The organism is Pseudomonas sp. 2995-1 (genome assembly GCF_002742505.1).
GTDB classification, from domain to species: Bacteria; Pseudomonadota; Gammaproteobacteria; order Pseudomonadales; family Pseudomonadaceae; genus Aquipseudomonas; species Aquipseudomonas sivasensis.
Genome location: NZ_LJSA01000195.1, coordinates 1 through 56,281 on the forward strand (window position 1 = coordinate 1; position 56,281 = coordinate 56,281).

A 56,281-nucleotide genomic window follows, 5' to 3' on the forward strand; every position below is an offset into this window, starting at 1 on the left:
CGGACGCTGCTGCAGAGGCGCAAAATTTCGGCCGCGATGAACACGTGGGCCATGCCGAGCGCTACAGCCGCGCCCGCCCCCCCGACAGGTGATCCAGCGAGGCGAATTTGCGCGCCACATGGTAGGGCTCGTTGTAGGTGGTGGTCGCCGTGGCAATCAGGCCGATATGCTCCGTCACCGCACTCAACGCCGAGAGCAGGGTCAGCGGCTCGAAATGATCCGATCGCGCCATATGGCTGGCGATCTCGCCCGTGGGCGCGGCAATGCTGTCGGCTACGAACAGTGCATCGAACCTGGCCGCTTCGGCCACCCGCGCCAAGTGTTTGTACTGGGCGAAATCCAGCCCGGCATTTGCCGGTACGTCCGGATGGCGCCACGCGGCCACATGGTGCCCGGTTGCCATGAGAAAGGCGCCGAGTTTCAGCTGACGGCTCATGTTAGAAATCCTTGCGCAGTTGCACGCCGAAGTAACGTTCATCGTCACGAGGTACGGCGCGGTAGATGTAGTTGCCGCCACTGGCCAGCAACGGCGAGTAGGACTTGTCGGCGAGGTTTTTGGCCAGCAGCGCCACGCGCCAGCCATTGCTGTAGTCCGCCAGGGCCACGCTGGCGTTCCAGATGCCGTAGGCGCCTTGTTTGGTGTCGAGGTTTTGGCTGATGTCGTACTGCACTTCGCTCTGCCAGCTGTAGTCGGTGCCCAGTTCGATATCCAGGCCGTTATCCAGTGGGATGGTGTAGTCGGCGCGTACGTAACTCTTCCAGTCCGGGCTGTAGGGCAGCGGCTTGCCGTTGACGTTGCAGGTGGCCGCCGCGCCCGCCGGGCAGGCGAATTCGTCGATGCGTGCACGGGTGTAGGCCAGGGCGCCGGAGAGCTTGAGTTGCTGGGTGGCCTGCAAGGCGTAATCGAGTTCGACGCCTTCGGTGCTGACGCTGCCGGCGTTGATCAGGCGGGTCACCACTTGGCCGGCGACCGAGTCGAAAAAGTTGGCCTGGTAGTTGTCGTAGTCGCTGTGGAAAACCGCCAGGTTGGTGGTCAGTCGGTTGTTCCAGGCAGTGGCCTTGATCCCGGCTTCCCAGGTGTTGGAGGTTTCCGGCTTGAGCGCATCGGTATCGCGCGGCTGCATGTTGAAGAACACGTTGTAGGCCGGGCCTTTGTAGCCGCGCGAGTAGGTCAGGTAGCTGGTGATGTTATCGGTCAGGTCGTACTGCACGCCGAGGCGCCCGGACCAGCCATCTTCGTCCACTGAACCCGAGCTGGACGTGGCCGGTTGAATCCCGCTGACGGTGGTGGCCGAGGTGGATACGCGGCGGTGATCGTATTTCAAGTCGTCATGGGTGTAGCGCAGGCCGGCGATCCCGCGAAAGCGCGAGGTGAAGTTGAGCGTGGTCTCGCCAAACACCGCGTAGCTGTCGCTGGTGGTGCTGTAGTCGGCGACGCCACGGTCGGTGCGCGTTGTGGTGGTGAGCGTGCGCTGGTAAGTCTCTTCGTCCTTGCCATGCATGTAGAACAGGCCGCCGACGTACTCCAGGAATTCACCCTTGGGCGAGGCCAGGCGCAACTCTTGAGAGTACTGGTCGAAGGCCAGCTCACCCTTGTCGGCAGTGCCGGGAAACGCGGCGGTCACGCTGCCGAGGCGGTCGCCATCCTGGTATTGGGTGTTGTCCCAGCCGCGCCAGGCGGTGATTGAGGTCAGGGTGTAGTCGCCCAGGTTCCAGTCCAACTGGGCGGACAAACCTTTGTTGGTGTCCTCGACATGGCTGCGCGTATCGGTGTTGATGTCGCGGTTGTCGCTGGAGGCCCGCACCGGGCTCAAGGCGTTGCTGAATGCCGGGGTCAATGACTTACTGACCACACCATTCGGTGCATCGTCGTGAGACTGCATGTAGTCGGCGATCAGCGTCAGCGTCACGTCGTCGTTGGGGGTGAATTCCAACTTGCCGCGAATGCCTTTGTGGTTGTAACCGTTGACCTCCTGACCGTTGTGCTGGTTGTCGACGTTGCCGTCATAGCTGCCAAACAGCGTGCTGACCGAGCCTTTGAGCACGTCCGGAACCAGGCTGCCGCCGATGCCGAAACGGGTGCGGCTTTCATTGCCGCTGTAGTACGACTGGTCGATGTAGCCGTGGGTCTCGGCGCTGGGGGCCTTGCTGGTGATGTTGAGCACACCGGCCGAGGCGTTCTTGCCGAACAGCGTGCCTTGGGGGCCGCGCAGCACTTCGATGCGTTCCAGGTCCAGCAGGTCGAGGGTGGCCTGGCCGGGGCGCGCATAGACCACGCCGTCGATCACCGTGGCCACCGTCGGCTCCACGCCGGGGGAGGTGGAGATGGTACCCACGCCGCGTACGAATAATGAGGTGTCCTTGTTCGATGCGCCGGTACGGAAGTTCAGCGACGGCACCTGTTGCGCGATGCTCGCCACGCCGTTGCGGTTGTCGCGCTCCAGTTGCTCGCCGTCGAGTACCGAGACCGCCACCGGGACTTTCTGCAGGGATTCTTCGCGGCGGGTGGCGGTGACGGTCACCGCTTCGAGGGTGGCTTGCGGCTCGTCGGCGGCAATGGCGACGCCTGCCGGAAGTGCGGTCAAACCGGCGAGGAATAACAAGTGAGTGTGTTTGTGCATGCTGTGCCCGCTCAAAAAAATGCCCTGGTCCGCTGCGGTTCTACGACCGTCAGCGCCTGTGAAACTGTCTTGGACATTCGCTTGAGCGAGTAGCAGACAGCGCGCTTTGTTAGCGCTAACATCGGCATTATTGTTAGCTCTGCTTTAGAGCGTCAAATACTTAAAAATTAGTCTCATATTCTTTTTGGTTGTTAACAGGATCCTCCCGTGAGCGAAGAAAAACCGCGCAAGCGCCGTGGCGCCGGGCGTGTCACCTTGAATACCGTGGCGCGCCAGGCTGGCGTGTCGGCTATTACCGTGTCGCGTTATTTCAACCAGCCGGAACAGGTGTCCCCAGAACGCCGCGAACGCATTGCCCAAGTAGTCGCCGAGCTGGGTTACGTGCCCAACCTGGTGGCCGGCGGATTGGCGTCGGCGCGTGGGCGGATCGTGGCGATGGTGATCCCGAACATTTCCGGACCGATTTTTGCCAATACCATTCAGGGGTTCAGCGATACCCTCAGTCGCCATGGCTACCAACTGTTGCTGGCGTCGAGTTACTTCAGCGCCGAGCAGGAAGAAAGCGCGGTGCGGGCGTTTCTGGGTTGGTCGCCAGCGGCGCTGGTGCTGACCAGTCGCTTCCACAGTGCGGCGACCGAAAAGATGATTGCCGACGCGGACATTCCGGTGGTGGAAACCTGGGACTACGTGCCCGAGCGCGCACCGGTACAGATCGGCTTTTCCCACTACCAGGTCGGCGTCAGCGCCGCGCGTTACCTGCATGGCAAGGGCTATCGGCGCATGGCCTTCGTGCAGAACAGCGTGGCGGGTGACTTCAGCGCCCATGAGCGTGGGGAAGGATTTTCGGCAACCCTGGTCGAACTGGGCGTGCAGCCCCAGGTGTTCGTCCCGGACGCCGGCCGCGCACCGTTCGAGGCGGGCAAGCAGGCCATGGAGGCGCTGATGAGCCACGCCACCCCACCGGAGGCGATCTTCTTCGCCAATGACAACCTGGCCGCCGGTGGCCTGCTGGCCGGGCAGCGTTCCGGATTGAAGTGCGCGGTGCTCGGGTTCGGTGATTACCCGTTTGCAGAAATGCTGCTGCCGAGCCTGAGCACCATCAAACCGCCGGCGCTTGAGATTGGTGTGCTGGCGGCGACGCGGGTCCTGGAAAGCCTGGGGGTCTTACCGGTTGCGGATGACGTCCAGCGGCTGAATTTCTTGCAATGTCAGTTGATCGCGCGTGAGAGTGCCTGACACAACCGGGCGCTACTCACGCGGGCTCGTATGCTTATGTGCCGGTCCGACGAGCTGCCTTCGGGTAAGCCTTGTTTGCCCAGGCGATATCGCCTGGGCTGAGCATCGAGTTTCTTGAGTGGAAGGTATTATCCGTCGTCAACGCGGGGTTGATCGCGTAGTGCATGGCTGAGTCTTCGTCATACGGCAGAAAATCATAGGCAGCGCTGCGCGGCAGGGGCAGCAAGTTGGCTTGCTGGTAGTGACGGGGTATATGCCGGTCAAGTTTGGCCAGGTCCCACGGGATATTCGCGTCAGGATGCTGATGGGCGTGCCGGGCGCCGAGCATGTGGCCGAATTCGTGCAACACGGTGTGGGCGAATGAAGTCGACGAGTAGTCTATCGGCAGGTTCATGGTCGGCATTCCGGGGGAGACTTTTTGTGCATCGTTACCGACCATTGAGACCCCGGAACCTTGATGAATCGGCACCCCCGAGATGCGAACATCGCCTTCTTCCCCGCTGACGAATTCGAACTTAAGGTTGATATGGGGCAGCCACTCGCTGGCGGCCTGCTTGACCGCCTGCACATAAGGGTCGTCCATCTCGTAGTCATACATGGCGATTTTGAGGGTGCTGTGCTGCGGCCAGTATTTATCGGGCTCACCCACATCGCGGCGACTTCGGGAGAGGCGTTCGGTCGGTTGAATGCTGTCGCCGTCCTCGGCGGGCGAGGGGGGTGGCGCGGGCAGCGGAGGCGTGAATAGTCTTGAAGCGATCATGGCGTCTTACTCGGGTTATCTGGGACAAGTCCGAGCATTGATTGGCACGGATCGCCCAGAGCGTTCCATTGAAGCCCCGACACTCGCCCGAGGTTTATTTGCGGCGCGGTGGCATTTTGGATACGGTGCAAGCCTCTTCCTCCAGGACTTTTCCATGACCGAGTCGCCGTCGAAAACCCGCCGCGCACCCAAAGGTGAAAAACGCCGCGAAGAGCTGCTGGATGCGGCCTTGCAAGTGTTTTCCCTGGAAGGCTACAGCGGTGCCTCGATGGCGCAGGTGGCGGGGATCGTAGGGATTTCCGTGGCCGGGTTGCTGCACCATTTTCCGAGCAAGATCTCGCTGTTGATGGGCGTGTTGCAGCGGCGTGATGAGGTCAATCAGCGGATTGCCGATGAAGTGCGTGCGGAGAAAACCCTCAATGGTTTGCTCGGCAGCCTGCGCGCAATCAATCGTTCAAATGCCACGGCGCCTGGCGTGGTGCGCGCGTTTACCATCTTGAATGCCGAAAGTCTGTTGGATACCCAGCCGGCCTGGGCGTGGTTCCAGGCGCGCTACGCGGCGATTCACCAACGCATGCAAGGACAGTTTGCCGACCTGGTGGCGGCGGGGGAGGTGCGCGGCGACGTGGACATCGCCGGGCTGGTGGAGGAGATCCTGGCCATGATGGATGGCCTGCAGATCCAGTGGTTGCGGTTTCCCGAGCAGGTGGATCTGGTGGCGCGCTTCGACGCCTACATTGCGCGGGTTGAAGCGGCCATTCGAACCTGAGTCAAACACAGTCAAAAATGTGGGAGGGGGCTTGCCCATCCCACATTAGACCGAGTCGGGATCAGTTACCGGAAGCACTGCCCTGGCTGCTGTCATCGCTCATGTCATAGCCATCACCTTCACTGGTGCCGCTGTCGCCTTCATTCTGATGCAGCACACCGCCAGTCTTCACCTGTGGCAGCTCACGCAACGTCGAATTGAGCGCTGAACGCGGCAACGGGTTGCTGGTGGTCGTCGACAGTTCCTGGCGGAACGGGTTGACCAGCTTGGCGTTCAGGCGAATGTCCTGAGACGACGCGCCCACCGACAAGTTGAAGCTGTCGGCGTCCACCACCCATTGCTTGCTCTTGACGTCGTAGTAGGCCAGCGAGCGATCGTTAAGCTCGATGGTCACGCGCTTGCTCTCGCCCGGCTTCAAGAACACTTTCTTGTAGCCCTTGAGTTCCTTGAGCGCCCGCTCGACTTTCGGATTGTTCTGGCCCACGTACAGCTCGGCGACTTCGGCGCCCGCCACCTTGCCGGTGTTGGCCAGGTCGAACGACACCTTGATCGGCGCCCCTGCAACTGCAACCCCTGGCGTCACGCTGATGTTGCTGTAGCCGAAGGTGGTGTACGACAAGCCATAGCCGAACGGGTAGAGCGGCTTGATGCCTTTTTTCTCGTAACCGCGATAGCCCAGGAACAGGTCGTCCTTGTAGCTCATCTCAGCCAGGGTTTCCTGGTTGTCGAACTTGGGGAAGGTCGCGTAGATCGGGTTGTCTTCGATGTTGCGCTCGATGCTGATTGGCAACTTGGCCGACGGGTTGACCTTGCCCAGCAGGATCTCCGCCAATGCCTGGCCGCCGTTCTGCCCAGGGTAGAACGCATGCAATGCGGCCGGTACCTGGTCGATCCAGTCGCTCATTTTCAACCCGGTACCGCCGTGCAGGGTGACGACAGTATTGGGGTTGACCTTGGCGATGCTCTGGATCAGTTGGCCCTGGAACTCCGGCAGGTCGAAGCTGTGGTCAAAGCCTTCACCTTCGTATTCATTACTGTTGCCCGCAGCCACCAGCACGGCGTCGTACTTGGCCAGGTCCTGTGGCGCCACCAGCGAGGCCCAGCTCATCTGCACGCCCACCAAACCGCCCATGGTCGAGAGGTAGCCGTTGCGGCGCGAGTATTCCAGCTTGATGTCGACGGCTTTGCCAGCCTCAAGATTGACCTTGGCGAATACCGGAATGGTCGGTGGGATGCTGTTGTTGGGCAGCGGCTTGCCGTCGCCGTTATCCAGCACTTTCTTGCCGTTGACGTAGAGACGCACGGCACCGTCGGCGCGAATCTTGAACACCTGCTCGCCGCTGACGGTCGGGGTGATCTGGCCGCTGTAGCGAATCGAAGTGGCCGCCGTATCGCCGTTCACCGGCAGGCTGCCGGTGGACCAGTCCAGGTCGACATGGCGATCGGTGCGGCTGGCCGCCGGGTCGCCGGACCAGTTGGTGTTGTTGAAGAACTCAGTCTTCACGCCTTTGACACTGTTGCCGTCGCTGTCCGTGTGAGTCCAGTTGGAGGCCGTCGGGTCCAGGGACAGGCCGTCGATAAACTCGACCTTGGCACCCGGCGCCAATTGCTGCAGGCCGCTCAGCTCGCTGATGTAGTTGGCCGCCATCACATTCGCGCTGCCGAAACCGGTGGGCGGGGCGTATTTGGCCAGGTTGCCGACCACCGCGATGGTCTTGACCTTCTTGGCATCCAGAGGCAGCAGGTTGTTCTGGTTTTTCAGCAACACGATGCCTTCGCGCGCCGCGTTCAGGGCCACGCGGTTGCTGGTGGCGCTGTTCATGTTGTGGCTGGTCAACGGCGCTTTGCTGTCGAACTTGTACAGGTAGATCTGCTTGAGGATGCGCCGCACCTTGTCATCGATGGTCGCGCTGCTCAGCTCGCCGCTGTCCAGGAACGGCTTGAGCACCGTGCTGTTCATCTGGTAGCCCATCATGTCCAGGTCGGTGCCGGCCTGCGCCGCCGGCAAGCCGTTGACCACCGCGTTGTAGTCACTCTGCACGAAGCCTGGATAGCCCCATTCGGTCTTCAGGATGTCGCGCATCAGGTGTTTGTTCTGGCAGGCGAACTCGCCGTTCACTTTCTGGAACGCACACATCATCATCGCCACCTTGCTGTTCTTCGAGGCGGACTCGAAGGGCGGCAGGGTCATCTCGCGCAGCACACGCTCGCTGATGATTTCGTCGAGGTGGAAGCGATTGCTTTCCTGGTCGTTGGCCGCGAAATGCTTGGCGTTGGCCCAAACGCCACGGGACTGGATACCGTTGATCACTGCCGGCCCCAGGCTGGCGCCGAGGAACGGGTCTTCACCGGACAGATACTCGAACGCACGGCCACTGTAGGGCATGCGGTACAGGTTCACGCCGGGGCCGGTGACGAACTGATAACCGCCGCTGGCGGTGTCGTAGCCCAGTGCACGACCCAGGTCGATGGCGCGGCGCGGGTTCCAACTGGCGGCCAGGTTCGGTCCGGAAGGGTAGACCACGCCCTGGGCGTTGCCTTCACTGGTGTAGCGCACACCGACGCCGCCGTCGGCACCGTGGATCTGTGGGATGCCGTATTGGGTCAGCGGCTTGACGTCCCAGCCACCGGTGCCGCCGATGTAGGCGAGTTTTTCTTCCATGGTCATCTTCGCCAGGGTTTTGTCCGCGGCCTTTTCTGCACGGTTCACCCGGCCTTCGTCCAAGGCAGGGCTGGTGGCCGCGTGCACCTGGGACACGGCCAGCGCCAGCAGGGCAAACGCCGACTGCGCACCGATCATCTTGCGTTTATTCATGGGGTTTCTCCGACAACTGTTTAGTAAAAATAGGGTGACGCTCGTCACTTTTTCGTGGGCAATAGTTCGCCTTGATCGCAATGTTTAACCGATGGCTAATTGCAATTACTTGGCGGGTTTTGCAGATTCTGTAAGTTTAATAATTGTGTTAATTATTGTTGTGGATGATGTCTTGGCGATATCACTAGATGGCATTTTGAACCGCGAAAACGTGATAATTAAGGCAATTCTTGCGGTTATAAGTCAAACGAAAGCTAATTTTTGCGTGAAATAAGAAATATTTCATTACGATTTTGAACTAAGACTAAACCTACCAGTCGATTGGTTTAAGAAAATAGATGGTGGCATGGCGAACTAGTGGCGTTGCTCGGTAGTTCTAAAAGGCCATGTTTTATACACGCTGTCATACACAACGCTTTGCTGTAGGGTCTTGAACCGATTCAAGGCGCCACGTGAGCGTTTCGCAGTTTTTTATCTGGAGAATGTTTATGAAAAAGTCCCTGCTGGGTGCCGGTTTTGTGCTGGGCGTTGCATTGAGCGGCGCGGCCATTGCGGCTGAAGCCACCGACGCGGATGCCAAGTCCGGCGCCGCCGATTCCACCGTGTTGACCCAGTCCCACGATGCCAAGGCTGCCAAGAAGCAGAAGGCAGAAACCACCAAGGGTGGCCGACCGTTGAATGGCAGCCAGGCCGCGCCGAAGACCTCGAACTAACGGCGAAACGCGGCCCCCTGCGGGAGGGGAAAGCCCACTCCCACAGGGGTTCCCAGTAGCCCTTTAGAACATCGCCCCTCAGATAGCTACTCATGCCAAGTCCCTCAACGCCCATCAACGCCTGCCAGATGCACATCCCGCACACCGAACAGGTCTGCGCGTGGCTGATGCAGCACGCCGGCTTGAAAACCGTTGACCTGGAGCGCGCCCGGCGCCTGTCCCAGGAGTCTGACGACACCGAACTACTCGGCCTGCTCACCCGCCTGGGACTGGTCTCCGAAGTGGAGTTGGCCCGCGCCTGGGCAGACCTGCTTGGCGCACCGCTGTTGCTGGCGGACGCAGCGCCGCCGTTGCTCGACCCGTTACCGGCCCTGACCGAGCGTTTTATGCGCCATCACCAAGTGGTGCCCGTGGGCTGGAGCCAGGGCGGGTTGCGGGTGCTGGCGGCCAACCCGGCGTTGGTTTATCCGTTCCAGGCCATGGCTTATGCGTGCGGTGTGCCGGTGTGGCTGGCGGTGGGCCCGCGCAATGAAGTCGATACCCTGATCGAGCGCTATTACGGCCAGGGCCGCTCGGCGATGGGTACCCTGATCGAAAACCTCGACGAACAGGGCGGCGCGCTCGAAGACATCGAACACCTCAAGGACATGGCCTCCGAAGCGCCTGTGATTCGCCTGGTCAACCTGATCCTGCAGCGCGCGGTTGAACATCGCGCCTCGGACATCCATATCGAACCCTTCGAAAATCAGCTCAAGGTGCGCTACCGCATCGACGGCGTGCTGCACGAGGCGGAGGCGCCGCCGTCCAGTTCATCGGCGGCGGTGATTTCGCGGGTAAAGATCATGGCGCGCCTGGACATCGCCGAACGCCGCCTGCCCCAGGACGGGCGCATCATGCTGCGCATCCAGGGCAAGGAACTGGACTTGCGTGTGTCCACCGTGCCCACCAGTTTTGGCGAGTCGGTGGTCATGCGTTTGCTCGACCGCCAGACCGTGCAGTTCGATTTCCAGAGCCTGGGCTTCGATGGCCAGCGCCTGGAAACCTTCCTCGAAGTGCTCGAACGCCCCCACGGCATCCTGCTGGTCACCGGTCCGACTGGCTCGGGCAAGACCACCACGCTGTACACCGCGCTGTCGCGGCTCAATACCGCCGAGCGCAAGATCATCACCGTGGAAGACCCGGTGGAGTACCAGCTCGAAGGCATCAACCAGATCCAGGTAAAACCGGCCATCGGCCTCGACTTTGCCGGCGCACTGCGCTCCATCGTGCGTCAGGATCCGGACGTGATCATGATCGGCGAGATCCGCGACCTGGAAACCTGCCGCATCGCCATCCAGTCCTCGTTGACCGGCCATTTGGTGCTGTCGACCCTGCACACCAACAGTGCGGCGGCGAGTATCACGCGCTTGCTGGACATGGGCGTCGAAAGCTACCTGATCGCCTCGACCGTCAACGGCATCCTCGCCCAACGCCTGGTGCGCCGTCTCGATCCTGCCACTCGAGAAGCCTTCGAAGCACCGGCCGAATTGATCGCCGAACATGGCCTGGACCGTTTTACCGAGCAACGCCCGATCATGCTCTATCGCCCTCGCGCCGACGCGCCCGGTGGCGGCTACCACGGCCGCAGTGCAATCACTGAATTGCTGGTGATGAACGATGAACTGCGCAGCCTGCTGATGCGTCAGGCCGACGCCGCCACCCTGGAACAGGCTGCCCGTCGCGGCGGCCTGCGCACCTTGCATGAAGAAGGCCTGCGCCAGGCCGTAGCCGGGGTTACATCCCTGGAAGAAGTGCTGCGCGTTACCCGAGGGGAGGGCACGTGAGCCTGTTCAAATACCGCGCCCTCGACAGCCAGGGCACGCCGCAAAATGGCACCCTGGAAGCCAAGGACCAGGATGCCGCCGTCGCCGCGCTGCACAAGCGCGGTTTGTTGTTATTGCACATTGATGTGGCCGGCGCTCAAGGGCTGCGCAACGCCCTTGGGCGCGGCCAGTTGAACGGCGCGGCGTTGGTCAGTTTTACCCAGCAACTGGCCACGCTTTTGGGCGCCGGACAGCCGTTGGAACGCTCCCTGGGCATCCTGCTCAAACAGCCCGGCCAGCCCCAGACCCGCGCGTTGATCGAGCGCATTCGTGAGCGCGTCAAAGCCGGTCAGCCTTTGTCCAAAGCCTTGGAAGAGGAGGGCAGCCAGTTCTCGCCGCTGTACCTGAGCATGGTGCGTGCCGGAGAGGCGGGCGGCGCCCTGGAAAACACCCTGCGCCAGCTCAGCGACTATCTGGAGCGCAGCCAACTGTTGAGGGGCGAGGTGATCAATGCGTTGATCTATCCGGCGTTTCTGGTGGTTGGCGTACTAGGTTCACTGGCGCTGTTGCTGGCCTATGTGGTGCCGCAGTTCGTGCCGATCTTCAAAGACTTGGGCGTGCCGATTCCATTGATCACTGAAGTGATCCTGAGTCTCGGCCAATTCCTGGGTGCCTACGGCCTGGCGGTGTTGGCTGGGTTGATCGTGACGATCTGGACCCTGGTCGCTCGCCTGCGCGACCCCCGGCGCCGCGAAAAATACGATCGCCGCGTGTTAGGCATTCGCCTCATCGGCCCACTGTTGCAACGGGTCGAAGCCGCCCGACTGGCGCGCACCCTGGGCACCTTGCTGAGCAATGGCGTGGCCCTGCTGCAAGCCCTGGTCATCGCCCGGCAGGTCTGCACCAACCGCGCCCTGCAAGCGCAAGTCGCCCAGGCCGCCGAGTCGGTCAAGGGCGGCGGCACCCTGGCGAGTGCCTTTGGCTCGCAGCCGCTGCTGCCGGACCTGGCCTTGCAAATGATTGAAGTCGGCGAACAGGCCGGCGAACTGGACAGCATGCTGCTCAAGGTCGCCGACGTGTTCGACGTTGAAGCCAAACGCGGCATCGACCGCTTGCTCGCTGCGCTGGTGCCGTCCCTGACCGTGGTCATGGCGGTGCTGGTGGCGGTGATCATGCTGGCGATCATGCTGCCGCTGATGAGCCTGACCAGCAATATATGAACCCTCAAGGACCCACCTCCATGCGCTCAAAACCTGCACGCCGCCAAAGCGGTTTCACCCTGTTGGAAATGCTCGCCGTGATCGTACTGCTGGGCATCGTCGCGACCATCGTGGTGCGCCAGGTCGGCGGTAACGTCGACAAGGGCAAATACGGCGCGGGCAAGGCGCAACTGGCGAGCCTTTCGATGAAAATCGAAAGCTACGGGCTGGATGTCGGCTCACCGCCCAAGACCTTGCAGCAACTGGTTGAAAAACCGGGCAACAGCGCCGGTTGGGCCGGGCCGTACGCCAAGCCGTCGGACCTCAAAGACCCGTTTGGCCATGCCTTTGGCTATCGCTTTCCTGGCGAGCACGGTGCGTTTGACCTGATCTTCTACGGCCAGGACGGCCAACCCGGCGGCGAAGGCTACAGCGCCGACCTGGGCAACTGGGAATAACCCACGACCATGCCCAACGCCCAACGCGGCTTTACCCTGCTGGAGATGCTGGTGGTGATCGTCTTGATCAGCATCGCGGCCGGGTTGGTCGGTTTTGGCCTACAACAAGGCCTGCGTGCGGCGAAAGAGCGCCAGGCGGTCGGGCAGATCGTCGAGGCGCTGCGCAGCACGCGCGCCCGGGCGATTGTCGGTGGCACCACTGAAAGCACCGTCTTCGATTTGCGCGACTTGAGTTTCCAGGCGCCCGGTCGCCCGAAAAAACACTGGCCCGCCGAGCTACAGGTAACGCTGCACACCGCCGAGCAAGCGGGCTCGGCGGTGGATTTCTATCCTGATGGCAGCTCCACCGGCGGCAACGTGCTGCTGGTCAACGGCAGCCGACGTTGGCGCATCGACATTGGCTGGCTGACCGGCAGCGTCCAGTCCAAGGCCCTGCCATGAAGGACCAGCGCGGTTTTACCCTGTTGGAAATGCTCGCCGCGCTGACGCTGATGGCGATCTGTAGCACGGTGCTGCTGGTCGCCTTCGGCCAGAGCGCGCGCTCGTTGTTGCAGGTAGCCCATAGCGACCGTCTCACCCATGCCGCCTTGAGCGTAATGGATCAGGAGGGCACCGGGCCTCTGGCGAGCGGCACGCGCCAGGGCGAAATGGACGGCATCGCCTGGCAACTGCGCATCGCCCAACAGCCCAGCCGCATCGGCCAGGCGCATTTGTTTCGCCTGGACCTGAGTGTCAGCGAAGGCCCGCGCCAGGCCAGCTTCAGCACCTTGAAACTGCGCGCCGCCGGGGCTGGATTGTGAAGCGGCGCCAGCAGGGCTTTACCCTGCTCGAAATCATGATCGTGCTCAGCCTGCTGGGGGTGCTGCTGACCCTGGTCGGCGGCGCGTTGCTCGGTGCCAATCGCGCGGTACTCAAGGCCCAGCGCTACACGGTCAGCCTGGATGAAATGCGTGCTGCCCAGCAATTTTTGCGCACCGCTATCAGCGAGGCGTTACCGCTGGATGTGACCGAGGACGACAGCCAGGTCGATGGTTTTTTCGCGGGCGGACCGCAGCGCATGCAGTTTGTGGCGACCTTGCCCGGTGTGCTCGGTGGCGGCATTCAGCGTTTCACCCTGCAACTGACTGGCCCTGAGGCGCAGCGTGATTTGCAGGTGGCGTTTGCGCGGTTTGAGTCCCTGGCGCAGGTCAGCGTGCCGGCGTCACGCAGCGAGCCACAGGTGTTGCTCAAAGGCGTCGAAGACCTGCAATTCAGCTATCGCGGCTTGTCGCCCAAGGGCCAGGCCACCGGCTGGATCAGTGAGTGGCCGTGGACCAAACGCCTGCCCTACGCGGTGCGGATTGCCGCCCGCGTCGACGGCCCGGTGCCGTGGGTGACCCAGGTGGTTGCTTTGCGCCTGAACCTGTCTGGCGGGGCGCCCGAATGATCAAGCACCAACGGGGTGTGGCCCTGCTGCTGGTGCTCTGGGTGCTGGCCTTGCTCAGTTTGTTGCTGGGCGGGCTGGCCGGTTGGGTACAGCTGGAAACGCGCCAGGCCGCGTGGCATCGCCAGCACACCCAGGCCGTGCTGGCGGCGGAGGCGGGCGTGGCGCTGGCGATGCAAGCCGTGGCCGACCCGTTGCAGCGCAAACAGTGGATTGCCGACGGGCGTGAAATCCCGCTGGTGTTCGACGACGCCCAACTGCACGTGAGCCTGCGCAGCGAGCGCGGCAAGTTGTACCTCAACAGCGCCGAAGTGGGGGATTTTGCCCGCTTGGCCCTGGCCTGCGGCGCCACACAGACCCAGGCCAAGCAGTTGGCCAGGGACTTGGAAGTGCGCCGCAACCAGGGCCTTGCACCGTTTCGGGTGGTGGAAGAAGTGCGACAACTGCCGGGCATGACCCAGGCCTTGTACAGCGCGCTGGTGCCGGAAATCAGCCTGTGGAGCGGCCTGGATCGGCCCGATCCGGCGTTCGCGAGCCCGTTGATGCGCCGTGCCTTGAACCTGCCGCACCAAAGTGCGGTGGGTGCCGACCCCGGTGATGTGCTGGTGGTCAGCAGCCGCGCCCAACGCCCCGGCGGTTACCACGCCGAGCTGCAAGCCACGGTGTTATTGAGCCCCGCGCAAGGCAGCGCACAACCTTATCGAGTACTACGTTGGCAAGAATGAATGAACACTTAACCGCGCGGCTGCACCTGCTGACGCAGCCGCTCGCCCGGCGCTGGCACGGCAGCCTGCTGCAACAGGGCTGGCGCCTGTGGCTCAAGGAGCTGCGTGGCTGCCTGCCGGGGTGGTTGTTGCCCCATGACATTCCCGAGCACGTCTACCCGTGGCCGATCACTGCGCCTGTGGTAAAGCTCACCGGCGAGGCGCGCCAGGTGTTGTTGCTGGCACCGGACGCCGTGTTGGTGCAGAGCCTGCAATTGCCTGTGGCCGCCGCACGCAACCTGTCCACGGTCGTCGGTTACGAACTGGACCGCTTCACTCCGTTCGACGCCGCCCAGCTGTACTTTGTCGCGCGTCAGGAACGCCGCACGGCCGCCCATCTACAGGTGACGCTGGTGGCGATCCTGCGCGAGCGTCTGGACCAGATCCTCGATGACTGCGCGGCACTCGGCTTGCAACCCCACGCCGTGGACGTATACGACCGCGCGGGCGTGCCCATGGGCATCGACCTGCTGCCGGCGCCGTTGCGTCCGCGTCAGCGCCCGGCGGGCAAGGGCTTGCAGCGCAGTCTGCCGTGGCTGTGCGGCGCCTTACTGATTGCCGCCATGGTGCTGTGGCTCAACGACCGCCAGCGCGTGCTCGACGCCATGCAACAGAGCGTGCGTGCGCAAAAGGCCCAGGTCGCCGAGGTCCAGGCCCTGCGCCAGCAACTGCTCAACACCCGGGGCGCCGCGCAGTACTTGATCCGCCGCAAGGCCGCGCAGCCGCCCTTGGCCGCATTGCTCAATGAACTGACCGCCTGCCTGCCGCCCGACACCTGGATCGACCAGTTGGAAGTCAACGACGGTGCCGACGTGTCCTTCTCCGGGCAAAGCGCCAAGGCCAGTGCCCTGATCACCCGCATCAAGAACTGCCGCAGCCTGGAAAACGCTCAGTTCGAAGGGGTCATCCAACCCGATGCGCAAACCGGCAAGGATCAGTTTTCCTTGCGCGCCCACCTGCACCAGGAGGCCGCCGATGCGCCGACCACTGACACCCCGTGAACGCCGTGGCGCGGCCTTGATCGTCCTCGCGTTGGTGCTCGGCGGCGCGTATTGGCTGTTGATCGACAGCTGGTTCGCCGGCCCGTTGCGCACCCTGGGCGAACAGGCCGAGCAGCTGCGCGAACAGCAGCAACGCTACGCCGGCGTGCTGCGCCAGGGCGACAGCTTGCGCCAGCAACTGGAAGAAGCGCGCCAGGACCCGGCCAGCAGCACCAGCCTGTTACCCGGCGATGACCCCAGCGCGGTGGCCGCCGATTTGATGCAGCGCATCGCCGACCTGATCAATAGCCGCGCCGGTCTCGGTGGCGGTTGCAGCCTGACCCAGCGCATGCCCATCACCCCGGAGCAGGACGATGCCGAGCCCTATCGCCAGGTCAAAGTCAGCCTGACCCTCAACTGCGCCATCGAGCCCTTAACCGCGATCCTCCATGAACTGGAGTACCAGCGACCGTTTCTGTTTGTCGATGAAATGAGTATCCGCCGCGCCCCGGACGCACCCGCCAGTGGCGGCGCCGGCAAATTGGTGGTGCACCTGTTGGTGCGTGGCTACCTGCAACCGGCTGCCGCCGCGCAGGTGCGCCGATGATCAGCACCTTGCGTCCCCTGGAGTGGGGCTTGATCGGCGTGGCCGGCCTATTGGGGCTGCTGATGGCCGGCATCCTCAGCAGCATCGGCGATGCGCCGCAGTGGTTGCCGCCGCCCGCGCCCGACACACGCGCCAATGCTGCGGCCAAGGTGTTGGTGGCCCCGAGCGCAACCCTGGACAGCCTGGCCGGCACCTGGCAGGCACCGTTGTTCAGCCCCGACCGCAGCCCCGACCGCGCGGTGGGCCAAGGCACTGTCTCCAGCCTGTCGAGCCTCACGCTGACCGGCATCGTCCTCGACGGTGACCTGCGCGTGGCGCTGCTCAAGCGCGCCGACGGCCCACCGTTGAAAGTCCACCAGGACCAGACCCTGCCCAATGGCTGGCGTCTGGAGCACCTGACCCCCCGCGACGCCCGTTTCGTACTCGACGGCCGCAGCCAAACCCTGAGCCTGCGGGCCCTGCGTTTGCCGCCGCCGTCCAGCACACCGCCGATTACCCTTCCTCGCGAGTCCACCCCTTGATCGATACCTTCCCTGGCGCCTTGCGCACCACCGCATTTTGCCTGGCCACCGCCGTCGCCCTCGGTGGCTGCGGGACATTCCCCGACCACCTCGACCCGGACGAGGCCCTGCTGCACGAAGCAATGCAGGGCACCGGCTCGCAACGTCCGCCCGTGGACCCGGCCAGCGAACAGGCGCCGGTCGACAGCGGCCAGCCCCAGGCAAAAACGCCGCCCCAGCGCCAACTGATTCGCGGCAACCAACAGTTTGTGCGGCAACCGGTTGCGGCACCGTCTGCGAAGGAGGAGGGCGGCGGCGACATCGTGTTCAACTTTGCCGACCAGCCGATTGAAGCGGTGATCAACAGCGTGATGGGCGATCTGCTGCACGAGAACTACAGCATCGCTCAGGGCGTGAAGGGCAACGTCAGCTTCTCCACCTCCAAACCGGTGAACAAGCAGCAGGCGTTGTCGATTCTGGAAACCCTGCTGTCCTGGACCGACAACGCGATGATCAAGCAGGGCAGTCGTTATGTGATCCTGCCGGCGAATCAGGCGGTGGCGGGAAAACTGGTCCCCGAAATGCGCGTGTCGCAACCGTCCAGTGGCCTGTCGGCGCGGTTGTTTCCGCTGCGCTATATCTCCGCCACCGAAATGCAGAAACTGCTCAAGCCGTTCGCCCGCGAAAATGCCTTCCTGCTGGTGGACCCGGCGCGCAATGTGCTGAGCCTGGCCGGCACCCCCGAAGAACTGGCCAATTACCAGGACACCATCGACACCTTTGACGTGGACTGGCTCAAGGGCATGTCGGTGGGCGTGTTCGGCCTGCAACGCGCCTCGGTGGCCGAACTGATGCCCGAACTGCAAAAGATGTTCGGCCCCGACAGCGGCATGCCCCTGGCGGGCATGGTGCGCTTTCTGCCTATCGAGCGGACCAACTCGGTGGTGGCGATTTCGTCGCAGCCGCAGTACCTCAGTGAAGTCGGCGACTGGATCCACACCATCGACGAAGGCGGCGGCAACGAGCCGCAGATGTATGTGTATGACGTGCGCAACATGAAGGCCACCGACCTGGCCAAGTACCTGCGGCAGATCTACGGCACAGGCGCGATCAAGGACGATACCCCGGCCAAAGTCGCCCCCGGTTTGCGCACGGCAACATTGTCGTCGCCGGGCACCAACAGTACGTCCGGCAGCACGCCGGGTGGCCTGAGCAACAACCTCAATGGCAACCAACCCGCCGCAGAGGATGAGGAGCAGGAACCCGAAGTCGAGCAGGACACCGCCGAGCAGGGCGCGACCGAAGACGCCCCGGCCAAAAGCCTCGACGCAGGCACCCGGATCACCGCGCAAAAAAGCAGTAACCAACTGCTGGTCCGCACCCGGCCGGTGCAGTGGAAAGAGATCGAATCGGCGATCAAACGTCTCGACAATCCACCGCTGCAAGTGCAGATCGAGACGCGCATTCTCGAAGTCAAACTCACCGGTGAACTGGACCTTGGCGTGCAGTGGTACCTGGGGCGCCTGGCGGGCAATTCCACCAGCACCACTGTGGCCAATGCCTCCGGCAGCCAAGGCGCGTTGGGGGGGGGCGGTGCTGGGCTAGGCGCGGATTCGTTGTTCTACTCCTTCGTCAGCACCAACCTGCAAGTGGCGCTGCATGCATTGGAAACCAACGGTCGCACCCAGGTGCTGTCGGCGCCGTCGCTGGTGGTGATGAATAACCAGCCAGCGCAGATTCAGGTGGGGGACAACATTCCCATCAGCCAGACCACGGTTAACACGGGTACCTCGGATACCACCTTGAGCAGTGTTGAATATGTGCAGACCGGGGTGATCCTCGACGTGGTGCCGCGGATCAATCCGGGTGGATTGGTGTACATGGATATTCAGCAGCAGGTCAGTGATGCGCAGGATCAGGCGTCGACTAACAGCGACACGCCGACTAATCCGCGTATTTCCACGCGGTCGGTGTCCACCCAAGTGGCGGTGCAGAGTGGGCAGACGGTGTTGCTGGGCGGGTTGATCAAGCAGGACAACGCCGAGTCGGTGAGTGCGGTGCCTTACCTTGGAAAGATCCCGGGGTTGCGGTGGTTGTTTGGGAATACGAGCAAGTCCAAGGATCGGACGGAGTTGATTGTGTTGATTACGCCTAGGGTGATTACCAGCAGTAGTCAGGCGCGGCAGGTGACGGATGATTATCGGCAGCAGATGCAGTTGTTGCGGCCGGCTCGGTAGGTCTGGGTACGTGGTTGATGTGGGGCTTGCTTCTGATCTGCGGTTTGTCGGTGTACATATCCGTTATTCAGGTAATAGCGGCTTATGGTTCCGCTCTTACAGCGGGTCACTTTTGTAAAGGCCGGAACTCCGGCCAGCGTGGTTGACGGGGCGACTCCAGATCAAAAGCAAGGCCGCGGCAGCCTTAGAGCCGACCGCATTCCAAATGTGGGAGGGGCGGTGCGACGATTCGACTTGCTCCCGATTGCAGTGGTTCAGTTACAGCTCTGTTGGCTGACACACCGCCATCGGGAGCAAGCCCCCTCCCACAGTTTGATCTCCGTAGACTAGACAGATACCTAGGCTCGGTGTGCCCGTAATCCGACATTGATTTGGCGGCGGCCCCCCAAATCAACATCGAATTCCGGCCAGCGTGGTTGACGGGGCGATTCCAGATCAAAAGCGAGAGCGCGGCGGCCTTAGAGCCGACCGGGTTCTTAAGCCGACCGCATTCCAAATGTGGGAGGGGGCTTGCTCCCGATTGCAGTGGTTCAGTTACAACTCTGTTGGCTGACACACCGCCATCGGGAGCAAGCCCCCTCCCACAGTTTGATCTCCGTAGATCAGACAGATACCTAGGCTCGGTGTGCCCGTAATCCGACATTGATTTGGGGGGGGGGCCAAATCAACATCGAATTCCGGCCAGCGTGGTTGACGGGGCGATTCCAGATCAAAAGCAAGGCCGCGGCGGCCTTAGAGCCGATCGGGTTCTTAAGCCGAACGCATTCCAAATGTGGGAGGGGCGGTGCGACGATTCGACTTGCTCCCGATTGCAGTGGTTCAGTTACAGCTCTGTTGGCTGACACACCGCCATCGGGAGCAAGCCCCCTCCCACAGTTTGATCTCCATAGATCAGAGAGATAGGTCCTAGCCTGCTGTTCTGCTTTTGATCTTTATCTTAGGCGCCCCGTCAAACACGCTGGCCGGACACCGAGCCTAGGCGAGGTGCCGAGTGTTGGGGCAAGAGTCCTTGGTTACTTTGGGATGGGCCGGCATTCCGGCTCTTTTCCAAAGTGACCCGCCGTAAGGGCGGAGCCAATAACCCGCTGTTACCCCAACAACGGGTATCCCCCAATCCACCTAACCGCCGCACCCAAAAAAACATCATTATTATGAATAAAGTAATTAATAAATAATGAAATTAGAGAATATTAGCTTATATCAAAACAGCATTATATTTTCAAAACCCATTCCGTTATGTTTGATCGCAACAGCCTACCCCTGACCTCGGATGGTACCCAGCGTAATCAAGATTCTGCGCGCCATAACCGGGTGATCATCCCCCGCAGCAGAATCGTTGGAAGTGAGTTCAACGTATGTTGCCAATTCAATCCCCGCAGTCGCCCTAACCCCAAAGCGCCGCAATAGCCCCAAAAAACCGAGCACCGCGCATCGCCGCGTGACTGCCCGACTTCGCGATTTGGAAATACAGGCACGCCTATGAAGCAAACGTCAAAACCCACCGCCATCCTGGCCCTGGCAATTCTGGCCAACACCGCCCATGCCCAGGACGACAGCACCTTGTCCACCGTGGTGGTCACCGGTAACCGTGGTGCCGAGCAGCGCACGGTCACCAGCAGTCCGGTGCCGATCGATGTGGTCAGCGCCAAGCAACTGCAAAGCACCGGCAAGCCGGGTTTGATGGAGGCGTTGAGTGCGGTGATCCCATCGCTGACCCTGCCGGAAAAAACCGGTTGGGACGCCAGCGGCATTGCCCGAGCGCCGAACCTGCGGGGTATGAGCGCCGCCGAAGTGCTGGTGCTGGTCAATGGCAAGCGCCGCCACACCGCCGCCACGCTGAACATCAACGGCATCAACACCGGCGCTGCCCCGGCAGACCTGGACCTGATCCCCATCAGCGCCATCGACCATGTGGAAGTGTTGCGTGACGGCGCCGCTGCCCAGTACGGCTCCGATGCCATCGCCGGGGTCATCAACGTGATCCTCAAGGCCGACACCAGCGGCACATCGGTGACTAACGCCGGCCTCGGCTATGACGGCAAAAAACAGACCGTGCAACAAAGCCTCAACAAAGGCTTTGAGATCGGCAACGGCGGCATCGTGCAACTGGCACTGGATGCCCGCAGCCAAAACGATGACAACAAGGCCAGCGCCAACGGCTACACCTACGCACAGGCCTATGAGCAAGCCGGCCGTTCCACTTATGGCGGCTACGGCACGCCGAAGACCAACCTGCTGACCCTGGGCTACAACGCCGAGTTGCCTATCGACGACGATTTCAGCCTGTATTCCTTCACCACCTATTCACGGCGCAAGGCCGAGCAGGGGCAGAACTTCCGCCTGCCGACCATCACCAACACCATCACCACCGGGCCTAACGGTTACCCCGGCGGCTACACGCCGACCTGGTACATCGATGAGGACGACTTCCAGGCTGCGTTTGGCGGCAAGGGCACCGTCGGCGAGTGGGACTGGGATTTGTCCACCACCTACGGGCGCAACGAAGCGGAGCAGGGCACCACCCATAACCAGAACCCGTCTTTGGGCGAGGCCACGCCGAACAGCTTCACCTCCGGCACTTGGATCAGCACCGAGCTGACCACCAACCTCGACTTCAAGCGCGGCTTCGATATCGGCCTGCAAAAGCCGCTCGACCTGAGTTACGGCTTCGAGCATCGGCGCGATACCTATGAGGTGCAGGCCGGTGATTACGAGTCTTATGCCAACGGCGGTTACTGCGTAGCCCCAGGCAATTGCGCATCAAGCGGGGCGCAGGTCACCAACGGCATTTCGCCGGATGAAGAAAGCAACGCCTCGCGCAACAGCCTGGCCAGTTATGTCGATGTGGGCTTCAACCCGGTGCCGGACTGGTACGTGGGCACCGCGTTTCGCTACGAGCATTACAACCAGGGCGTGGGCGCCACCCGCAGCGGTAAGTTGACCACTCGCTACGATTTCACTCCACAGTTCGCCGTGCGCGCCACGGTGAGCAATGGCTTCCGCGCGCCGTCCCTGGCCAACAGCCTGTTCAGTGCGCGTTCCACCACCTATGGCGTGGTGGACGGGGTGTATCAGTCGATCAACTACGGGGTGCTGCCCACCGGTTCGGCGGCTGCCCAAGCCCTGGGCGCCCAGGATTTGAAACCCGAGCGCTCGACCAACTTCAGTCTCGGCTTCACCCTCACGCCCACCGACCGCCTGAGCTTCACCGCCGACGCCTACGTGATCAACCTGCGCGACCGCATCACCTTGACCGGCACCTTGCTGGGCCCGGAAATCACCCAGGTGCTGCAAGGCAACGGCATCACTTCCACCTCCGGCGGCCAGTACTTTATCAACGGTGCCGACACCCGCACCAAAGGCCTCGACCTGGTCGGCAACTACAGCCAGGACCTGGGCCAGTACGGCGCGCTGAAGTGGACCGCAGCGTTCAACTGGAACCAGACCAAAATCCTCAACTACAAGGAATCCACCACGATCCTCGGCACGTCCTACGACCTGATGGACCGCCAGGCACGCAACCTGATCACCGGCGTACAGCCCAGCACCAAGCTGATCCTGGGCGGTGACTGGAGCATCGATCGCTTCAACCTCAACCTGGCCCTGACCCGCTACGGCTCCTACAAGGAGGTCAATGTGTCCGCCGACCGCAGCCTCGACCGGGTCTACGCGGCCAAATGGATCACCGATCTCGACCTTGGCTACAACCTCACCAAAGACCTCAACGTGGCCATCGGCGCCAAAAACCTGTTCGACGTCTACCCCAAGAAACAAGGCGTGCCCAGCAGCACCATGGTCAGCAGCTACGGCACCTATTCGCCCTACGGATTCACCGGCGGGTACTACTACACCCGCTTGACCTATGCCTTCTAAGGCCGAGGAATAAACCATGCCTATTGTCGCCAAACCCTATGACCTGATTGACCAGCCCCGCGAGGTTCGCCAGGTCCGTGTCTCCCCACCGATCAAAGCCCTGCAAGTGGTGCCTGCCCGGCACCCGTGGCGTTGGGCCGGGTCGATCTTCGCCGCTCTGGTGCTGCTCGCGATCGCCCATTCCCTCGCCACCAACCCGCGGTGGGAGTGGGGTGTGTTCGGCCAGTGGTTCTTCTCGCCGTCGGTGCTGCGCGGGCTCGGGCAAACGTTGTTGCTGACGCTGTTGAGCACGGTGTTCAGCGTGATCCTCGGCACGGCGCTGGCCCTGGCGCGACTGTCCGGCTCGCCGCTTTTGGCGGCCCTGGCCTGGGGCTATATCTGGTTTTTCCGTTCGATGCCGGCGTTGCTGGTGCTGATCATCCTGTACAACTTTGCCTACCTGTATGACCACATTGTGCTCGGTGTGCCGTTCACCAGCGTGGTGTTTGCCGAGTGGTCGACGGTGGACGTGCTCAGCCAGTTCACCACGGCGGTTCTCGGTTTGAGCCTGATGCAGGCGGCCTACGCGGCGGAGATCATTCGCGGCGGCCTGATCGGTGTCGACGCCGGTCAGCATGAAGCGGCAGCGGCGCTCGGTTTGCCTGCATCACGCCGCATCTTCCGGATCATCCTGCCCCAGGCATTGCGCTCGATCCTGCCGTCGGGCTTCAACGAGATCATCGGCCTGGTCAAGGGCACGTCCATCGTCTACGTGCTGGCCCTGCCGGAGCTGTTCTACACCGTGCAGGTCATCTACAACCGCACCCAGGCGGTGATCCCGCTGCTGATCGTCGCCACCGTGTGGTACCTGATCATCACCACCGTGCTGACCAGTGCCCAGTATTACGTCGAGCGTCATTTCGCACGGGGAACGGCAAGGGTGCTGCCGCCCACGCCGTTGCAGCGCATACGCGGTTGGCTCAAGGAGAAATCCCATGAGTGAAGCGCGCGCAGGACGTATCCAGATCCAGGGCGTGGGCAAGCGCTTTGGCAGCCAGCAGGTGCTCAAGGACATCGACCTGACCATCGACCCCGGCAAGGTCACGGTGATTCTTGGGCCGTCCGGCTCGGGCAAGTCCACCTTGCTGCGCACCATCAACCACCTGGAGAAAATCGACAGCGGGCACATCACCATCGACGGTGAATACGTCGGTTATCGGCGCAAAGGTGAGCTGCTGTATGAACTCAAGGAGCGCGAGATTCTCAAGCGCCGCATCGACGTGGGCTTCGTGTTCCAGAACTTCAACCTGTTCCCGCACCTCACCGCTTGGGAAAACGTCGCCGAAGCGCCTTTGGCCCACAAGCGCTGGAGTAAGGCTGAGGCGCAGTCCAAGTCCGCAGAGCTGTTGGCCAAGGTCGGCCTGGCGGACAAGGTCGATGCTTATCCGCGCCAGCTTTCCGGCGGTCAGCAACAGCGTGTCGCCATCGCTCGTGCCCTGGCGCTGGACCCGAAGGTGCTGCTGTTCGACGAGCCCACATCGGCCCTCGACCCCGAGTTGGTGGGGGAAGTCCTCGACGTGATCAAGGGCCTGACCCAACTGGGCGTGACCTTGGTCATCGTCACCCATGAGATCGGCTTTGCCCGTGAAGTGGCCGACCACGTGGTGTTTCTCTGCGACGGCCAACTGATCGAAGAAGGCCCGCCTGAACATATTTTCCGCCAACCCCGACATCCCCGCACCGTGGCCTTTCTCGGCAAAGTGCTTTAGTTAACGGAGTGACTGCCCATGTTTATCTCTACCGCTCGTATCGGCCTATTGGCGCTTGCCGTCAGCACCGCACAAAGCGCATTTGCTGTGCAACAGGTCGACCTCAGCCCCGACCGCGTGCGCGTTCATGTGCCGCGCAACGAGGCGGCCATCGCGCAGATCCCACCGGGTTTCAAGTTCGCCCAGCCGGGCAATTTCACCGTGGCCGTGTCCGGCGTGGCCGGACCACCCCTGGCGCTGCTGGCCAGTGACGACAAAACCACCATCGGCAGCGAAGCCGACACCGCGCAACTGGTGGCCGACAGCCTTGGCCTGCAACTCAACGTGGTGCAGACCAGTTGGGAGGATTGGCCCCTGGGCGTCAGCTCGGGCAAGTACGACGCGGTGATCAGCAACGTCACCGTGACTGAGGCGCGCAAGAAGCGTTTCGACTTCGCCACCTATCGCCAGGACGTGCTCGGCTTCTACGTCAAGACCACCAGCAAGATCTCTGAGATCAAACAGGCTGCGGATATTGCTGGGCTGAAGATCATCGTCGGCTCCGGTACCAACCAGGAAAAAGTCCTGCTGGCTTGGAACGAAGCCAATGAAAAGGCTGGCCTCAAACCCGCGCTGTTGCAGTACTTCGACGACCAGGCCGCCGCGCAATTGGCGGTGCAGTCCGGGCGCAGCGATGCGCTGTTCGGGCCTAACTCGGTGTACGCCTATTCGGCGGCGATCACCGGGGGCATCAAGCGCGTCGGCACGGTGAACGGTGGCTGGCCGTTGCAGGCCGACATCGCTGTGACCACGCGCAAGGACAACGGCCTGGTCAAGCCTATCCACACCGCCCTGGAAGGCGCGATTGCCGGCGGCCAATACGAACAGGTGCTGCAACGTTGGGGCCTGGATGTGGAGCGCGTGGACAAGTCGCTGATCAACCCACCGGGCCTGCCGGATTAAGGAGCAATCGACATGGGACTGACACGACGTGAAGCGTTGTCGAGCATAGCGGCGGTAGGCGGCGAAAAAGCCGTCAAGGATGCACTGGCGGCATTAGGTTTGGGGCCTTCGTCGCACCGCCGTCCGCAACCGTTGAAACTCAAGGAAGGCTTGGGGCAAGGCACCCGCGTGCTGGTGTTGGGCGCCGGGATCGCCGGTCTGGTCACCGCCTTGGAGCTGACCCGCGCCGGGTTTGACGTGCAAGTGCTGGAGGCGCGTGAGCGGGTCGGGGGGCGTACCTGGACCCTGCGCCATGGCGACCGCGTGGACTACAAGGATGGCCGCACGCAAACGGCGGCATTCGATCAAGGGCATTACTTCAACGCCGGCCCGGCCCGGATTCCCAGCCAGCACCGCACGATCCTCGACTATTGCAGTGAGCTTGGCGTGCCGTTGGAAGTGCTGGTCAACAGCAGCCATGGCGCCCAGGTAAGGCCCGATGTGCAAAAGCCGGCGTTCAGCGTTGGCCAGGCGATCAATGATGCGCGCGGGCACTTGTCCGGTCTGCTGGCCAAAGCCTTGCAGCGTGATGCCCTTGATGATGTGTTGAGTACTGAGGAACGCACGCGGTTGCTGGCGTTTTTGCAGGTGTACGGCGACCTGTCCCAAGAGTTGGCCTTTGAGGGCACGATTCGCTCGGGGCACCTTGAGTCTCCTGCCCATCCGGGCGCGTTGCCGGCCAGTCGCAGCCCGTTGTCGCTGGATCAACTGCTGCACCCGGAACTGTGGGGCGCATTGCTGCACACCGAGTTTCCGGAGTTTTCGGCGACCATGTTCCAACCAGTCGGCGGCATGGACCGCATCACCGACGCGTTCTATCAACGGGTGAGTGATCACGTGCAGTTGAGGGCCGTGGTGCGTCAGATCCGCCAATTGGAGGACGGCGTGGCGGTGACCTATCACGACCAGCACAGTGGCCGCGAACAGGTGGTGCGTGCCGATTACCTGATCTCGACGTTGCCGCTGCCGTTGCTGGCCAAACTCGATACCGACTTCAGTGACCCGATCAAAGCCGCGCTGCTCAGCACCCGCAGCGACCAGGCGACCAAAGTGGCGTGGCAATCCCCGCGCTTCTGGGAAACCGACTACCGCACCTATGGCGGGCTGTCGTGGATCGAACACCCCGCGCGCCTGTTGTGGTACCCGAGCAACGACCTCAATACCCGCGAAGGCCTGCTCGTAGCCGGCTATGTAACCGGCGAGGGCGCCGATGCGTTTGGCGCAAAACCCTTCACCGAGCAATACGCCACGTCCAGAGAAGCGGTTGAGCTGCTGCACCCCGGTTTCTCCAAACACCTGCGTAACCCGCTGGCCGTGACCTGGGAACAGATCCCCTACAGCGAGGGCCCGTGGTTGCAACGCGAACACTTCCCGGCTGACGCAAGCAGCCTGCTCGAAGCCGGCCATGGCCGTGTGTACTTCGCCGGCGATGGCCTGGTGCAAAGCGGCGTGGGCATCTGGCAGGAATCGGCGGCCAACTCGGCGCGGCATGTGATCGCGCAACTGGCCGAACGGGTAACCCAACAACGACAGGTCGCGGCACTCGCCGCCTCTTAAGGAGACACACCATGAGCGACAGCATTCAACGTACCAGCGTCGGCGATTTTCCGATCTCGCAGACCGTCACCGTGCCGGCGTCCGCCAGCCTGATCTTTGTCAGCGGGACCTTGCCGGACGCTGCCGATCCTCAGGTGCCGGGCGTCTATGGAAACACCGAAGTACAGACGGTTTCGGTATTCAACAAACTGCGCAAGGTTCTTCAGCAGCAGGACCTGGATCTGGGCGATATCGTGCAATTGCGGGTGTTTTTGGTGGGGGCTGAAGAGACCGACGGCAAGCTGGATTTTGCCGGGTTGCAGCGTGGGTATACGCAGTTCTTCGGTACGCCGGAGCAGCCGAACAAACCGGCACGGACGGCGTTGCAAGTCGTCGCGCTGCCATTGCCCGGAGCGTTGGTTGAAGTCGAAGCCATCGCTGCCCGCACAGCCTGATTCACGCGGTTAAACGTGTGGAAGGGGGCTTGGCCCTTGATGAGGGCGTGTCAGTTGATGCCTCTTTGACTGACCCGCAGCCATCGGGGGCAAGCCCCCTCCCACAGTGTGATCTTTTTTTTGCCAGTCAGTCCTCATGTTCGTTATGGAGAAATCCCTATGTCCACCTCACCCCGGCAACTCAAATTCGGTGCCATCCTCACCGGTGTCGGTACTGCGCAAAACGAATGGCTGCACCCGCAAATCCCCGGCGATGCCAGTGTCGATATCGACTGGTACCGTGCCCAGGCGCAACAGGCAGAAGCGGCCAAATTCGATCTTGTCTTCATCGTCGACAGCCCCTACATCACCCCGGATTCCGCGCCGCATTTCCTCAACCGTCTGGAGCCACTGACCCTGCTTTCGGCCATCGCCGGTGCGACGTCGAAGATCGGCCTGGTGGCCACGCTGACCACGTCCTACACCGAGCCCTTCAACGTCGCCCGCCAGTTTGCCTCGCTGGACCTGATCAGCAGCGGCCGCGCCGGTTGGAACGTGGTTACCACCGGCCTGGAAGGCGCGGCCGGCAACTTTGGCCGTGAGCAGCATATTGATCACACCGAGCGCTACCGCCGCGCGGCCGAGCACCTGAGCGTGGTGCAGGGGCTGTGGGATTCCTATGAAGACGACGCCTTCGTGCGCGACAAGGCCAGCGGCGTATTCCTCGACCCGCAACGCCAGCATCGCCTCGACCACCACGGCGAGTTTTTCTCAGTGACCGGCCCGTTGAACATCGCGCGTTCAGCCCAGGGCCAGCCGGTGATTTTCCAGGCGGGTATTTCCGAGTCCGGCCGCAGCCTGGCGGCGAATTACGCCGAAGGCATTTTTGCCGGCGTGGGCAATTTCGAAGACGCCCAGGCGTACTACAGCGACATCAAAAAACGGACTGCTGCCGCCGGACGTAACCCTGATCACGTGACCATCCTGCCGGGCATTTCGCCGATCATTGCCGACACCGACGAACAGGCCCAAGCCATCGACCGCGAGCGCAATGGCGAGCTGGACCTGGACAAAGCGCTGGTGCAACTGGGGCGGCCGTTCAACTACCACGACTTCAGCCAATACCCATTGGATGAACCCTTCCCGGAGCTGGGCGACTTGGGCAGCAACGGCTATCGCGGCCATGCCGAAAACATCAAGCAAGTCGCCCGTGATCAAGGCTTGACCCTGCGCCAGGCGGCGTTGCGTTTTGCCAAGCCGTTCTCCAGCTTTGTTGGCTCGCCCAAGACCGTGGCCGACGAGATCGAACGCTGGTTTGTCGAAGGCGCGGTAGATGGTTTCAACATCCAAGTGGGCGCACCGGATGACTTCGCGCGGTTTACCGACCAGGTGCTGCCGTTGTTGCGTGAGCGTGGGTTATTTCGCAGTGAGTACAGCCACAGCACCTTGCGTGGGCATCTTGGGCTGCCGGTGCCGGTGAATCGGCACACGGCTGCGCGGAGCGAGGCGGCCTGAGGGTTACCACCATTTCCAGCGGCCCTGTTGTTTCAGGGTCGCGATGATGGCTTCGCGTTTGTGGCGTAGCTCTACCGACTTTTGCCGCAGTTCGCGGCAGCGGTTGCTGTTTAGGATCAGCAGGCCGACAAGTGGGCCGAGTAGGGCCAGTGCGTAGAGATACGTGTTGGGGCGCCACAGGATGGCGGGTAGGGATATCAGCAGGCAGAGGAGGTAGATCGCGACGTTTATCCATACCCAATGGATTCGGCCGTAGAGCACTTCGTATTTGGCCAGGGCGAAAACTGCGCCCAAGCCCGCGGCGCTGAAAAAGCATGTCTTGGCGACAAAATCTACGGGGTAAGTAGGCAAATACGTAAGCATCGCCAAGATCGTTGTCAACGCTATCGAGAAACACCCTGCCAATGCATCACCTCCAATCACGGGCATGAACCGTTTGAGGAGTTGCCAAGGATCCTCAATAAAGAGTGATGAGTAATATTGGTCTTTTATCTTCCGTTGTTGGCTCACTGGTTAACTTCCTCGTAGATGCCCAACGCCAGAGTTCTTACGTTTCCAGAGACTGTACTGCTGGTAAAGCCGAGCAAGGCCGCAGCTATATCCATTTTGTGCGCGGCAGTTGCACGCTGTATTTGAATAGCGCTGATACGTTTGGCCACATTGCCAGAGGCTGTTTCCAGCTTGAGCAACTTGGTCGTCAGTCTTGGATCTCGGATTTTAAGCAGCTCATTGTTCAATTTTGTCCGTTCTTGCCGTGTCAGGCCTCTAAGCACTTGCCTAGCTGTTTTTCCGGTTACTTTTGTGGTCGTTGTGACGACTTTCACGGTGACGAATGCCGAGCTGGCAACACCCATCAAAGCAATACCGTCCAACACTGCTGTTGCGGCCTCATACCACGTCTCGTTATCCAAGTAGTCATTAACTTCCGGAAAGGCTAACTCTGATGCTGTACGTAAAGCGCCACCGATGCATTGAACTGTACTTGCAACGGCAGCAGCTTTACCGATAAACGAAATTATCGAGCTAGCCCCAGCTGTAAAAGGCATCAGCGCAGCCCCACTCGCAATGACCATCCAACTCAACACTACTCCGGTGCACGCAATTGCCGTATTTATAGCTTCCACCGCCAACCTCGACTCCCGAGGCTCATGCTCCAACATCCGCTTGAACTCCACCGGCCCCACATACCTCGGCGCTTCCCGCAGCACCACTTTGATCGGCCGCACGCTGCAAATCGCCTGGAACTCCCGCAGTACCACCACGTTGAAATCCCCATCGATATACACCACCCCCGCACCGATCAACGCCGGGTCGGCGTCTATGGCGAAGAACAACCGCCGCAGGTCGAGGCTGCTTTCAATGCGTTGGCGTGTGGTGTGGTGGGCTGAGGGGAATCCATCCTTGAACAGAGCGGCCGTCATTCCTTAACTCCTTTTTTTGGGAGCTGAGAGAGTAAAGACGCCGCAACTGGGATGAATGTCGGAAGCTTCGCCATTTACAGTCGGGTACGTCCTGAAGCGATGTTGACGTCTTGTATGCCCGCTCCTGATTGAGGAAAAGTGCGCGCCACGTCACTTCCGGCGGACCACAGGACAAGGAGCCAACATGGCAGTCGATATGTTTTTGAAACTGGGTGACATCAAGGGTGAATCGCAAGACTTGGCCCATCGTGACGAGATCGATATCACCAACTGGGGGTGGGGATTATCGCAAACGGGCTCGATGCATTCCGGTACGGGAGGCGGTTCGGGCAAGGCCGACTTCACCAACCTGAACCTGACCAAACCCCTGGATAAATCCAGCCCCAACCTGATGATGGCGTGCGCCACCGGCAAGCATTACCCCGAAGCCAAATTGGTGGTGCGCAAGGCCGGCGGAACCAGCCCGGTGGAGTATCTGGTGATTACCTTGAAGGAAGTCATGGTGGTGTCGTACAGCACCCGCGCTGACACGGCCGATGATGTTTTGTACGACAGCATCGCCTTGAACTTCGCCACCGTCGACGTCAGCTACCAGCCGCAGAAGGCGGATGGCGCCAAGGACGGTGGGCCGGTGAAGTTTGGCTGGAATATTCGGCAGAACGTCAAAGTCTGATCCCTTGCCGCCAACCCGGTTGTCTACCCGCTCGACGGCAATGCGACGATGGCAGCGTTGGGCACCAAACAGCTCAACCGCCTGTTCCTCAGCCCCATGCCGCTGCGCATCGAACACAATGTGCCCACCTTCGACTGCATGCCGCAGGTGGGCGAGGGCGCTCAGCATGACCCGCTGACCACGAGCCCAGCGGCGCCGCTTGTGCTTAGAGGATGTTCAACGGGTAGCTGACAATCACCCGATGCTCATCACTGTCCCGTTGGGTCGTCACTTCAGTGCGCAACGACGCGTGGCGCAGGGCAATGCTCAGGTTCTTCAGCGGCCCCTGCTGGATCACGTAGCTCACCGTCAAGTTGCGCTCCCACTCGCTTTTATCCCCTGTGGGCGTGCGGATGTTCGAGCCGCTTTCGTACATGCCCATAAAGCTCAGGCCTGGCACGCCGACCGAGGCGAAGTCATAGCCGTAACGCACCTGCCAGGTGGTTTCCCCGGCGCGCTGGAATTTGCCGATCATCGACTCGGTCATGAAGTAGGCCGTGGAACCGTCACCCTGGTTCAACCACACCGCATCGCTGTCGCCGCTGACCTGTTGCAGGCCGGCGGCAATCGTGTGGCCGTTGACCAGGTAGGTGAATTGGGCGCTGCTCAGGCGGCTGTCGACCTTGCCCTTGGTCACGCCGTCGCCGTAGTAGCCGAAGGTGTAGAACGCTGGGTCGTTGCCGTTGGCGCCGTCGGAGCGGTTGTCGAAGTGGCGCAGGTCGGTGCGCAGGGTGCCTGGGCCGATCTGCCAGTCGTACTTGAGGCCCAGGAAGTTCTGTTTGTAGAAGTCCTGCAGGTTGCCGTAGTAGTACTGCAAGGTCAGGTCTTTGGTCGGTTTGTAGTCGACGCCGCCGTAGTAGAACTTGTTGACGAACTCACCGGTACGCGCGTTGTTGGCGCCGGGAATCGACATGCCCATCTGGTCGCTTGAACCACGGCCCTTCACGTGTTCCAACTGGCCGAGGGTGAAGGTGAAATGGTCCAGGTCCTTGGACTGCACCTGCCCGCCATTGAAGGTCTGTTGCAACATGCGGTCGGTGGACATTACCACCGGCAGCATCGGCACCAGAGTGCCGTATTTCAGCTCGGTCTTGGCAAAGCGCGCCTTGGCCGTCAGCCCCAGGCTGCCGAACTCATCCACTGCGCGGCCATCGCTGTCGGTGGGGAACACGTTGCCGTTGAACGCGGTGCTTTGCGGGTTGTAGTGGCGCCCCTTGCCGGAGTCCAGACGCACACCGAACATGCCGATGGCGTCCATGCCGAAGCCCACGGTGCCTTGGGTGTAACCGGACTCGAAGTTGGCGATAAAACCCTGGCCCCATTCCTGGGTGTAGTTGGGGTCGGCGGCGCCGCTGCGGTTGTCGGCGTTGCTGAAGAAATTGCGGGCCAGCACATTTAGCTTGCTATCTTCCACCAGGCCTGCGGCGTAGCCCTGCTGGGCGATGATCAGGCCACAGAGGCCGGCGAGTACGGTTGGTGCGCGATTGAAAAGCTCCATTGGTGTCATCCCCATGTGTGATTGGTTTTTTGAGGGCAGTCAAAAGCGGCAGTGAAAGTTTTCTATTTTTTTTCAGGAGCGGGAGCAACGGTGGCCGGCACGACGTGCAGTCGCACCGGCGGTAAGCGGTACAGGATGAACAGGGCGAGCACGCCAATCCCCGCGCACAGCAGCAGGCCCACGCCCACCGACTGGGCCAGCGCATCGCGGGCCAGCTCCAGCCATGGCGTGGCGTCGAGATTGGCGTGCAACAGCACTTGTGGGTCGGCATACAGGGCAATGCCCTCGGCGTGGCCCGCCGCAAGAAACACCCGTTGCAGATGGGTGCTGTAGAGCAGGTTGACCAGCACGCCCATGCCGGCAGTGCCGAGCAAACCGCCCACCAGACGCAGGGATTGAGTGAGCGCCGTGGCGATGCCGAGGAACTGCCGTTCGGCCAGGGTCTGGGTGAATACCGTGAGGTTGAGCAGGATGAATCCCAGGCCCAACCCGGCCAGTAGAATCAAGCCAAGCAACTCATTGAACGACGCGCTTCGTCCGACCACTGCCAACCCCAGGCACGCCAGCAGCAACGCGACAAAACCGGCCAGCGGCAACCAGTTTGGGTTGCGCAAACGGGTCACGATGCGGCTGTTGACGATGGCGCCGAGGGTGATGCTCAACGCCAGCGGTGTGATCAACACACCGGCGTCCTGAGGCGAATACCCGTAGGCGCCTTGCAGTAAGAGCGGCAGGTAAAACAGCAGCGAAAACATGATCGCCCCGGCGGCCACCGACAGCGTGAACAGCAGTTGCAGGCTCGGCAGGGTGAACAGCGCGGCCGGCAACAACGCATGCGGGCAACGCCGCTCCCAGTGCCACAACGCAATGATCGCCGCGATACACCCCAGACCTAACGCCGCGCTGAGTGCGAGGCTCGAATGCCCCAGCCATTCCACAAACAATTGCAGACTGCCCAACGCCAGGGCGATCAACAGTGCGCCGGGCCAATCCAGGCGAATGCTGCTGTGTTGTTGCGGGCGATACCACGGCAGGAAACGCCAGGCAATCAACAGCGCCAGGCAGCCCAACGGTAGGTTGATATAGAACACCGAGCGCCAGCCGAAGGCGCCGGTGAGATAGCCCCCCAGCCCCGGGCCGATGGCATTGACCACGCTGAACAGCGCACTCAACAGCATCTGCCAGCGCAGGCGCTGGCGGGTGTCGGGAAACAGTTCGGGGATACAGGCGAACGCGGTGCCGATCAACATGCCGCCGCCGATGCCCTGCAACGCACGGCCGATCACCAGCACCAGCATGTCGTTGGCCAGTGCGCAGGCCAGGGACGCCAGAGTGAAGATCAACGTGGCGGCCAGTACGAACGGCTTACGCCCGTAGTAATCCCCCAGCCGCCCGAAAATCGGGATGGTGACGATGGACGCCAACAGATAACCAGTGGCAACCCATGCATAGAGTTCAAAGCCGTTGAGCTCGGCCACGATGCTCGGCAACGCGTTGCCGATCACGGTCTGGTCCAGCGCCGAGAGCATCAGCACCAACGAGATGCCAATCATCGCCAGCAAGGCTTGCTTGAAACTCAGGGGAGGGTGGGCCGCCGCGGTCATCGTCGATCCTCAGCGCAACGCGGCAACGGCAGCGGCAATGCGCGCGCAGCCTTGGTCGAGGGTGCTGATGTCGGTAGCAATCGACATGCGAAAGAACGGTGCCAGGCCATAGGCCGTGCCCGCCACTACCGCCACGCCCTGGCTTTCGAGCAGGTACATCACCACTTCGCTGTCGCTGTTAAGGGTTTTACCCTCGGCGGTTTTTTTACCTAGCAGACCGCCGCAGTTCACATACAGATAGAACGCGCCGTCCGGCTTGCGGCAGCTCAGGCCGGGGATTGCATTGAGCAGTTCAAGGCAACGGTCGCGTCGTTGCTGGTACACCTCGACGCTGTGTTTGACGAAGTGTTGGTCGCCGTTGAGCGCTTCCAATGCCGCCGCCTGACTGACTGAGCAGGCGTTACTGGTGGACTGGGATTGCAGGGTCGCCATGGCGCCGATCAGGTCGGCGGGGCCGGCGGCATAACCGATGCGCCAGCCGGTCATGGCGTAAGTCTTGGACACGCCGTTGACCACCAGGGTGCGGTCCTTCAAGGCCGGTTCAATGGCCAGGATGTGTGGGTTGTCCAGACCGTCGAAGCGGATGTGCTCGTAGATGTCATCGGTCATCAGCAGCACCTGCGGATAGTCCAGCAGCACGTCGGCCAGGGCGCGCAGTTCGGCGTGGCTGTAGCTGGCGCCGGTGGGGTTGCTCGGTGAGTTGAGCAGCAGCCAGCGGGTGCGCTCGGTGATCGCTTCGCGCAACTGTGCTGGGGTCAGCTTGAACCCGTTGTGTTCCGGGCAGGCCAGGGTCACCGGCTCGCCTTCGCAGGCCAGGACCATGTCCGGGTACGACACCCAGTAGGGCGCAGGGATCAGCACTTCATCACCGGCGCCTAGGGTGGCGGCGAAGGCGTTGAAGATCGCGCTCTTGGCGCCGCTGGTCACCAGTACATGAGCGGCGGTGTAGCTCAGGCCGTTCTCGCGGGCCAGTTTATCGACGATGGCCTGGCGCAGTTCCGGGGTGCCGGCGTTTTGGGTGTAGCGGGTTTCACCGCGCTCGATGGCCGCGCTGGCGGCTTGGCGGATGTGGGGGGGTGTATCGAAATCCGGTTCACCCACTACCAGGTTGATGATGGACTGGCCTTGGCGACGCAGCTCGTTGGCGCGGTCGGACGCGGCGCTGCTGGGCGATGGTTTGATGCGTTGCACACGGGCGGCGATGCGGGAGGCGGTCACGGGCGTTCCTCGATGATGGCGTTGATGGCGTCACAGTACGAGGGCCGGGCGAGGGGGCCATAAGACGAGTTTGTTCTGGGTTGATAGGCAGTGCTTATGGCTGGGCTTGCACCAAGCAGGTGCGTCCAGTCCTGGCTGCTCCGAGCGGGTGCTTTGGGTGGGGGATCAGGAGCAACCATAGCAAAGCCTTATGGCTGGTTATGCGGGTGGCCTGTCTTTTGCAAACCTGCCAGGTGTACACAAATCCAAATGTGGGAGGGGGCTTGCTCCCGAAAGCAGTGTGCCAGTCACAGATGCATCCACTGACACTGCTATCGGGAGCAAGCCCCCTCCCACATTTAAGGCATCACTTGTCCCTTACATGAGCACCGCCATTTTGAACCTGCGCCGTTTGAAGTATTTCGTGAAACTGGTCGACATCGGCAGCATGACCCAGGCTGCTGATGTGTTGCATGTGGCGCAACCGGCGTTGAGTCAGCAACTGGCAACCCTGGAAGCCGAGTTGCAACAACAATTGCTGATCCGCACCAAGCGCGGCGTGACGCCGACTGAGGCGGGCAAGGTGTTGTATGGCCATGCGCAAATTATCCTGCGCCAGTGCGAACAGGCTCAGAGCGATATCAATGCCACCGGCCATGCCTTGTCCGGGCAGGTGTCGGTGGGGCTGGCGCCGGGGACGGCGGCGTCGACGTTGTCGCTGCCGTTGCTGCGCACCGTGCGCGAACGTCACCCCGGCATTCTGCTGTACCTCAATGAAAACTTCGGCACCACGTTGAGCGAACTGATCATGAACGGCCGCATGGACATGGCCGTGCTTTACGGCGGGCGGGGGGTGCATGGTTTGAGTTTTGTCTCGCTGCTGCGCGAGCCGCTGTACCTGGTGAGTGCCGACCCGGCCATTGCCAGTCGCGAAGACATCCCGCTGGCCGAGTTGGCCGACATGGACATGCTGTTGCCGCGCCCCTACAACGTCATGCGTCGGATGGTGGACGAAGCCTTCCTGCGTATCGGCCTGGGTGTGCGGGTAGTGGCCGAGATTGAATCGTCTACCACCCTCACCGCCGCCGTGGCCGACCACTTCGGTTCGACCATCCTGCCTGAGTCGTCGGCGCGGGTCATGGCCGCGGCCCCTTCGGTGCATATGTGCCGCATCGTCGAGCCCGAGGTGGAGGCGCCGTTGGCGTTGTGCCTGTCCGGGCATTTGCCGTTGTCCGTGCCGGCCCAGGCGGTCAAGGCGATTCTGCTGGAGCTGGTGGCGCAGATGCGTGGCAGCGCCGTGTGAGGCGTCATAAGGTCGGCTTATCACCCCAAAGCCAAAGCGTCTTGGCCGCGTTTCGAGGGGCTCGGTAGATTGGGCTCATCCACTCAAGACACGCTCGACAGGCAGGGGCCATACATGGATTCAGCACGTATCAAGGGGTTGATGGATTTGCTGGCCGAATCCGATCTGCTGGAACTGAGCCTCACCGAAGGCGACAGCACGCTGCGGCTGTTCAAGCAGGCGGGGCAGGGGACTACCAGCGTTGCACCCACCGTGGTCGCAGCCCCCAAAGCTGCACCAGCTGCCAGCGCCGTTGAAGTCAAAGCCAGCCTTTATGGCGTGCTGCACCTGACGCCCGCCGTCGGTGAGCCGCCCTTTGTGACCGTGGGGCAAAGCATCGAGGCCGGCCAGACCGTGGCGGTGATCGAGGCGATGAAGATGTTCCACCCGGTAAAGGCCAAGGTGGCGGGCCAGGTGGTTGAGATCCTGGTCGAGGCCGGGGTTGAAGTCGACGCCGGCCAGTCGCTGTTCCGGCTCGGTTGACCCTTACGCGTATTCGTTATTCAGGTGAATCCAATGTTCGACAAAGTGCTGATCGCCAACCGTGGCGAAATCGCCCTGCGCATTCAGCGTGCCTGCCATGGCCTGGGCATCAAGACCGTGGCGGTGTTTTCCGAAGCGGATCGTCACGCCCACTACGTGCAAAACGCTGACGAATCGCTGTGCATCGGTCCGGCCGCGCCAGGCCTGAGCTACCTCAACCAGACCGCGTTGCTGTTCGCCGCCAAGGTCACTGGCGCCCAGGCGATCCACCCTGGCTACGGGTTCCTTTCGGAAAACGCCGGGTTTGCCGAGCGCATCGAAACCGCCGGCCTGACCTTTATCGGCCCGAGCGCAGCCTGCATCCGCACCATGGGCGACAAGGTGGCCGCCAAGCGTGCCATGCGTGAAGCCGGTGTGCCGTGCGTGCCGGGGCCTGATTCGACAATGCCTACCGACGACGCCAGCATTCTCGCCATCGCTGCCGAGATCGGTTATCCAGTGATCGTCAAAGCCGCCGGTGGTGGCGGTGGTCGCGGCATGCGCGTGGTGCAGGCCGAAGCCGAGTTGCTCGCTGCCATCGCGCTCACCCGTGAAGAGGCGCGGTTGGCGTTCGGCAACCCGGAGCTGTATATCGAGAAATTCCTCGGCCACCCGCGGCATGTGGAAATCCAGGTGCTGTGTGATGCCCACGGCCATGCGATCTGGCTCGGCTGCCGCGACTGTTCCCTGCAACGCCGCCACCAGAAAGTGTTGGAAGAAGCGCCGGCACCGGGCATCGATCCCGCATTGATCGCCAAGGTCGGCGAACGCTGCGCCGAGGCCTGCCGCCAGATTGGCTATCGCGGTGTGGGCACGTTTGAGTTCTTGTACGAAGACGGCGAGTTCTTTTTCATCGAGATGAACACGCGTCTGCAAGTCGAACACCCGGTCACTGAAATGACCACCGGCATCGACATCGTGCAGCAGCAACTGCGCATGGCCCGCGGCGAAGTGTTGGGCTTGCGCCAGGAGGATGTGCAGTTGAACGGCCACTCTCTGGAGTGCCGCATCAACGCCGAAGACCCGATCACCTTTATGCCCACACCCGGCTTGATTCAGCGTTGGGAAGTGCCCGGCGGATTTGGCGTGCGGGTTGATTCCCATGTCACCACCGGCTACCGCGTCCCGCCGTACTACGACTCGATGGTGGCCAAGGTAATCACCCACGGCGCCACGCGGGAAGAGGCGTTAGCGCGGATGCGTCTGGCCCTGAGTGAAATGATCGTGGACGGCATCAGCACCAATATCCCGCTGCACCGAGACATTCTCGACGATCCGGCATTCTGCGCCGGCGGTGTCGACATTCATCACCTGGAGCGCTGGTTGCAGCAAAGGAGCCCGACATGAACACCGCACCTTCCATCAGCCTGCTGGGCTCCAGCGCGTTGCTGTTCGAGGCGCCGGGCGAGCTCGACCTGGCCCCGCAGCAGCGTATCTGGCGCCTGGCCCTGCAAGCGGGCGAATGGCCGGAAATCCACGAAGCCGTGCCGGGCATGAACAACCTGATGCTGACGTTCCTCACGCCGCCCCGTGAACTCAACGGCGTGTGCCAGCGCCTGCTGGATGCCTGGGAACAGAGCCAACCGCTGCCCCTGGAAGGGCGAATTGTCGAGTTGCCGGTGGTGTACGGCGGCGAATTCGGCCCGCACATGGCAGACGTGATCGCCCACACCGGGCTGGATATCGAGACCATTGCCAACCTGCATTGCGAGCCGCTGTACCCGGTGTACGCCCTGGGCAGCCACCCCGGTTACTGCTACCTCGGTGGCATGGACCCACGCCTGGCCACGCCCCGTCGCCAGGTGCCGGTGCTGAATATCGGTGCGGGCTCGGTGTCCATCGGCGGCGTGCAGACGGGCGTCTCCGCCTCGGCCGGCCCCAGCGGCTGGAACACCATCGGCCGCACCGAGATGGCATTTTTCGACCCCGCCCAAACCCCGCCTGCCATCTTGCGGCCGGGTGATTTCCTGCGCTTGCGCATCGAGAGGATCATTCGATGATCGAGATTCTATCGGCCACCGCCCTGGCCACCGTGCAGGACCTCGGTCGTTTCGGCAGCCTGGGTTACGGCGTAGGTACCTCGGGCGCCATGGACCATCTGGCCCTGGCCTTGGGCAACTTGCTGCTGGGCAATCCCGAAGACGCCGCTGCGATTGAAATCCCGCTGTTTACGTTTGAAGTTCGCCTGCTGCAGGACTGCGCCTTTGCCCTGACCGGCGCCGCCTGCGACGCCACGCTGGACGGCCAGCCGTTGCCGCCGAACTGGGTTTGCCAGGGGCGAGAGGGTCAAGTGTTGAGCCTGGGGTATCCGACGTCTGGCAGCCGCGCTTATCTGTGTTTGGCGGGGGGCGTGGACGTGCCGTCGGTGCTGGGGTCACGCAGCACGCAATTGCGTGGCGAGTTCGGTGGTTTGGACGGCCGAGCGTTGCAGCAGGGGGATCGACTCGCTGCCTTGCGACCAGGCCTCAGCACCTTGGCGCTGGACTTCGGCGTTTTGGCGCCCAGTCTCTCGCTGCCGTTACAGGTAGACGGCGTGCCCGCGATGCGCGTGCTGCCCGCCGCTGAATACGAGCGCTTCCAGGAAACCTCCCGCGCCGCGTTCTGGGCTGGCGAGTGGAAGATCACCACCCAGAGCAATCGCTATGGCTACCGCATGGAAGGTGAACCGCTGATGCCCATCGCACCGATGGAAATTCGCTCCCACGGCATCGTGCCCGGCGTGATCCAGGTGCCCCATGGCGGTCAGCCGATCATCCAGATGCGCGACGCGCAGCCCAGCGGCGGCTACCCCAAGTTCGGCAGCGTGATCGAGGCTGACCTATGGCGTTTGGGGCAGGCGCCGATCGGCAGCAAAGTGCGCTTTATCGAGTGCAGTTATGAAGAGGCCGTTGACGCCTTGGAAACCAATCGACGTTACCTGCGTGAAGTCAGCCGTCTGGTGGAGCTGCACCGTCAAGGAGTGAAAGCATGACGCTTGAAGAAATTCGCCAACTGGCGCTGTGGCTCAAGGAACACCACTTGGCTGGCGCAGAGATGAGCAGTCCTGGCGTGCACCTGACCCTCAAGCGCGGTGCGCCTGCCGTCAGTGTGGTCACGCCAGCCGCGGCTGCGACAGTGGATGACAAGGTGCTGCGCACCACCGGCCTGGGTCGTCTGCTGCTGACTCATCCGCAACAAAACCAGCCGTTCGTGGCTGTGGGCGATCAGCTTAGCGCCGGTCAACTGGTGGCCGTGCTGCAAGTGGGTGAGCTGTTGCTGCCTCAGCGCAGCCCGAAAGCCGCCAAGGTCGTGGATATACGCGTGCAGTGCGGCACCACCGTCGGCTACGGCGAAGCCTTTCTGGGCCTGGAGTACCCGGTATGAAGATCGATTTGAATGCCGACCTCGGCGAAGGCTTCGGCCCGTGGCGCATGGGCGAGGACGAAGCACTGATGAGCCTGATTTCCTCGGCCAACGTCGCCTGCGGTTATCACGCCGGCGACCCGTTGATCATGGACACCACCGTACGCCTGGCGAAAGCCGGTGGCATCGACCTGGGCGCGCATGTGGGCTTCCCGGATTTGATGGGCTTCGGTCGTCGCCAAATGAACATCGAGATCAAGGAACTGGCCACCTATGTGATCTACCAGCTCGGTGCGCTGGCCGGGATGGCGGCCGTGAATGGCCATCGCATGACCCATATGAGCTTCCACGGCGCCCTGGGCAATATGGCCGCCGCCGATGTGGCGCTGGCCGAGCCGTTGGTGCGGGCGGTGGCGGCGTTCGACCCCACGCTGATCATCAGTTCTTCCAGCAGCCGCGCCATCGAAGGCGCGGCCGAAAAATGTGGTCTGCGCGTTGCCACGACGTTCCTCGCCGACCGCGCCTATGACGATGACTGCCTGCTGGTGCCACGCAAGGTCGAGGGCTCGGTGATCAAGGAGCCTGCGGCAGTCTTGCAACGGGTGCGGCAGTTGCTGGAGGAGGGCACCGTGACCGCCCTGAGCGGCAAGGTGCTGCGGGTGCCGGCCCACTCGATCCTGCTGCACGGCGACACCCCCGGTGCGGTCGACCTGGCGCGCACCATTCGTCAGGAAATCGAGCAATTGGGCGGGCGGATTACCCCGATTTCCCAGCTGCTGGCGGCGTCATAAGCAGGCCTTATCGCCACACAATCATCGCGTCTTGGTCCAGCGCCTGAAGGCTGGATAGAGTCGAACCATAACCCGCGACACAAGGATCACCCCATGCCATTTTCCGACTACAAAACCGCACTGGTCACCGGCGCCTCATCGGGCATCGGTGCCGCCGTTGTGGAGCGTCTGTGCCAGGAAGGCGTGCAGGTGCATGCCCTGGCCCGCAGTGCCGACAAGTTGCAGGCACTGGCGGCAAAGACCGGCTGCATTCCCCACGCCATCGACGTGACCGATATTGCCGGCCTGACTCGGTTGTTCGCCGAAAACACCTTCGACATCCTGGTCAACAACGCCGGTGTCGATAAACCCGGCTCCTTGCTCAAGGCCGATGCCGACGGTATCGACCTGCTGATCGACGTCAACCTTCGCGCGGTGTTGCACCTGGCGCGCCTGGCGTTGCCGGGGATGGTCGAGCGCGACTGCGGGCACATCATCAACATCAGCTCGATTGCAGCGGCCTACAACTTTGGCGGCAACTCTACCTACCACGCGACCAAGGCCGCGGTGAGCATGCTCTCGCGTCAATTGCGCATTGATGCCTTCGGCAAGCGCGTGCGGGTTACCGAGATCTGCCCAGGCCGAGTGGCCACGGACATCTTTGCCCATGTGCATGGCGACTCCGAGGAGACCTACAAACGCTTCGTCGAAGGTTTTGAATTGCCCCAGGCCGAAGACATCGCCAACGCCATTGCCTTCGCGATTGCAGCGCCGATTGCCGTCAACGTCGGGCATATGGAAATCACCCCCACCCTGCAAGTGCCGGGCGGGCTTTCTACCGCGCGACCTCAGGATTATCAGGGCTGAAACCAGCCCTCTAAAACAGAACGGATCAATCCGTCATTGCTGCACCGCGCCACGGCCACGCCGGGTGACTTTGATTTCTGCCCTAGCCCAATGCCGATAGGGATTGACCATGAAGCAAGACTTCGATTTGGCCGCGATTCTGCAAGGCGAGTATGCCGAGCTGATCGTCAAGGGCATCGAAATGACCTTGCAGCTGGCGTTGTTCGCCTGGCTGCTGGCGATGGTGCTGGCGCTGACGCTGGTTACGGTGCGCCTGACCGGCAACAAGCTGGCCGACCGTCTGGTGGCGGGGTACGTGTCCTACCACCGCAACGTGCCGACCCTGGTGCAACTGATGCTGTGGTACTTCGGCGTGCCCACGTTGCTCAGCGAGTCCGCGCAACTGTGGCTGGCCAACCACAACACCGAATACCTGTTTTCGGTGATCGCCCTGGGCTTGTGCCAGGCCGCGTATTTCTGTGAAGACATGCGCAGCGGCCTGCGCGCCATTCCGGCCGGGCAGACCGAAGCGTCCAGAGCCCTGGGATTGGGCTACGTGCGCTCGATGCGCTACGTGATCCTGCCTCAGGGAGTGCGCAACTGCCTTCCGTCCTTGATCAACCACACCGTGTTGTTGTTCAAGAACACCAGCCTGGCCATGGCAATTGGCGTGATGGAGCTGACCTACGCCAGCCGCGAAGTGGAGAACTATACGTTCCGCACCTTTGAGTCGTACCTGGTGGCCACGGTGTTCTACCTGGTGTTTTCACTGCTGCTGATGGGCGCCGGGGCGTTGCTCGCTCGGCACTTCAGCAAAGCCCTGGCGAGGTAGATGGCGATGTTCGATATCGTTGAAATCCTGCAGAACAACTGGACGTTGTTCCTCATCGGTCAATACCCCCACGGCCCATTGGGTGGCCTGGCGAGCACCCTGATCCTGGCCGCGCTGGCATTGCTGTTGGCGTTCCCGTTCGGCTTGCTGCTGGCGCTGGCGCGGGTATCGCCGTGGAAAGGTTTGTACTGGGTCGCCACGGTGTGGGTCTACGTGCTGCGCGGTATTCCCTTGCTGATGGTGATCTTTTGGACGTACTTCCTGGTGCCGTTGCTGATCGGCCATAACATCACCGGCTTCATGACCATGCTCTGCACCCTGGTGATCTACCAGAGCGCCTACCTGTGCGAAATCATTCGCGGCGGCATCCAGGCCTTGCCGAGTGGGCAATACGAAGCGTCCCGCGCCCTTGGCCTGGGCTACGTGCGCACCACGCTCTGGGTGATCCTGCCCCAGGCACTGTACAACGCGTTGCCGAGCCTGATCAGCCAGTTCATCTCGATCATCAAGGAGACCTCACTGGGCTACGTGATCAACGTGCAGGAGGTGACGTTTGCCGCCAACCAAGTCAACAACCAACTGCTGACCAAGCCGTTCCAGGTGTTTTTCATCCTGGCGATCATCTACTACCTGCTGTGTTTCGGCCTGACCCGCCTGGCCGGTTATGTGGAACAGCGCATTGCGCGCAAGCGCCTGGGCGACGGAGGGCAAACCCTGCCTGGCCAACCGTTGCTGGCCACCGATAATTGAAGAGGGCTGCGCTCATGCATCCAATGATCATGTTTTCGAAAATCAATAAATGGTACGGCGAGTACCAGGCGCTCACTGACATCACGGCCGAAGTGCAACCCGGCGAAGTGGTGGTGCTGTGCGGCCCTTCGGGGTCGGGCAAATCCACCTTGATTCGCACGGTCAATCGCTTGGAAGACATCCAGGCCGGCCAGATCCTGTTCGACGGCCAGGACGTTCACGGCACCGACGCGCAGATCAACCGCCTGCGCAGCCGCGTGGGGTTTGTGTTCCAGAGCTTCAACCTGTTCCCGCATCTGTCGGTGCTGGAAAACATTACCCTGGCCCCCAACAAACTGCGCAACCTCAAGGGCGCGGCGGCCAAGCAAAAGGCCATGGAGCTGCTCGACCGTGTCGGCCTGGCCCACAAGGCCGGTGCTTACCCGGCGCAGTTGTCCGGCGGGCAACAGCAGCGCGTGGCAATCGCCCGCGCACTGGCGATGGAGCCGCCAGTGATGCTATTCGACGAGCCCACCAGTGCCCTCGACCCGGAAATGGTCGGCGAAGTGCTGAGCGTGATGAAGGGCTTGGCCAAGGACGGCATGACCATGATGTGCGTGACCCACGAGATGAATTTCGCCCGCGAAGTGGCCGACACCATCTGGTTTATGGATGCGGGGCAGATTCTGGAAAAGAGCAGCCCCGAGGCCTTCTTCACCCAGCCCTCGCACCCGCGAGCGCAACGTTTCATCGCCGACCTGCGGGCCCATTGAGCTGCGGCGGTTTTGCTCCCTCTGCCATTTTGCTGGTCCAACTTTCTGGAGATTTCCCATGGGTATGAAGCATCTGTTTACTGCGCTGGCGTTGGGGCCACTGGCAATCGCGGTCGCACAGGCCGACCAACTGAGCGACATCATGGCCAAGCAATCCTTGAGCTGTGGGGTGTACGCCGACGTCCCGCCATTTTCCGCACCGGACCCGAAAACCCGCGAGCTGGTCGGCATGGACGTCGACCTCTGCAAAGCCCTGGCCAAGACGCTTGGCGTAGCCCTGGAACTCAAGCCAATGTCGGTTGAAGCGCGTATTCCTGAAGTGAAAATGGGCCGTGTCGATGTGATCTTCGCTAACCTGGCCTACACCAAGACCCGCGCCGACCAGATCCAGTTCAGCGACCCTTACTACATCGCCAAGGAAACCCTGGTGGTGCGCGCGGCGAATGCCGACCAGCCGAAAAGCTTCTTCAAGGACAAGCGCATCAGCTCCACCAAGGGCTCGACCTCCGAACAGTCGATCCGCCTTGCCGGCGCCACCCCGGTGACCTTCCAGGACACCGGCTCGGCCTACATGGCCCTGCAACAGAACAAGGTTGTGGGCCTGGTGACCAACACCATGACCGCCCTCAAGCTGGTCAATCAGGCCAAGGCCGGTGGTGTGGAACTGGCGATTGCCAAAGAACCGATGGCCCTGGAGCCGATTGGTGCCGGTATGCGCCGCGACGAGCCCGCGTTTTTGGCCAAGGTCAATGAGTCGCTGATGGCGATGGAAAAGGCCGGGGAGATCGACGCGATCTGGGAGCGCTGGATCGGCCCGAACACCGAGTACAAGATGGTGCGCGAGGACAAGGTGCAGCCTTTGAGCGCGTTGAAGTTCGAGCCGTTGCCTTAAGGGTAATCGGTCACAAAAAAGCCCGCCGTGTGTGATGCACGGCGGGCTTTTTTACTGCGTGCTCCAGACAGGGTTCAGATCCTCATCAATCATCCAGTGCGGCTGGCCAGGTGTGATACGCACGCCGCCGACCCAGCGCTCATGCGTTGCATGGTCGGGCCAATAGGCTCGGCCATGGAGCACGTCCTGCCCCAAGGGGGTCAGCGCCAACATGCGTTGCGGCCATGGTTTTTGCGGGTCTGTCTCGGTCAGCAACGGCTTGTCGCCATCGATCAATGGCCGCAACAGCACCTGAAACATCATGTCCCCCATGGAGGGCAGCGGGTCGCGCTTGGCCATCAGTTCGGCGAACACGCGACCGAACGGCAACGGCCCAGCTTCGGCGAGGTAGGTGAGGGACAGGCGCTCGGTCAGCGACAGACCATCGTGTGTTCCCGGCAATTCCTGCAACTGGCGCAACAGCGCCGGGGCAAGCAAGGGCAGGGCGGGGTGTTTGCCGTGGGCCAACGCTGCCCATGCGATGGGTGAACTGTCGCAATAGGCTGCCCAGGCCCGTTTGGCCAGTTGCACGGCCTCGTCGCCGATCAGTCTGCGCTGCGGCCAGAGCCAGGCGAGCACGTCCGGCGCCAGTTGGCCGATGCCGATAAAGCGCTCGACGCCGGGAATGCGGTCCACCTCGATCAGCTCCAGTTTGCCCGGTGCTTGTTCAAGACCGGCCAAGGCGCGGATCAGGAACAACTGGTCATAGGCATCTGCCTCGCACCACAACACGCTGTGTTCGGCGCTGGCCAGGGTTTCGAGGTGGTTGTATTCATCGTCGACGCGGCGCGCTGCATCCGTTTCATTGATGGCAAAGGCTTGGCTGATAAAGGCACTGCGCATCGCACGAAATGCCGGGCTGGGCAGATCACGCACCGGACCCATGCACAGCGGGTCGCTGAGCATGTGGAACCGGCCCTTGAATCCCGCCACCTGCAGGCTATGGGCGATGTCATTGCCGCAGCGCCAGTGGGTGGTGCGCGCTTCATCGCTGGCTGCAAAGTCGGGATGGCGGGCGGCGAAGTCGATGGCGTCGATATGAGCCTTGAGCTTGGGCCAACTGCTGAAACCCAGTTGTTTGGCCACCTGCCATTGGGCCTGGGACAGTGTGGCAGCCGGGTCTTGGCTTTTCAGGTGCCGCAACAGTTCCTTGGCGCGCTTGCGCTGCTGCTCAAGGTTGAGACGGCCATCGGTGTTGGAAGATAGGGGGCGTTGCGACATACGATCTCCTTGCACAGACCTTTTCCGCTTTAAGGTTGGGAGTCGTAGAAATGAGGTGAAGCTTGAGTGTCTTGGGCGCAGCCCTTTCCGCGGAAGGTGGCGTAGAGAGCGCCAGGCGGGAAATATAGGCAGTGTGGCGCTCGATTGCAAATCAGGTATGCGCCCCCGATAGGGTTTAAGAATCGTCTTAAAGTCATGCGCTCCAGCTGACGGTTACCGTGTGCACCGTTGAATGATCGACGTTGCTGCCCAACTGTCAGGTTTACCCTATGTCCACTAAAACGCTCCGCCTCTTGATTGCCGATGCTGACCTTCAGCAGCGGATCAGGATTGAGAAGATGCTCAACCTGATGGGCTATCACCGCATCGCGCCCTTGAGCTCGTTCGATGAGTTGCGGGTGCTGACGCGTTCGGGAGGCGTGGCATTCGACCTGTTGATCATCAACAGTGCATTGGTGAGTTCGCCGCAGGAGAACCTGCTGGAGTACTGCCACGCCAACCCGTTGATTCGCCACACGCTGATTTACGATGGGCAATGCACACCGCATGTGCTGGTAGCGGGCAATCAGCCGACCTTGAACCTCTCAGTGCCGCACTTGCCGGACTTTATCGCGCTGCAGCATTGCATGGGGATCGTCGATCCTGCCCCTCGCATACGCGTGGGTAAGCGGCCGACCTTGCGCGTTGCTGACAGCCCCAATCCAGCATCGGCGCGCTTCCAGGGTGACCCGGCCTTGGTGGCGTGCGCAGTGGGGCTGTCGCCCAGGCGTTGAGGGGGGCAGGGGTTACTTGTCTTTGCGTGCATCCATGGTTTTCTGATGCTCGGCGAGGAACGGCTGCTCCGCCGGATCAAAGCGATCAATGCCGGCCGTAAAACGATGCCAGTACGGATACAACGGTTGGCGCCGTGTCACCGCTTCGATACGCGAGGACTGTTCGTCGGTGAGTTTCAGTTCGGTGGCCGCCAGGTTGTCGCGCAGATGCGCTTCAGTGCGGGCGCCGACGATCAGCGAGGTAATCCCCGGACGATCCTTGAGCCACGCCAGGCAGGTACGCGCCACCGACACGCCGTGTTCATCACCCACGGCGGCGAGGGTTTCGATGATGTCCAGCGCACGCTCCTGGTCATGCACGTAGGGTTCCGGCCAGTCGCTGCCCTGGCGGGTATTGGCCGGCGGTTTTTGCCCACGGCGCGTGGAGCCGGTCAGCAGGCCTTCGCCCATTGGCCCCCACACCAGGGTGCCGACGTTCTGATCCAGGGCCAACGGCAGCAACTCGTACTCGGCCTCGCGGGATTCCGGGGTGTAGTAGATCTGTTGTGTGATCGGCTTGAGCATGCCGTGCAGTTCGGCCTTGCCCAGGGTTTTCATCATCTGCCAGGCGGTGAAGTTGCTGGTGCCGAAGTAACGGATTTTCCCCGAGCCCACCAACAGCCGCAGGGCTTCGAGGGTTTCCTCGATGGGCGTCATGCCGTCCCAGTTGTGCAATTGGTAGAGATCGATGTGGTCGGTACCGAGGCGCTTCAAGCTGGCTTCGCAGGCGCGAATCAGGTGGTAGCGCGAGGAGCCGGAGTTGTTCGGGTTGCTGTCTACCGGGCTGCGGCCCTTGGTGGCCAGCAGGATATCGTTGCGTTTGTCACCCAGGGCCTTGCCGACCACTTCTTCGGCCAGACCGTGGGAATAGAGGTCGGCGGTGTCGACCATATTGACCCCGGCATCGAATGCGATATCGAACATACGCTTGGCCTGGGGCACGTCCACCGATCCGCATTTTTCAAACTCGGCGCGACCGCCAAAGGGCACGGTGCCGAGGATGATTTCGGATACCAGCAGGCCCGAATGGCCCAGTTGTCGGTATTGCATGTCGTCTCCTACTTAACGTTGAACCTGAGTTTCTGAACAACGTGGGTGGCGATAGTTTGAATTTTTTCATGAAAACTTCCTGCGCCTGCTTCACCATTGCGCCCAACAGGTTTTAAGAGGAATACCGCGTCCATGAGCGCCCTGATAGAAACCCGCGCCCTCACGCGTATCGACGAGCGTCGCCAGGTGGCTTTGCTGCAACCCACGGATTTCACCTTGAAGCGCGCCGACCGTGTCTCCATCACCGGCTCATCGGGCTCTGGAAAAAGCGTCTTCCTGCGTGCGCTGGCTTTGCTCGATACGCCGAGTTCCGGGCAAGTGCTGTGGAACAACCAGCCGATCGTCAACGCGCAGATCCCCCATTACCGCAGCCATATCAGCTACCTGTCTCAACGCCCGGCGTTGCTCGAAGGCACGGTGGAGGACAACCTCAGGTTCCCGTTCAGCCTCAAGACGCTGCACCAACGCCGCTTTGACCAGGACGTGGTGACGACCTTGTTGGGGCATGCCGGCAAGGCGGCGGATTTTTTGACCAAGAACGCGTTGGACCTGTCGGGCGGTGAGTCCCAGGTGGTCTCGCTGATCCGCACACTGCAACTGAACCCCGAAGTGCTGTTGCTCGACGAGCCAACCGCCGCCCTCGACCCTGCGTCATCCCGTGACGTGGAAGCGCTGATCGACGCCTGGTTCGCCGGTAACAAGGCCCGCGCCTATATCTGGGTATCCCACGATCTGGATCAGGCACAGCGCATGAGTGACATCCACTTGCACATGAGTGCCGGTGTCCTCAGCGGAGCGACCCAACCATGAATTATCAAAACCTCACCGCCCTGGACATGGGCATTGCCGCGTCGCTGATCCTGGTCAACGGCGCGCTGTCGTTGCTGCTGCGCCTGGGCCTTGGACGCCAGTTGTTATGGGCGGCGGTGCGCACCGTGGTGCAACTGCTGGCCATCGGTTACCTGCTGGGCTGGGTGTTTGAATTCGCCTATTGGTACGTGGTGCTGCCGCTGATGTGCGCCATGACCCTGATCGCCGGGCTTTCGGCGGCGGGGCGCGGGCGGCGTACGTATCGGGGGCAGCGGGTCGACAGCATTCTGTCGGTGTGGGGCAGTTCGTGGCTGGTGACGGCGGTGGGCTTGTTTGCGGTGATCCGCATTCACCCATGGTACGAGCCGCAATACGCGATCCCGATCCTTGGCATGATCCTCGGCAACACCTTGACCGGCGTGTCCTTAGGGATTGAGCGCATGACCCAGGAACTTACCTCGGGCCGCAACACCATCGAAATGATCCTGGCCCTCGGCGGCTCACGCTGGGAAGCCGCCCAGGAAGCCATTCGCCAGGCCGTGCGCGCCGGGATGATCCCCACGCTGAACCAGATGACCGTGGTCGGCATCGTCAGTCTGCCCGGCATGATGACCGGCCAAGTGCTGGCCGGAGAGAGCCCTGTGGACGCGGTGCGGTATCAAATCGTGATCATGTTCTTGATCGCCGCGTCATCGGCGTTGGGCACGGTAGGGGCGGTGTTGCTTACCTATCGGCGGTTGTTTTCGGTGAGCCACCGCTTTTTGCGCGAGCGACTGGAAGAGCGCTGACAAACCAGCCCCTGTGGGAGCCATCTTGCCGGCGATGGCGGTCGATCAGGCAACCTCAGGTTATCTGGCCCACCGCTTCAATCCACCTCCGCCACACCAAAATCGAGCACCACCTTCATCGCCTGGGTCTTGTCCGCTGCCAGTTCAAACGCCTGCACGGCTTGTTCGAACGGCACCGTATGAGAGATCACCGGCCGTACATCAATGACCTGACGATTGAGCAAGTCCACCGCCTGGGCAAACTCACTGTGGAAGCGGAAGGTGCCGCGCAGGTCGATCTCGCGGCTGACCAGCAGGTTCAGCGGCAGCGACACTTCACCGCCCAACCCGACAGTGACCAGCACGCCGCGCGGGGCGATGCAGTCCAGGCCGTTGCGCAGGGCTTGGGCACTGCCGGAGACTTCGAACATCACCTCGAAGTAGCCCTTCTCGGCGGTGTAGCGTTTGAGCGCATCGATGCCGTCGGCGATGTTATGGGTGCGCGTGGCGCCCATTTTTTCCGCGCAGGCCAGTGCGCTGGCGGACAGGTCCACAGCGACGATTTCAGCGGCACCGGCGGCGCGCAGGCTGCCGATCAGCAGGTTGCCGATGGGGCCGCAACCGGTCACCAGTACGCGCTTGCCGAACACCGCGCCAGCCCGTTGGATCGCATGCAACCCGACCGACAACGGCTCGGCCAGCGCACCTTCGGCGAGGCTGACGTGATCGGCCAGCACATGTGCCTGATGCGTCTCGATTACCAGGCTCTGGCGAAACGCGCCCTGGATATGCGGAAAGGGCATCGCGCTGCCGTAAAAGCGCATGTTCAGGCAATGGTTGGGCAGGCCTTGATGGCAATAGCGGCAAGCGCCGCACGGGCGTGACGGCGATACGGCAATGCGCTGGCCGACCTTGAACTGGCCGGCGTCCGAGCCCACGGCGTCGATCACTGCCGATACTTCATGGCCGAGCACCATCGGCTCGCGCAGGCGCACAGTGCCGAAGCCGCCGTGCTGGTAATAGTGCAAGTCCGAGCCGCAGATACCGCCGCGGGCGATGCGTACACGCAGTTGCTCGGGCCCCAGAGCAGGGGGTTCGTCCTGGGGGCTCACCCGCAGGTCTTTTGAGGCGTGGCAGACAATGGCGTGCATAAGGTTCTCCAGGGTTACAGCGACGCGGTGATGCCACCGTCGACATACAGGATATGACCGTTGACGAAACTTGCGGCATCGCTGGCCAGAAACACCGCTGCACCGGCCAACTCGGCGACGTCGCCCCAGCGGCGGCTCGGTGTGCGCTGCACCAGCCAGTCGCTGAATTCGGGGTTGGCCACCAGGTTGGCGTTCAACTCGGTCTTGAAGTAACCGGGGCCGATACCGTTGACCGTCAGCCCGTGCGGGCCCCAGTCGATGGCCATGCCCTTGGTCAACATCTTCAACGCGCCTTTACTCGCCGCATACGGCGCGATGCCCGGGCGGCCCAATTCACTTTGCACCGAACAGATATTGATGATGCGCCCCCGTTTGCGCGGAATCATCGCCCGCGCCACGGCCTGACCCACCAGGAAGGCGCTGTCGAGGTTGGTGCTGATCAGTTCGCGCCAGTGCTGCTCGCTGTAGTCTTCCAGCGGCCCACGGCGTTGCATACCGGCGTTGTTCACCAGGATGTCCAAGGGGCCGAAGCGTTCCTCGATCGTTGCCACCCCGTCCTGGATTGCTGCGCTGTCGGTCACGTCGAAGGCCTGGGTGTGCACCTCCAGGCCTTCGAGGGTCAGCAGGGCGGCGGCGTCACGCAATGTGCTGCGGTTACGCCCGTTGAGCACCACCCGTGCGCCCGCTTGGGCCAGGCCACGGGCGATGGCCAGGCCGATACCGGCACTGGAACCGGTGACCAGCGCCAGCCGGCCGTCGAGGCGAAAGGTGTCTAGAACGCTTTGCATGGGCATATTTCTCCGCGCGCGCTTGTGATAATCAAAACGCTGTCTGATGGGCTTAACTTCACCTCGGTGTAGGGCGCAGGTCCAATGTTCATTTATGATCGGCTGATCAATATCCGTGATAACCAGGAGGGCTGGATGGAACTCAAGCACTTGCGCGCCTTTGTGGTACTGGCCCAGGAGCTGCATTTCGGCCGGGCGGCGGGGCAGTTGTCGATTGTGCAACCGGCGCTGAGCATGCAGATCAAGCAACTCGAAAGTGGCTTGGGCGTACGTCTGCTGGACCGCAATCGGCACTCGGTGACGTTGACCGATGCCGGCCGGGTGTTCCTGCCGGAAGCCCAGGCGACCCTGCACCAGGCCGCGCGGGCGGCGGAGGCGGCGCGGGCCTCCAACCGGGGGGAAATCGGCCGAGTGCGGCTGGGCTTTGTGTCGTCGGTATTGCCGCAACTGTTGCCCGAGTTAATCCGCGCGGTGCATCAGCGCTACCCGCGTATCGAGCTGGAACTCAAGGACATGCCTGGCCCCGATCAAGCCGCCGCGTTGAAGCATGGCCGCCTCGATTTCGGCTTGATGCGCCTGCCCGCCGCCTACCCCGGTGTGCAGACCCGTGTGGTGTTGCGCGAGCCGTTCTGTGTGGCCTTGCCGATGGATCATCCGTTGGCCGCACAGGATTCGATCCAGCCCAGCGATCTGCTCGACGTGCCGGTGTACATCCTCGCTCGGCGCTATGCGCCGGGGTTCTACGACGAATTTATCCAGGCCGTGGGCATCCCGCTGCACATCGCGTCCGAGCTGGGCGAGTTCACCACCATGCTCGCGCTGGTCTGTGCCGGGTTGGGCGTCGGCGTTTTGCCGCAGCAGGCTGCGCGGGCGTTGCCAGCCAACTGCGTGTCGCGGCCGCTGGTATTGGGAGCGTTTCAGGCCAGCACGGGGTTGGCTTGGACCGAGTTGGACAGCGCAGTGAAGACCACGCTGTTTACGCTGATCGTTGAACTGTTTGGTGAGTGATTGTTTCACCGGGTGAAATGCTGGATTGTAAAACCTGGTGATTCCATTGATCGGCGCAGCGGTGGAACATCTCAGGTGTCGGAACCCCCACCTTTTGGAGCCTTACATGTCCCAGCCTGCGATCAAACTCTATGGTTTTCCACTGTCCGGCCATTCCCATCGGGCCGAGCTGATGCTGTCCCTGCTGGGTCTGCCCACCGAATTCATCCTGGTGGACCTCAAGCAAGGCGCCCATAAATCCGCTGATTTCACGGCGACGATCAATCGCTTCGGCCAGGTGCCGGCGATTGACGATAACGGCACGGTGCTGGCGGACTCCAACGCGATCCTGGTCTACCTCGCCACGAAATACGGCAACGGCCACTGGCTGCCAAGCGACCCGGTGGGGCAGGCGCGTGTACAGCGTTGGTTGTCGGCGGCTGCCGGGCAGCTGCATGCCGGGCCCGCGACTGCACGGTTGGCCACGGTATTTGGCGCCGACGTGGATGCGGCGGCCGCCATCAGTCGCGCCCATGCCTTGTTGGAACTGGTGGAACAGCAACTGAGCGAAACCCGCTTCCTGGCTGGCGAGCAGCCGAGCATTGCAGATATCGCGTTCTACACCTACGTGGCCCATGCGCCGGAAGGTAATGTGTCGCTGGTCGACTACCCTAAGGTGCGCGCCTGGCTTGCCAGTATTGAGGCCCTGCCAGGTTTTGTGGGCATGCCGCGTACGGCGGTAGGTTTGCAATCACAGTAACCTTCCTGAGGCGCATCGATGGACCGATTTCACGAAATGCAGGTGTTCCTGGCGGTGGCCGAGGAGGAGGGTTTCGCTGCCGCCGCGCGCCGCCTGAACACCTCGCCGCCCAGCGTGACCCGCGCCATCGCGGCCATGGAACAACGCATCGGCACCCAGCTGCTGGCGCGCACTACGCGCAGCTTGCACCTGACCGAAGCCGGCCAGCGTTACCTCGCAGATTGCCGGCGCATCCTCGCCGAGTTGGACGAAGCCGAAGAAGCGGCGGCGGGCAGTTATTCGATCCCCTGTGGCCACCTTACGGTGACCGCACCGGTGCTGTTTGGCGAGCTGTATGTGGCGCCGGTGCTGGGTGACTATCTCGACCGCTTTCCCCAGGTGAACATCAATGCCTTGCTGGTGGATCGGGTGGTCAACATGGTCGACGAAGGGGTTGATGTGGCTGTGCGTATCGGCCATCTGCATGAACCGGGGCAACAGGCGATCAAGGTGGGCGAGGTGCGTCGTGTGGTGTGCGCGTCGCCTGGTTATCTCGACCAGCACGGTCGCCCGCTGCACCCCGAGCAATTGCGCGCAGCGCAAATCATCGGCCTATCCTCCAGCCATTTGGTCAGTGAGTGGGCGTTTGTCGACGCCGGCCAGCCGCTGACGGTACCCATCGAACCACGCCTGGTGGTCTCGGCGAACAACGCAGCGATCAACCTGGCGCGCCTGGGTTGGGGCATGACCCGTGTGCTGTCGTATCAAGTCGCGGCAGCGGTGGCGGCCGATGAACTGGAGATTGTGCTGGAGGCTTTTGAACCGGCGCCGCTGCCGATCCAGGTGGTGTTCCAGAGCAGCGGGCGTGTGCCGGCCAAGGTCAGTACGTTTGTGGATTTTCTCAGCCAGCGCCTGGGCCAGGACGCCGCGCTCCAACGGCACGGCTGATGGAGCGCTTTCGCGATATGCAACTGTTCGCCGCCATGGCCGGGCAACCGAGCCTGGCCTCGGCGGCGCGTCGTGCGTGCGTCTCCGGCCCGACCTTGGTACGTGCTATTGCGCGGTTGGAAGCACGCCTGCACGTGACGTTGCTGCAACGCAGCACCCAAGGCGTGAGCCTTACGGACGCCGGCAGCGCCTACCTGGCCGACTGCCTGCAACTGCTGGCCAGCGTGGACGCCGCCGAAGCCTCGGCCAAGGGCGCGCATGTGCAGGCTCAGGGCAATCTGCGGGTTTTCTTGCCGCTGTTGTTCAGCCGTTACCTGATGGCGCCGGTGTTGGCCGACTATCTGGAGCGGTACCCCGACATGCGCGTAGTGGCGCGTTATCACGACTATGACCCCAACCTGCATGAGGAGGGCCTGGACGTGGCGATCCTGGTGGGCGAGCTGCCCAGCTCGTCATTGATCGCGCGGCCGCTCGGGCGGGTGCGGCAACTCCTTTGCGCCAGCCCCGATTATCTCGCCACCCACGGCGAGCCCCGGCACCCGAGCGAGCTCAAGCAGCATCGGCTGATCGCCAGTGCCGAGCACGTGCATTGGGATTTCCCAGGCTATTTGCTCAAGGCGCGTGCGCGGTTGAGTTGCTCCACGGTACAAGGCGCAATCAATGCCGCCGTGCAGGGGGCGGGCGTGGTGCGTTGCCTGAGCTACCCGCTGCACGGGCCGTTGGGCAGCGGGCAATTGCGCCGGATCTTGCCGGCCTATGAAGGGCCGCCGCTGCCAGTCAATGTGGTGTATCGCGAGGGCCGCAACGCGCCGATGCGTGTGCGCAGTTTTGTCGACCATTGCGTGGCGGCGTTGCGGGAACACCCAGCATTTCAGTTGGCGTAACAGTGGATTGTCTGGGGTGGTTATTCCCTCTGTTGGCGGGCAGGGCGCAGCATCGCAGCATCTAACGGGAGGTCATCGCCATGAATCCAATCGAACTATCCCCCTGGCATGCCGGCGAACGGCAGATGCAGGAAAGCGCCGGCGTCGCTGAGCGCATGGCTGTGGTCGGGCCCAAAGTAATTCGTGATCACTTGCCTGAGCAGCACCGGGATTTCTACCCTTTGCTGCCATACCTGTTGCTGGGTGTGGTGGACGAACAGGGCATTCCGTGGGCGACGATGGTTGAGGGCGCACCGGGTTTCGCCCATTCGCCCGAGCCGCAGACCCTGCAGATCGACAGTCTGCCCAATACCAGCGACCCCGCTCGCAATGCCGTGCGGCAAGGAGCGTCCGTGGGGCTGCTGGGCATCGACCTCAACACCCGCCGCCGCAACCGCATGAACGGCCGCATCGGCGCCCTGGATCACGAGGGTTTTTCGGTGGACGTGGTGCATACCTTCGGCAACTGCCCTAAATACATCCAACTGCGGCCGGTGGACGGTATCGCGCGCAAACCCGGCACCGTGGCCGAGCGCTCCAGCAGCCTCGACGCTGGCGCCCAAGCGATGATCCGCAACGCCGACACCTTCTTCGT

Annotated in this window: 54 protein-coding genes and 1 pseudogene (1 of these 55 cut by a window edge); 42 read left to right on the forward strand and 13 right to left on the reverse strand. The window is 62.1% G+C overall.

Annotated elements, in window-relative coordinates:
• Positions 1-70 precede the first annotated feature (70 nt).
• Positions 71-436, reverse strand: a pseudogene (locus AOA61_RS00700) (LLM class flavin-dependent oxidoreductase); the annotation flags it as partial.
• A gap of 1 nt (position 437) precedes the next feature.
• The gene (locus tag AOA61_RS00705; RefSeq protein ID WP_099600894.1) at positions 438-2,621 is read right to left on the reverse strand and encodes a TonB-dependent receptor; all 2,184 of its coding nucleotides are present in this window, start codon (positions 2,619-2,621) and stop codon (positions 438-440) included.
• Positions 2,622-2,828: 207 nt separating this feature from the next.
• On the opposite strand from AOA61_RS00705, the gene AOA61_RS00710 reads away from it, so the two are divergent.
• Positions 2,829-3,857, forward strand: a complete 1,029-nt coding sequence (locus tag AOA61_RS00710; RefSeq protein WP_099600895.1) for a LacI family DNA-binding transcriptional regulator — start codon at positions 2,829-2,831, stop codon at positions 3,855-3,857.
• A 34-nt stretch (positions 3,858-3,891) separates the two neighbouring features.
• Here the strand turns inward: AOA61_RS00710 and AOA61_RS00715 are convergent, their stop codons facing one another.
• Positions 3,892-4,617: a M12 family metallopeptidase gene (locus AOA61_RS00715; RefSeq protein WP_099600896.1), complete on the reverse strand. Its 726-nt coding sequence runs from the start codon at positions 4,615-4,617 to the stop codon at positions 3,892-3,894.
• A 154-nt stretch (positions 4,618-4,771) separates the two neighbouring features.
• Between AOA61_RS00715 and AOA61_RS00720 the strand changes: the two genes are divergently transcribed.
• Positions 4,772-5,386 carry a TetR/AcrR family transcriptional regulator gene (locus AOA61_RS00720; protein ID WP_099600897.1) on the forward strand — a complete coding sequence of 205 codons (615 nt, stop codon included), beginning with the start codon at positions 4,772-4,774 and terminating at the stop codon, positions 5,384-5,386.
• Positions 5,387-5,447: 61 nt separating this feature from the next.
• Here AOA61_RS00720 and AOA61_RS00725 read toward each other — a convergent pair whose 3' ends face one another.
• Positions 5,448-8,201 carry a glycoside hydrolase family 3 protein gene (locus AOA61_RS00725; RefSeq protein WP_099600898.1) on the reverse strand — a complete coding sequence of 918 codons (2,754 nt, stop codon included), beginning with the start codon at positions 8,199-8,201 and terminating at the stop codon, positions 5,448-5,450.
• 488 nt (positions 8,202-8,689) lie between these two features.
• On the opposite strand from AOA61_RS00725, the gene AOA61_RS00730 reads away from it, so the two are divergent.
• The 19 genes from AOA61_RS00730 (at position 8,690) to AOA61_RS00820 (ending at position 28,971) form a co-directional block, all read left to right on the forward strand.
• Positions 8,690-8,914: a hypothetical protein gene (locus AOA61_RS00730; RefSeq protein WP_032887233.1), complete on the forward strand. Its 225-nt coding sequence runs from the start codon at positions 8,690-8,692 to the stop codon at positions 8,912-8,914.
• 92 nt (positions 8,915-9,006) lie between these two features.
• Positions 9,007-10,737: a type II secretion system ATPase GspE gene (gene gspE / locus AOA61_RS00735; RefSeq protein ID WP_095185609.1), complete on the forward strand. Its 1,731-nt coding sequence runs from the start codon at positions 9,007-9,009 to the stop codon at positions 10,735-10,737.
• Positions 10,734-11,936, forward strand: coding sequence for a type II secretion system inner membrane protein GspF (gene gspF, locus AOA61_RS00740; protein WP_099600899.1), 1,203 nt, complete (start codon positions 10,734-10,736; stop codon positions 11,934-11,936). Before gspE ends, gspF begins: the two co-directional genes overlap by 4 nt.
• Before the next feature lie 20 nt (positions 11,937-11,956).
• Positions 11,957-12,373, forward strand: coding sequence for a type II secretion system major pseudopilin GspG (gene gspG / locus AOA61_RS00745; protein ID WP_095185610.1), 417 nt, complete (start codon positions 11,957-11,959; stop codon positions 12,371-12,373).
• 9 nt (positions 12,374-12,382) lie between these two features.
• On the forward strand, positions 12,383-12,814 hold the full coding sequence (locus tag AOA61_RS00750; RefSeq protein WP_032887238.1) for a GspH/FimT family pseudopilin: 432 nt from the start codon (positions 12,383-12,385) through the stop codon (positions 12,812-12,814).
• Positions 12,811-13,173 (forward strand): prepilin-type N-terminal cleavage/methylation domain-containing protein, encoded by a 363-nt coding sequence (locus AOA61_RS00755; protein ID WP_032887240.1) that lies wholly within the window; start codon positions 12,811-12,813, stop codon positions 13,171-13,173. Before AOA61_RS00750 ends, AOA61_RS00755 begins: the two co-directional genes overlap by 4 nt.
• Positions 13,170-13,799, forward strand: coding sequence for a prepilin-type N-terminal cleavage/methylation domain-containing protein (locus AOA61_RS00760; RefSeq protein ID WP_032887241.1), 630 nt, complete (start codon positions 13,170-13,172; stop codon positions 13,797-13,799). The genes AOA61_RS00755 and AOA61_RS00760 overlap by 4 nt, the downstream gene beginning before the upstream one ends.
• Positions 13,796-14,521, forward strand: a complete 726-nt coding sequence (locus AOA61_RS00765; RefSeq protein WP_099600900.1) for a general secretion pathway protein GspK — start codon at positions 13,796-13,798, stop codon at positions 14,519-14,521. Before AOA61_RS00760 ends, AOA61_RS00765 begins: the two co-directional genes overlap by 4 nt.
• Positions 14,518-15,561 carry a PilN domain-containing protein gene (locus AOA61_RS00770; RefSeq protein ID WP_032887243.1) on the forward strand — a complete coding sequence of 348 codons (1,044 nt, stop codon included), beginning with the start codon at positions 14,518-14,520 and terminating at the stop codon, positions 15,559-15,561. The genes AOA61_RS00765 and AOA61_RS00770 overlap by 4 nt, the downstream gene beginning before the upstream one ends.
• Positions 15,536-16,147, forward strand: coding sequence for a type II secretion system protein GspM (gene gspM, locus AOA61_RS00775; RefSeq protein ID WP_095185613.1), 612 nt, complete (start codon positions 15,536-15,538; stop codon positions 16,145-16,147). Before AOA61_RS00770 ends, gspM begins: the two co-directional genes overlap by 26 nt.
• Positions 16,144-16,668: a general secretion pathway protein GspN gene (locus AOA61_RS00780; protein WP_099600901.1), complete on the forward strand. Its 525-nt coding sequence runs from the start codon at positions 16,144-16,146 to the stop codon at positions 16,666-16,668. Before gspM ends, AOA61_RS00780 begins: the two co-directional genes overlap by 4 nt.
• Complete coding sequence (gene gspD / locus AOA61_RS00785; RefSeq protein ID WP_032887247.1) at positions 16,665-18,884, forward strand: type II secretion system secretin GspD; 2,220 nt, start codon at positions 16,665-16,667, stop codon at positions 18,882-18,884. Before AOA61_RS00780 ends, gspD begins: the two co-directional genes overlap by 4 nt.
• A 1,479-nt stretch (positions 18,885-20,363) precedes the next feature.
• Positions 20,364-22,757, forward strand: coding sequence for a TonB-dependent siderophore receptor (locus AOA61_RS00790; RefSeq protein WP_099600902.1), 2,394 nt, complete (start codon positions 20,364-20,366; stop codon positions 22,755-22,757).
• Between the two features lie 16 nt (positions 22,758-22,773).
• Complete coding sequence (locus AOA61_RS00795) at positions 22,774-23,739, forward strand: amino acid ABC transporter permease (protein ID WP_032887249.1); 966 nt, start codon at positions 22,774-22,776, stop codon at positions 23,737-23,739.
• Positions 23,732-24,505, forward strand: coding sequence for an amino acid ABC transporter ATP-binding protein (locus tag AOA61_RS00800; RefSeq protein ID WP_099600903.1), 774 nt, complete (start codon positions 23,732-23,734; stop codon positions 24,503-24,505). The genes AOA61_RS00795 and AOA61_RS00800 overlap by 8 nt, the downstream gene beginning before the upstream one ends.
• An 18-nt stretch (positions 24,506-24,523) precedes the next feature.
• Complete coding sequence (locus tag AOA61_RS00805; RefSeq protein ID WP_099600904.1) at positions 24,524-25,447, forward strand: ABC transporter substrate-binding protein; 924 nt, start codon at positions 24,524-24,526, stop codon at positions 25,445-25,447.
• A gap of 12 nt (positions 25,448-25,459) precedes the next feature.
• A complete protein-coding gene (locus AOA61_RS00810; protein ID WP_099600905.1) occupies positions 25,460-27,043 on the forward strand; it encodes an FAD-dependent oxidoreductase in 1,584 nt (527 codons plus the stop codon).
• Positions 27,044-27,054: 11 nt separating this feature from the next.
• Positions 27,055-27,477 (forward strand): RidA family protein, encoded by a 423-nt coding sequence (locus tag AOA61_RS00815; RefSeq protein WP_032887256.1) that lies wholly within the window; start codon positions 27,055-27,057, stop codon positions 27,475-27,477.
• A 159-nt stretch (positions 27,478-27,636) separates the two neighbouring features.
• The gene (locus tag AOA61_RS00820; RefSeq protein WP_099600906.1) at positions 27,637-28,971 is read left to right on the forward strand and encodes an LLM class flavin-dependent oxidoreductase; all 1,335 of its coding nucleotides are present in this window, start codon (positions 27,637-27,639) and stop codon (positions 28,969-28,971) included.
• Between the two features lie 3 nt (positions 28,972-28,974).
• On the opposite strand, the gene AOA61_RS00825 is transcribed toward AOA61_RS00820, so the two are convergent.
• Together AOA61_RS00825 and AOA61_RS00830 are read right to left on the reverse strand one after the other, a co-directional pair.
• Positions 28,975-29,481, reverse strand: a complete 507-nt coding sequence (locus AOA61_RS00825; protein ID WP_099600907.1) for a hypothetical protein — start codon at positions 29,479-29,481, stop codon at positions 28,975-28,977.
• A complete protein-coding gene (locus AOA61_RS00830) occupies positions 29,478-30,392 on the reverse strand; it encodes an NAD synthetase (RefSeq protein ID WP_099600908.1) in 915 nt (304 codons plus the stop codon). Before AOA61_RS00830 ends, AOA61_RS00825 begins: the two co-directional genes overlap by 4 nt.
• A 184-nt stretch (positions 30,393-30,576) precedes the next feature.
• Between AOA61_RS00830 and AOA61_RS00835 the strand changes: the two genes are divergently transcribed.
• On the forward strand, positions 30,577-31,065 hold the full coding sequence (locus tag AOA61_RS00835) for a type VI secretion system tube protein Hcp (RefSeq protein ID WP_032887259.1): 489 nt from the start codon (positions 30,577-30,579) through the stop codon (positions 31,063-31,065).
• Between the two features lie 205 nt (positions 31,066-31,270).
• Here AOA61_RS00835 and AOA61_RS00840 read toward each other — a convergent pair whose 3' ends face one another.
• The 3 genes from AOA61_RS00840 to AOA61_RS00850 form a co-directional block, all read right to left on the reverse strand.
• Entirely contained in the window at positions 31,271-32,602 is a 1,332-nt protein-coding gene (locus tag AOA61_RS00840) for an OprD family porin (RefSeq protein ID WP_032887260.1), read from the reverse strand.
• Between the two features lie 62 nt (positions 32,603-32,664).
• Complete coding sequence (locus tag AOA61_RS00845) at positions 32,665-34,206, reverse strand: MFS transporter (RefSeq protein WP_099600909.1); 1,542 nt, start codon at positions 34,204-34,206, stop codon at positions 32,665-32,667.
• Between the two features lie 9 nt (positions 34,207-34,215).
• Positions 34,216-35,424: an aspartate transaminase gene (locus AOA61_RS00850; RefSeq protein WP_099600910.1), complete on the reverse strand. Its 1,209-nt coding sequence runs from the start codon at positions 35,422-35,424 to the stop codon at positions 34,216-34,218.
• 376 nt (positions 35,425-35,800) lie between these two features.
• Between AOA61_RS00850 and nac the strand changes: the two genes are divergently transcribed.
• The 12 genes from nac (at position 35,801) to AOA61_RS00910 (ending at position 45,451) form a co-directional block, all read left to right on the forward strand.
• The gene (gene nac / locus AOA61_RS00855; RefSeq protein ID WP_099600943.1) at positions 35,801-36,706 is read left to right on the forward strand and encodes a nitrogen assimilation transcriptional regulator NAC; all 906 of its coding nucleotides are present in this window, start codon (positions 35,801-35,803) and stop codon (positions 36,704-36,706) included.
• 114 nt (positions 36,707-36,820) lie between these two features.
• The gene (locus AOA61_RS00860; protein ID WP_032887263.1) at positions 36,821-37,228 is read left to right on the forward strand and encodes an acetyl-CoA carboxylase biotin carboxyl carrier protein subunit; all 408 of its coding nucleotides are present in this window, start codon (positions 36,821-36,823) and stop codon (positions 37,226-37,228) included.
• A 33-nt stretch (positions 37,229-37,261) separates the two neighbouring features.
• A complete protein-coding gene (accC, locus tag AOA61_RS00865) occupies positions 37,262-38,614 on the forward strand; it encodes an acetyl-CoA carboxylase biotin carboxylase subunit (protein WP_099600911.1) in 1,353 nt (450 codons plus the stop codon).
• On the forward strand, positions 38,611-39,267 hold the full coding sequence (gene pxpB, locus AOA61_RS00870) for a 5-oxoprolinase subunit PxpB (protein ID WP_032887265.1): 657 nt from the start codon (positions 38,611-38,613) through the stop codon (positions 39,265-39,267). The genes accC and pxpB overlap by 4 nt, the downstream gene beginning before the upstream one ends.
• A complete protein-coding gene (locus AOA61_RS00875) occupies positions 39,264-40,238 on the forward strand; it encodes a biotin-dependent carboxyltransferase family protein (protein WP_032887266.1) in 975 nt (324 codons plus the stop codon). Before pxpB ends, AOA61_RS00875 begins: the two co-directional genes overlap by 4 nt.
• Positions 40,235-40,630, forward strand: a complete 396-nt coding sequence (locus AOA61_RS00880) for a biotin/lipoyl-containing protein (protein ID WP_099600912.1) — start codon at positions 40,235-40,237, stop codon at positions 40,628-40,630. Before AOA61_RS00875 ends, AOA61_RS00880 begins: the two co-directional genes overlap by 4 nt.
• On the forward strand, positions 40,627-41,400 hold the full coding sequence (locus tag AOA61_RS00885; RefSeq protein ID WP_099600913.1) for a LamB/YcsF family protein: 774 nt from the start codon (positions 40,627-40,629) through the stop codon (positions 41,398-41,400). The genes AOA61_RS00880 and AOA61_RS00885 overlap by 4 nt, the downstream gene beginning before the upstream one ends.
• Before the next feature lie 93 nt (positions 41,401-41,493).
• A complete protein-coding gene (locus AOA61_RS00890) occupies positions 41,494-42,246 on the forward strand; it encodes an SDR family oxidoreductase (protein WP_032887269.1) in 753 nt (250 codons plus the stop codon).
• Between the two features lie 109 nt (positions 42,247-42,355).
• Positions 42,356-43,057, forward strand: a complete 702-nt coding sequence (locus AOA61_RS00895; RefSeq protein WP_095185631.1) for an amino acid ABC transporter permease — start codon at positions 42,356-42,358, stop codon at positions 43,055-43,057.
• Positions 43,058-43,063: 6 nt separating this feature from the next.
• A complete protein-coding gene (locus tag AOA61_RS00900; RefSeq protein ID WP_032887299.1) occupies positions 43,064-43,807 on the forward strand; it encodes an amino acid ABC transporter permease in 744 nt (247 codons plus the stop codon).
• 23 nt (positions 43,808-43,830) lie between these two features.
• Positions 43,831-44,559: an amino acid ABC transporter ATP-binding protein gene (locus AOA61_RS00905; RefSeq protein WP_177434288.1), complete on the forward strand. Its 729-nt coding sequence runs from the start codon at positions 43,831-43,833 to the stop codon at positions 44,557-44,559.
• A 58-nt stretch (positions 44,560-44,617) separates the two neighbouring features.
• Positions 44,618-45,451, forward strand: a complete 834-nt coding sequence (locus tag AOA61_RS00910; protein WP_099600914.1) for an ABC transporter substrate-binding protein — start codon at positions 44,618-44,620, stop codon at positions 45,449-45,451.
• Between the two features lie 51 nt (positions 45,452-45,502).
• Here the strand turns inward: AOA61_RS00910 and AOA61_RS00915 are convergent, their stop codons facing one another.
• The gene (locus AOA61_RS00915; protein ID WP_099600915.1) at positions 45,503-46,711 is read right to left on the reverse strand and encodes a DUF1835 domain-containing protein; all 1,209 of its coding nucleotides are present in this window, start codon (positions 46,709-46,711) and stop codon (positions 45,503-45,505) included.
• 269 nt (positions 46,712-46,980) lie between these two features.
• Between AOA61_RS00915 and AOA61_RS00920 the strand changes: the two genes are divergently transcribed.
• Positions 46,981-47,484: a chemotaxis protein CheY gene (locus tag AOA61_RS00920; protein ID WP_099600916.1), complete on the forward strand. Its 504-nt coding sequence runs from the start codon at positions 46,981-46,983 to the stop codon at positions 47,482-47,484.
• Between the two features lie 12 nt (positions 47,485-47,496).
• Here AOA61_RS00920 and AOA61_RS00925 read toward each other — a convergent pair whose 3' ends face one another.
• The gene (locus tag AOA61_RS00925; RefSeq protein WP_032887275.1) at positions 47,497-48,573 is read right to left on the reverse strand and encodes an aldo/keto reductase; all 1,077 of its coding nucleotides are present in this window, start codon (positions 48,571-48,573) and stop codon (positions 47,497-47,499) included.
• Positions 48,574-48,705: 132 nt separating this feature from the next.
• On the opposite strand from AOA61_RS00925, the gene AOA61_RS00930 reads away from it, so the two are divergent.
• Positions 48,706-49,383: an ATP-binding cassette domain-containing protein gene (locus AOA61_RS00930; protein ID WP_032887276.1), complete on the forward strand. Its 678-nt coding sequence runs from the start codon at positions 48,706-48,708 to the stop codon at positions 49,381-49,383.
• Complete coding sequence (gene fetB, locus AOA61_RS00935) at positions 49,380-50,171, forward strand: iron export ABC transporter permease subunit FetB (protein WP_099600917.1); 792 nt, start codon at positions 49,380-49,382, stop codon at positions 50,169-50,171. The genes AOA61_RS00930 and fetB overlap by 4 nt, the downstream gene beginning before the upstream one ends.
• A 77-nt stretch (positions 50,172-50,248) precedes the next feature.
• Here the strand turns inward: fetB and AOA61_RS00940 are convergent, their stop codons facing one another.
• Positions 50,249-51,301, reverse strand: coding sequence for an L-idonate 5-dehydrogenase (locus AOA61_RS00940; RefSeq protein WP_095185636.1), 1,053 nt, complete (start codon positions 51,299-51,301; stop codon positions 50,249-50,251).
• A 14-nt stretch (positions 51,302-51,315) separates the two neighbouring features.
• Entirely contained in the window at positions 51,316-52,089 is a 774-nt protein-coding gene (locus AOA61_RS00945; protein ID WP_032887279.1) for a glucose 1-dehydrogenase, read from the reverse strand.
• 135 nt (positions 52,090-52,224) lie between these two features.
• Between AOA61_RS00945 and AOA61_RS00950 the strand changes: the two genes are divergently transcribed.
• The 5 genes from AOA61_RS00950 to AOA61_RS00970 all read left to right on the forward strand — a co-directional run.
• Positions 52,225-53,097, forward strand: coding sequence for a LysR family transcriptional regulator (locus tag AOA61_RS00950; RefSeq protein WP_099600944.1), 873 nt, complete (start codon positions 52,225-52,227; stop codon positions 53,095-53,097).
• A gap of 106 nt (positions 53,098-53,203) precedes the next feature.
• Positions 53,204-53,836, forward strand: coding sequence for a glutathione S-transferase family protein (locus AOA61_RS00955; protein ID WP_095185638.1), 633 nt, complete (start codon positions 53,204-53,206; stop codon positions 53,834-53,836).
• Between the two features lie 18 nt (positions 53,837-53,854).
• Positions 53,855-54,763, forward strand: coding sequence for a LysR family transcriptional regulator (locus AOA61_RS00960; RefSeq protein WP_099600918.1), 909 nt, complete (start codon positions 53,855-53,857; stop codon positions 54,761-54,763).
• The gene (locus AOA61_RS00965) at positions 54,763-55,647 is read left to right on the forward strand and encodes a LysR family transcriptional regulator (RefSeq protein WP_032887282.1); all 885 of its coding nucleotides are present in this window, start codon (positions 54,763-54,765) and stop codon (positions 55,645-55,647) included. The genes AOA61_RS00960 and AOA61_RS00965 overlap by 1 nt, the downstream gene beginning before the upstream one ends.
• An 80-nt stretch (positions 55,648-55,727) precedes the next feature.
• Positions 55,728-56,281 carry the 5' portion of a pyridoxamine 5'-phosphate oxidase family protein gene (locus AOA61_RS00970; RefSeq protein ID WP_099600919.1) on the forward strand. 379 nt of this gene lie beyond the right edge of the window, so only the first 554 of its 933 coding nucleotides appear in the window; it begins with the start codon at positions 55,728-55,730; the stop codon falls past the right edge of the window.

Bases quoted from the DNA above. Each gene is read 5' to 3' on its own strand.
- AOA61_RS00705 (WP_099600894.1), bottom strand. From the start codon at position 2,621: ATGCACAAACACACTCACTTGTTATTCCTCGCCGGTTTGACCGCACTT.
- AOA61_RS00715 (WP_099600896.1), bottom strand. From the start codon at position 4,617: ATGATCGCTTCAAGACTATTCACGCCTCCGCTGCCCGCGCCACCCCCC.
- AOA61_RS00720 (WP_099600897.1), top strand. From the start codon at position 4,772: ATGACCGAGTCGCCGTCGAAAACCCGCCGCGCACCCAAAGGTGAAAAA.
- AOA61_RS00725 (WP_099600898.1), bottom strand. From the start codon at position 8,201: ATGAATAAACGCAAGATGATCGGTGCGCAGTCGGCGTTTGCCCTGCTG.
- AOA61_RS00730 (WP_032887233.1), top strand. From the start codon at position 8,690: ATGAAAAAGTCCCTGCTGGGTGCCGGTTTTGTGCTGGGCGTTGCATTG.
- gspE (WP_095185609.1), top strand. From the start codon at position 9,007: ATGCCAAGTCCCTCAACGCCCATCAACGCCTGCCAGATGCACATCCCG.
- gspG (WP_095185610.1), top strand. From the start codon at position 11,957: ATGCGCTCAAAACCTGCACGCCGCCAAAGCGGTTTCACCCTGTTGGAA.
- AOA61_RS00750 (WP_032887238.1), top strand. From the start codon at position 12,383: ATGCCCAACGCCCAACGCGGCTTTACCCTGCTGGAGATGCTGGTGGTG.
- AOA61_RS00755 (WP_032887240.1), top strand. From the start codon at position 12,811: ATGAAGGACCAGCGCGGTTTTACCCTGTTGGAAATGCTCGCCGCGCTG.
- AOA61_RS00765 (WP_099600900.1), top strand. From the start codon at position 13,796: ATGATCAAGCACCAACGGGGTGTGGCCCTGCTGCTGGTGCTCTGGGTG.
- AOA61_RS00770 (WP_032887243.1), top strand. From the start codon at position 14,518: ATGAATGAACACTTAACCGCGCGGCTGCACCTGCTGACGCAGCCGCTC.
- gspM (WP_095185613.1), top strand. From the start codon at position 15,536: ATGCGCCGACCACTGACACCCCGTGAACGCCGTGGCGCGGCCTTGATC.
- AOA61_RS00780 (WP_099600901.1), top strand. From the start codon at position 16,144: ATGATCAGCACCTTGCGTCCCCTGGAGTGGGGCTTGATCGGCGTGGCC.
- AOA61_RS00790 (WP_099600902.1), top strand. From the start codon at position 20,364: ATGAAGCAAACGTCAAAACCCACCGCCATCCTGGCCCTGGCAATTCTG.
- AOA61_RS00795 (WP_032887249.1), top strand. From the start codon at position 22,774: ATGCCTATTGTCGCCAAACCCTATGACCTGATTGACCAGCCCCGCGAG.
- AOA61_RS00800 (WP_099600903.1), top strand. From the start codon at position 23,732: ATGAGTGAAGCGCGCGCAGGACGTATCCAGATCCAGGGCGTGGGCAAG.
- AOA61_RS00805 (WP_099600904.1), top strand. From the start codon at position 24,524: ATGTTTATCTCTACCGCTCGTATCGGCCTATTGGCGCTTGCCGTCAGC.
- AOA61_RS00810 (WP_099600905.1), top strand. From the start codon at position 25,460: ATGGGACTGACACGACGTGAAGCGTTGTCGAGCATAGCGGCGGTAGGC.
- AOA61_RS00815 (WP_032887256.1), top strand. From the start codon at position 27,055: ATGAGCGACAGCATTCAACGTACCAGCGTCGGCGATTTTCCGATCTCG.
- AOA61_RS00820 (WP_099600906.1), top strand. From the start codon at position 27,637: ATGTCCACCTCACCCCGGCAACTCAAATTCGGTGCCATCCTCACCGGT.
- AOA61_RS00830 (WP_099600908.1), bottom strand. From the start codon at position 30,392: ATGACGGCCGCTCTGTTCAAGGATGGATTCCCCTCAGCCCACCACACC.
- AOA61_RS00835 (WP_032887259.1), top strand. From the start codon at position 30,577: ATGGCAGTCGATATGTTTTTGAAACTGGGTGACATCAAGGGTGAATCG.
- AOA61_RS00840 (WP_032887260.1), bottom strand. From the start codon at position 32,602: ATGGAGCTTTTCAATCGCGCACCAACCGTACTCGCCGGCCTCTGTGGC.
- AOA61_RS00845 (WP_099600909.1), bottom strand. From the start codon at position 34,206: ATGACCGCGGCGGCCCACCCTCCCCTGAGTTTCAAGCAAGCCTTGCTG.
- AOA61_RS00860 (WP_032887263.1), top strand. From the start codon at position 36,821: ATGGATTCAGCACGTATCAAGGGGTTGATGGATTTGCTGGCCGAATCC.
- accC (WP_099600911.1), top strand. From the start codon at position 37,262: ATGTTCGACAAAGTGCTGATCGCCAACCGTGGCGAAATCGCCCTGCGC.
- pxpB (WP_032887265.1), top strand. From the start codon at position 38,611: ATGAACACCGCACCTTCCATCAGCCTGCTGGGCTCCAGCGCGTTGCTG.
- AOA61_RS00875 (WP_032887266.1), top strand. From the start codon at position 39,264: ATGATCGAGATTCTATCGGCCACCGCCCTGGCCACCGTGCAGGACCTC.
- AOA61_RS00880 (WP_099600912.1), top strand. From the start codon at position 40,235: ATGACGCTTGAAGAAATTCGCCAACTGGCGCTGTGGCTCAAGGAACAC.
- AOA61_RS00885 (WP_099600913.1), top strand. From the start codon at position 40,627: ATGAAGATCGATTTGAATGCCGACCTCGGCGAAGGCTTCGGCCCGTGG.
- AOA61_RS00890 (WP_032887269.1), top strand. From the start codon at position 41,494: ATGCCATTTTCCGACTACAAAACCGCACTGGTCACCGGCGCCTCATCG.
- AOA61_RS00895 (WP_095185631.1), top strand. From the start codon at position 42,356: ATGAAGCAAGACTTCGATTTGGCCGCGATTCTGCAAGGCGAGTATGCC.
- AOA61_RS00900 (WP_032887299.1), top strand. From the start codon at position 43,064: ATGTTCGATATCGTTGAAATCCTGCAGAACAACTGGACGTTGTTCCTC.
- AOA61_RS00905 (WP_177434288.1), top strand. From the start codon at position 43,831: ATGATCATGTTTTCGAAAATCAATAAATGGTACGGCGAGTACCAGGCG.
- AOA61_RS00910 (WP_099600914.1), top strand. From the start codon at position 44,618: ATGGGTATGAAGCATCTGTTTACTGCGCTGGCGTTGGGGCCACTGGCA.
- AOA61_RS00915 (WP_099600915.1), bottom strand. From the start codon at position 46,711: ATGTCGCAACGCCCCCTATCTTCCAACACCGATGGCCGTCTCAACCTT.
- AOA61_RS00920 (WP_099600916.1), top strand. From the start codon at position 46,981: ATGTCCACTAAAACGCTCCGCCTCTTGATTGCCGATGCTGACCTTCAG.
- AOA61_RS00925 (WP_032887275.1), bottom strand. From the start codon at position 48,573: ATGCAATACCGACAACTGGGCCATTCGGGCCTGCTGGTATCCGAAATC.
- AOA61_RS00930 (WP_032887276.1), top strand. From the start codon at position 48,706: ATGAGCGCCCTGATAGAAACCCGCGCCCTCACGCGTATCGACGAGCGT.
- fetB (WP_099600917.1), top strand. From the start codon at position 49,380: ATGAATTATCAAAACCTCACCGCCCTGGACATGGGCATTGCCGCGTCG.
- AOA61_RS00940 (WP_095185636.1), bottom strand. From the start codon at position 51,301: ATGCACGCCATTGTCTGCCACGCCTCAAAAGACCTGCGGGTGAGCCCC.
- AOA61_RS00945 (WP_032887279.1), bottom strand. From the start codon at position 52,089: ATGCAAAGCGTTCTAGACACCTTTCGCCTCGACGGCCGGCTGGCGCTG.
- AOA61_RS00950 (WP_099600944.1), top strand. From the start codon at position 52,225: ATGGAACTCAAGCACTTGCGCGCCTTTGTGGTACTGGCCCAGGAGCTG.
- AOA61_RS00955 (WP_095185638.1), top strand. From the start codon at position 53,204: ATGTCCCAGCCTGCGATCAAACTCTATGGTTTTCCACTGTCCGGCCAT.
- AOA61_RS00960 (WP_099600918.1), top strand. From the start codon at position 53,855: ATGGACCGATTTCACGAAATGCAGGTGTTCCTGGCGGTGGCCGAGGAG.
- AOA61_RS00965 (WP_032887282.1), top strand. From the start codon at position 54,763: ATGGAGCGCTTTCGCGATATGCAACTGTTCGCCGCCATGGCCGGGCAA.